The organism is Acidithrix ferrooxidans (assembly GCF_000949295.1).
In the GTDB taxonomy this organism is placed as follows: Bacteria; Actinomycetota; Acidimicrobiia; order Acidimicrobiales; family Acidimicrobiaceae; genus Acidithrix; species Acidithrix ferrooxidans.
Genome location: NZ_JXYS01000074.1, coordinates 1 through 40,925, shown reverse-complemented (window position 1 = coordinate 40,925; position 40,925 = coordinate 1). Strand labels below are relative to the sequence as shown.

At 47.8% G+C, this 40,925-nt stretch carries 35 protein-coding genes and 2 pseudogenes; 6 read left to right on the top strand and 31 right to left on the bottom strand.

Translation table 11 applies throughout. The features are described from left to right. The 12 genes and pseudogenes from AXFE_RS11440 to pyrR form a co-directional block, all read right to left on the bottom strand. Positions 1-646 (bottom strand): annotated as a pseudogene (locus AXFE_RS11440) (IS1595-like element ISAxf1 family transposase); the annotation flags it as partial. A 398-nt stretch (positions 647-1,044) separates the two neighbouring features. Further along, the gene (gene rpoZ / locus AXFE_RS18540; protein ID WP_235347797.1) at positions 1,045-1,410 is read right to left on the bottom strand and encodes a DNA-directed RNA polymerase subunit omega; all 366 of its coding nucleotides are present in this window, start codon (positions 1,408-1,410) and stop codon (positions 1,045-1,047) included. A gap of 281 nt (positions 1,411-1,691) precedes the next feature. Then, positions 1,692-2,252: a nucleoside/nucleotide kinase family protein gene (locus tag AXFE_RS11430; RefSeq protein ID WP_052606001.1), complete on the bottom strand. Its 561-nt coding sequence runs from the start codon at positions 2,250-2,252 to the stop codon at positions 1,692-1,694. A gap of 5 nt (positions 2,253-2,257) precedes the next feature. Then, on the bottom strand, positions 2,258-2,578 hold the full coding sequence (gene mihF, locus AXFE_RS11425; RefSeq protein ID WP_052605998.1) for an integration host factor, actinobacterial type: 321 nt from the start codon (positions 2,576-2,578) through the stop codon (positions 2,258-2,260). Between the two features lie 143 nt (positions 2,579-2,721). Beyond that, positions 2,722-4,146 (bottom strand): hypothetical protein, encoded by a 1,425-nt coding sequence (locus AXFE_RS11420; protein WP_052605993.1) that lies wholly within the window; start codon positions 4,144-4,146, stop codon positions 2,722-2,724. A gap of 226 nt (positions 4,147-4,372) precedes the next feature. Continuing rightward, the gene (pyrF, locus tag AXFE_RS11415) at positions 4,373-5,056 is read right to left on the bottom strand and encodes an orotidine-5'-phosphate decarboxylase (protein ID WP_052605992.1); all 684 of its coding nucleotides are present in this window, start codon (positions 5,054-5,056) and stop codon (positions 4,373-4,375) included. A gap of 553 nt (positions 5,057-5,609) precedes the next feature. After that, positions 5,610-6,542, bottom strand: coding sequence for a beta/alpha barrel domain-containing protein (locus AXFE_RS11410; protein ID WP_052605990.1), 933 nt, complete (start codon positions 6,540-6,542; stop codon positions 5,610-5,612). A gap of 239 nt (positions 6,543-6,781) precedes the next feature. Continuing rightward, positions 6,782-10,114, bottom strand: coding sequence for a carbamoyl-phosphate synthase large subunit (gene carB / locus AXFE_RS11405; RefSeq protein ID WP_052606011.1), 3,333 nt, complete (start codon positions 10,112-10,114; stop codon positions 6,782-6,784). Between the two features lie 89 nt (positions 10,115-10,203). Further along, positions 10,204-11,319 carry a glutamine-hydrolyzing carbamoyl-phosphate synthase small subunit gene (gene carA, locus AXFE_RS11400; RefSeq protein ID WP_268749159.1) on the bottom strand — a complete coding sequence of 372 codons (1,116 nt, stop codon included), beginning with the start codon at positions 11,317-11,319 and terminating at the stop codon, positions 10,204-10,206. After that, positions 11,316-12,716 (bottom strand): dihydroorotase, encoded by a 1,401-nt coding sequence (locus AXFE_RS11395; RefSeq protein ID WP_052605989.1) that lies wholly within the window; start codon positions 12,714-12,716, stop codon positions 11,316-11,318. Before AXFE_RS11395 ends, carA begins: the two co-directional genes overlap by 4 nt. Continuing rightward, positions 12,713-13,642 (bottom strand): aspartate carbamoyltransferase catalytic subunit, encoded by a 930-nt coding sequence (locus AXFE_RS11390; protein ID WP_052605988.1) that lies wholly within the window; start codon positions 13,640-13,642, stop codon positions 12,713-12,715. Before AXFE_RS11390 ends, AXFE_RS11395 begins: the two co-directional genes overlap by 4 nt. 14 nt (positions 13,643-13,656) lie before the next feature. Then, entirely contained in the window at positions 13,657-14,259 is a 603-nt protein-coding gene (gene pyrR, locus AXFE_RS11385; RefSeq protein WP_052605986.1) for a bifunctional pyr operon transcriptional regulator/uracil phosphoribosyltransferase PyrR, read from the bottom strand. 138 nt (positions 14,260-14,397) lie between these two features. Between pyrR and AXFE_RS11380 the strand changes: the two genes are divergently transcribed. Further along, the gene (locus AXFE_RS11380) at positions 14,398-15,909 is read left to right on the top strand and encodes an LCP family protein (protein WP_052605984.1); all 1,512 of its coding nucleotides are present in this window, start codon (positions 14,398-14,400) and stop codon (positions 15,907-15,909) included. A gap of 1,361 nt (positions 15,910-17,270) precedes the next feature. On the opposite strand, the gene AXFE_RS11365 is transcribed toward AXFE_RS11380, so the two are convergent. The 4 genes from AXFE_RS11365 to AXFE_RS11350 all read right to left on the bottom strand — a co-directional run bounded on the left by AXFE_RS11365 (position 17,271) and on the right by AXFE_RS11350 (position 21,542). Beyond that, positions 17,271-17,918, bottom strand: coding sequence for a hypothetical protein (locus AXFE_RS11365; RefSeq protein WP_052605979.1), 648 nt, complete (start codon positions 17,916-17,918; stop codon positions 17,271-17,273). Then, the gene (locus AXFE_RS11360) at positions 17,915-19,861 is read right to left on the bottom strand and encodes a cytochrome c oxidase subunit I (protein ID WP_052605977.1); all 1,947 of its coding nucleotides are present in this window, start codon (positions 19,859-19,861) and stop codon (positions 17,915-17,917) included. Before AXFE_RS11360 ends, AXFE_RS11365 begins: the two co-directional genes overlap by 4 nt. 85 nt (positions 19,862-19,946) lie before the next feature. Next, on the bottom strand, positions 19,947-20,861 hold the full coding sequence (locus AXFE_RS11355; RefSeq protein ID WP_052605975.1) for a cytochrome c oxidase subunit II: 915 nt from the start codon (positions 20,859-20,861) through the stop codon (positions 19,947-19,949). A 3-nt stretch (positions 20,862-20,864) separates the two neighbouring features. Beyond that, positions 20,865-21,542 (bottom strand): hypothetical protein, encoded by a 678-nt coding sequence (locus AXFE_RS11350; RefSeq protein ID WP_052605974.1) that lies wholly within the window; start codon positions 21,540-21,542, stop codon positions 20,865-20,867. A gap of 753 nt (positions 21,543-22,295) precedes the next feature. Between AXFE_RS11350 and AXFE_RS19395 the strand changes: the two genes are divergently transcribed. Next, positions 22,296-22,481, top strand: coding sequence for a hypothetical protein (locus tag AXFE_RS19395; RefSeq protein ID WP_152626048.1), 186 nt, complete (start codon positions 22,296-22,298; stop codon positions 22,479-22,481). A gap of 19 nt (positions 22,482-22,500) precedes the next feature. Here the strand turns inward: AXFE_RS19395 and AXFE_RS11345 are convergent, their stop codons facing one another. Continuing rightward, positions 22,501-23,058 carry a TlpA family protein disulfide reductase gene (locus tag AXFE_RS11345; RefSeq protein ID WP_160291838.1) on the bottom strand — a complete coding sequence of 186 codons (558 nt, stop codon included), beginning with the start codon at positions 23,056-23,058 and terminating at the stop codon, positions 22,501-22,503. 52 nt (positions 23,059-23,110) lie between these two features. Continuing rightward, a complete protein-coding gene (locus tag AXFE_RS11340) occupies positions 23,111-24,016 on the bottom strand; it encodes a heme o synthase (protein ID WP_052605972.1) in 906 nt (301 codons plus the stop codon). Positions 24,017-24,264: 248 nt separating this feature from the next. Here AXFE_RS11340 and AXFE_RS11335 point away from each other — a divergent pair, with 248 nt between their 5' ends. The 3 genes from AXFE_RS11335 (at position 24,265) to nusB (ending at position 26,638) form a co-directional block, all read left to right on the top strand. Further along, the gene (locus tag AXFE_RS11335; protein WP_082058698.1) at positions 24,265-25,371 is read left to right on the top strand and encodes a M24 family metallopeptidase; all 1,107 of its coding nucleotides are present in this window, start codon (positions 24,265-24,267) and stop codon (positions 25,369-25,371) included. A gap of 227 nt (positions 25,372-25,598) precedes the next feature. After that, positions 25,599-26,165 (top strand): elongation factor P, encoded by a 567-nt coding sequence (gene efp, locus AXFE_RS11330; RefSeq protein WP_052605970.1) that lies wholly within the window; start codon positions 25,599-25,601, stop codon positions 26,163-26,165. Further along, entirely contained in the window at positions 26,162-26,638 is a 477-nt protein-coding gene (nusB, locus tag AXFE_RS11325) for a transcription antitermination factor NusB (protein ID WP_052605969.1), read from the top strand. Before efp ends, nusB begins: the two co-directional genes overlap by 4 nt. Before the next feature lie 182 nt (positions 26,639-26,820). Here the strand turns inward: nusB and AXFE_RS11320 are convergent, their stop codons facing one another. The 9 genes from AXFE_RS11320 to AXFE_RS11280 all read right to left on the bottom strand — a co-directional run bounded on the left by AXFE_RS11320 (position 26,821) and on the right by AXFE_RS11280 (position 37,049). Then, complete coding sequence (locus tag AXFE_RS11320; RefSeq protein ID WP_152626047.1) at positions 26,821-27,459, bottom strand: hypothetical protein; 639 nt, start codon at positions 27,457-27,459, stop codon at positions 26,821-26,823. Between the two features lie 534 nt (positions 27,460-27,993). Beyond that, on the bottom strand, positions 27,994-29,031 hold the full coding sequence (locus AXFE_RS11315; RefSeq protein WP_052605967.1) for a 3-dehydroquinate synthase: 1,038 nt from the start codon (positions 29,029-29,031) through the stop codon (positions 27,994-27,996). Positions 29,032-29,368: 337 nt separating this feature from the next. Next, the gene (aroC, locus tag AXFE_RS11310; protein WP_052606007.1) at positions 29,369-30,556 is read right to left on the bottom strand and encodes a chorismate synthase; all 1,188 of its coding nucleotides are present in this window, start codon (positions 30,554-30,556) and stop codon (positions 29,369-29,371) included. Between the two features lie 110 nt (positions 30,557-30,666). Next, positions 30,667-31,284, bottom strand: a complete 618-nt coding sequence (locus AXFE_RS11305) for a hypothetical protein (RefSeq protein ID WP_052605966.1) — start codon at positions 31,282-31,284, stop codon at positions 30,667-30,669. 13 nt (positions 31,285-31,297) lie between these two features. Further along, a complete protein-coding gene (locus AXFE_RS11300) occupies positions 31,298-32,023 on the bottom strand; it encodes a type IV pilus inner membrane component PilO (protein WP_052605965.1) in 726 nt (241 codons plus the stop codon). Continuing rightward, positions 32,023-33,936: a pilus assembly protein PilM gene (pilM, locus tag AXFE_RS11295; RefSeq protein WP_052605964.1), complete on the bottom strand. Its 1,914-nt coding sequence runs from the start codon at positions 33,934-33,936 to the stop codon at positions 32,023-32,025. The genes AXFE_RS11300 and pilM overlap by 1 nt, the downstream gene beginning before the upstream one ends. Next, positions 33,933-34,112, bottom strand: coding sequence for a helix-turn-helix domain-containing protein (locus AXFE_RS11290; protein ID WP_052605963.1), 180 nt, complete (start codon positions 34,110-34,112; stop codon positions 33,933-33,935). Before AXFE_RS11290 ends, pilM begins: the two co-directional genes overlap by 4 nt. Before the next feature lie 754 nt (positions 34,113-34,866). After that, positions 34,867-35,634, bottom strand: coding sequence for a prepilin peptidase (locus tag AXFE_RS11285; protein WP_082058696.1), 768 nt, complete (start codon positions 35,632-35,634; stop codon positions 34,867-34,869). Continuing rightward, positions 35,631-37,049 carry a hypothetical protein gene (locus AXFE_RS11280; RefSeq protein WP_052605962.1) on the bottom strand — a complete coding sequence of 473 codons (1,419 nt, stop codon included), beginning with the start codon at positions 37,047-37,049 and terminating at the stop codon, positions 35,631-35,633. The genes AXFE_RS11285 and AXFE_RS11280 overlap by 4 nt, the downstream gene beginning before the upstream one ends. Before the next feature lie 248 nt (positions 37,050-37,297). Between AXFE_RS11280 and AXFE_RS11275 the strand changes: the two genes are divergently transcribed. Then, positions 37,298-38,083, top strand: coding sequence for a tyrosine-protein phosphatase (locus tag AXFE_RS11275; RefSeq protein ID WP_052605961.1), 786 nt, complete (start codon positions 37,298-37,300; stop codon positions 38,081-38,083). A 308-nt stretch (positions 38,084-38,391) separates the two neighbouring features. Here the strand turns inward: AXFE_RS11275 and AXFE_RS20460 are convergent, their stop codons facing one another. The 4 genes and pseudogenes from AXFE_RS20460 to AXFE_RS11260 all read right to left on the bottom strand — a co-directional run. Further along, positions 38,392-39,015 (bottom strand): zinc ribbon domain-containing protein, encoded by a 624-nt coding sequence (locus AXFE_RS20460; protein WP_235347776.1) that lies wholly within the window; start codon positions 39,013-39,015, stop codon positions 38,392-38,394. Positions 39,016-39,064: 49 nt separating this feature from the next. Continuing rightward, positions 39,065-39,721 (bottom strand): DNA polymerase III subunit delta, encoded by a 657-nt coding sequence (locus AXFE_RS20455; protein WP_200891158.1) that lies wholly within the window; start codon positions 39,719-39,721, stop codon positions 39,065-39,067. Next, positions 39,711-40,001: pseudogene (locus AXFE_RS11265) on the bottom strand (recombinase family protein); the annotation flags it as partial. The pseudogene AXFE_RS11265 and the gene AXFE_RS20455, both read right to left, overlap by 11 nt. A 27-nt stretch (positions 40,002-40,028) precedes the next feature. Next, the coding region (locus AXFE_RS11260; RefSeq protein ID WP_082058695.1) for an IS630 family transposase at positions 40,029-40,925 on the bottom strand (897 nt) is incomplete at its 5' end.

Sequence of the window (40,925 nt, the reverse complement as noted above, 5' to 3'; positions counted from 1 at the left end):
ATACCCCGTAACTTGGGTTACCATCACTTATCAGCTTGGTATCGGAATCTAAACGTCTCACAAAAACATCTTTGAATGATTTAGCAGTGGTATCTTTGATTACTTCCATGAAGCAATGAGTAGGAGCACCATTGCTAATCGACACTCCAATTAGGACATTGGTTTGTTTTGTTCCCTTTCCTCTTTAGCCTTCGCCATGGCTCTCACCACCTAAAAAGAACTCATCTACCTGGACGTTTCCTCCAAGTTTATATAAACCATTTCGGTCAGCCATTGCTTTTCGTAGCTTATTTAGCATCAACCAGCCAGTCGAATAAGATACTTGAACGAATTTAGCAATGGTAGTAGCCGAAAGACCACGCTTGTCGTTGGACAATAGATAGATAGCGGAGAACCACTTGGATAAAGAGATATGGCTTCGATGGAAGATGGTTCCGGAGGTAACGCTAGTTTGACGGTGACAAGATTTACATTGAAAAAGTGGAGCTCGAGATGCTGCATTTCTTCGATGGTTTGGCCTGATTAAGGTAAACTGGTCAGAGTCACACTTTGGGCATCTAAATCCCTCTTTCCACCGCAATTTGATCAAATGATCTTCACATGCTTCCTCTGAAGCGAAGCGTACCATAAAGCCTGAGATATCCACCATGCCTCCTTTATCGAACATCTGTTCTACTAAAGATTAGCTCCAATCTGGTCTCGGTGGAGGCGAAACTTACGAAACTTGATAAGTATGATTCCAAAAACAATCGATAGTCATCGCAGGAACACCCATTAGTTCGCCATCTCTTGGATGCATTTTTGCCTTCAAGCTAAAGGATTCGCTTTAGCTGGGAGCAACATAGGAAAGACATCGAATCAGCTGCGAACGGGCGCCTTAGAATACAAAATTTAAATAAAGTATTTGAATAAAAAAATGGCACCCGCTCGTCGCAGATGCCATCAAAACTGATGCGAGGGAAAGAAAAACTACGATAGGAAGAGATTCACTCAGTAGTTTTTTCTAAGTCGTTACGAGAAGGGATTACCCAAGAGCAAAAGACCTCAGTCCAGTTCGCCGTTACCATCGATCTCAGAGGCAATAAAGATCTCATCGCCAAGATCCATTGCATCGAACTCCTCAGCGTCCTCTGACTCTGGTATTACAACAGCTGCAATCGCCTCACGAATCGGAACCACAAAGCCAGAAGCAATTTCATCAAACGATGCTGACAGGGGCTTTCGTGTAACGTCGTCAAATTGGGGTGGGACTATAGCTCCCATATTTCCACCAAGGTGAGCGTGATAGGCATTGATCTGTCGGGCCCGACGCGCAGCGAGTGTCACTAGGGAGAACTTGGAATCAACCTTATCCAAAAGGTCCTCAATTGGGGGACTCATAAGCGAACCATCGAATGCAGACTTAGCCAATGCGAATCCTTAAAAAAAACATTAAATACGGCTTTTCAGTCTAGTCCAGTTCACTGAAGTTACGACTATCGCAAAGACTAAGGAATCCGAGCTACTCTACCTTGATGGCCATGACCACCTCGGTGTTGATAGCTAATCTCCCAATTCAAGTCAAGTCAGCAAGTCAAGTCATCAAGTCAAGTCAGCAAGTCAAGTCATCAAGTCAAGTCATCAAGTCAAGTCATCAAGTCATCAAGTCAAGTCATGAATGACAAAGAGCCACTAGGGATAATCTTGGCAATCTAGGGATGATCGTGACAATCGCCAATACAGGTTTCAATAAAACCCGCTATCTCAGCGACTACCGCCTCAAGATCATCATTGATAAAGCGCTGTCCGCCTAGAGCCAGTGCACTTTCAATTTCGCTATTTGCCAAGGCAACACGAGCAGCAATATGACCCTGGTCGTCACCTCGAACGCGAAGCCGACGCTCTAGCTCTGAATCGCTTGGCGGAGTTAAGACCATAATCTTTGCAGATGCAATCAGCTCTCTAATCTGTTTGGCACCTTGAACATCTATCTCAAGGAGAAGATGACTTTCGCACCCAAAAAACCGTTCCTCTGGAAGCGGTGTTCCGTAGAAGTTGTCTAAAAAACGAGCATACTCAATAAAGCCGTGGTCGGCAACCTTAGAGAGAAAGCTCTCTTCATCCACAAAGACGTAAGCGCTCGCCGATTCATTTTCACGACGAGTTCTTGTCGTCCAAGAGCGAGACAAAGAGAGGTTCTCAACACATTCAATGAGTCGGCCGGCAACGGTACCTTTACCGACGCCGCCCGGACCACAAAGGACGAAAATCAAGCTAGCTAGGCTTTAGAAGCCTCTTCAAGCAGATTTTGCTTCTGCTTGACCCCTAGACCCTGGAGGCGTCTCGTTTCAGTGATTCCGACAGCATCCATAATCTTCTTAGAGCGAACCTTGCCAATTCCTGGCAGAGATTCAAGAACGGATGCGACTTTCATCTTTCCAATAAGTTCATCGTTGGGAGCCTTTTCAAGAAGCTCAGAGAGGGTAACCGTACCCAGCTTTAGCTTTTCTTTGATTTCAGCTCGTTGTTTACGGGCTTCAGCAGCTTTCTTTAGTGCGTCGGCTCTTTGTTCTGGTGTTAATTGTGGAGGCAAAGGCATATTGTGAAATTACCGCAGGCTACGACACTTCGTGTCGATTTCGGCAAAATTTCAAAAAAAAGTTGGTAATTAATATCAATGTAGTCATTTCATGAATCGAATATCAACATATACGTAATGTTATTAATGGATTTGCGGCCAAATCAGTGGAGTCCGGAAACCTTAAAATCACGAAGTTGATCCTGGCCGTATGATGCACGAAGGACTTCCTTGGCACCATGGAGTGTATCGAATTCCCCACGGGCAGCAATCACAGAATAGATATTCTTTGACAACTCGATCTGGTCTTCGATTTGACAGATCGAATGCAAAAGGCTCAAGCTCTCTCGCTTGTCAAATTTGATCTTTCCCGCCAAAAAAAGCTCACCTAAAAGAACACGGTTCTCTTCGTGAATGAAAAAGAAGTCGTCATAAGGAAGGCTCTTTCCAATCGAAAGGTCCACTGCGCGACGAGCATTGATCGGAGTCAAACGGTGGTCGCCCCAAAAGACCAGCCACGCAAAGTCAGGATTGGAGTCCATAAACTTCTCCACCTCTTCATCGCTGTAAAAGAGCGGTCGGCTGGGATTGTTGACAAGGTTGCGACGTACGCTTGCACGCTCGTCAAAGCGGAGCCTTGCATAAGTAGCCACCGACAGAGCACTATTTGCCGCTAAGTGATGTCTCACGCTATAGTCGGGGTCTTGGCAAAGCTCAAGTGCCAAATCCTCCGGAAGGCAGCTATTTGCGGCCACTTTAGATCTCACTGGGACATCTCGATCGCAAGCCAATGCCCGAAAGATCTCTAACGATCCATCAATTACAGCGGTAATGGATGCTCCGAGGGCTCCCCTCACGCGCCAATCTACATCCCGAGATAGTTTGAGCGCCAAGGATCGATGCAAGTTAGGGTGCGTAGCCGCTCTGATTCTAATCTCATGTGATTTGCCAGAGATCAGTGACTCTAAGACCGCTGGGGGTGAGATTGGATTTTTGACCAATGCTAATCTCACGGGGTCGCTATCATCGTGCATAAGGCTTATCAAGATCGCAGGATCCACCACCGTGTTTGACGCAACGGCCGCCCTCACAGTAACCGAACGATCGCCCGCCAAGCTAGCATGAGCATCCCTTGGACAAGAGGTGTTTTCTGCCACATTAGCACGAACCCCATAGTCGCTATGGGAACTCAAGGTCACCAACACATCCGCCGGAGCGCATAGATTTGTCGAAGCAGCACGAAGAACTTTAAGCTCTTTGAAATCGACGATCTTTCTCATCACCTCGGGCGGGCAGCATCTATGGCGCGCCAATAAAAACCGTCCCTCCAGCGAGGTTGACAAAAAGTCACACAACTCCGTCGAGAGGTCATCGTCGCTTTCGATCCGCTGAAGTACCACCAATTCATCGGGCTCAAAGCCAACACGGAGTGCATCTCGAATTACTATTGCATGGCGACTCGATGTATGTGAATCTATCTTGCATCTAAATCGATCCGCATCTAAAAGCACTTCATGACAGCCACCGCCCCACAGATCCCCGCACTGGATCATATTGGCGTCAGAAAGCATCTTTTCTTTGCGCTTCATAGTGCGACCTTCCTAATAGCACACTTGCGGCTACAGAGGCACAGATAGGCAAATCTAGCGATCCTAAGATCTCTATTAGACGTCCCCAAATGTCAACAAGCCCGAAAACCTACATGTATAGAAAATCTTCGTACTCAAAACGAGTCGACTTTAATTCCATTTAGAGACAGCGATGCCACGGGTAAAATTGATAAAATCAAGGTGATTCGCTCAGCTAATAACCATATTAAATCTTCGAAATCGACTCCAGAAGCATCTCAATAGCCTCGCGAGGTCGCTGTGAGCGCGTCACGCTTCGACCCAGAACAAGAAGGTCCGCTCCTTGAGTCAGCGCTTGGGTGGGTGTCATGACTCTAGATTGATCATCTCTAGCATCGTCTCTAAAACGTATTCCGGGAACGACCGCAAAAAGATCTGGCTCAAGCTCCTTAGCTCTAGCGACCTCGTGGCCAGAAGAGACAAATCCACGGGCGCCGCTGTCTTTAATTAGAGTCAATCGCTCGGCGAAACCCGCGGGGTCGATGGATGAATCACTGGTCAGATAGGTCACCCCTATGATCGCCGGAGGCTCTGCGACTCCAGCTAGAACCGCCCCAGTCACCACGCCCTCAACGGCAGCCTTTAGCATATCAAGGCCTCCCAGAGAGTGAACAGTCAGGAGTTCCACACCAAAGCTACCTATGACCTTGGCTGCTTTGAAGACGGTATTAGGAATGTCATGAAGCTTCAAATCCAAGAAAATTCTATATCCGAGCTCCCTCAAGGAGTAGATTACACTTGGTCCTTCCGACACAAACAGCTCCAAACCAACCTTTGCATATCCAAATGCATAGGAATACTCCTTCGCCCAGCGAAGAGCTTCAACCACATCATCGGTATCTATCGCCAATGCGAGCCTAGAGTCTGACATCTCACAATCTTTCTTCTTGGTATCAAAGGACCACAAGGGCTAGTCAAGCCTGCCTTTTTTATTACGCGACTTCACAGGTCAAAATTTCACAGGTCAAAACTAAAAAAATCAAGTCAATTTAACTCGAAACTTCCCAAATCAATACTTGCATAGAAGTCGTATGCATATATCAGTTTTGGAAACGTATTTACCATTAAATAGGTTGCAATTGAAAACTCATAGAGCGTCTTCTTTCTCCAATCATGCCAATGAAACAACGAGGTACTAGAGGCCCCCACGATCAAGCGTCCTCCCCGAGTTACCCCTAGTAGCCAACATGGTGGCAAAGATATAGGCACACATGGAATTGTTCTTGATGGCCAAAGGAATCTTATAAGTATTGGCCCACTTAGCCCAAGGCGATTCTCTGTGATACACGCGGCTCTGTGGTACAGCCGGCTCTGTGGAGTCAACTATGTGGGAATCGACCAATCTATCGTTATCTACCGCCTGGCTTCAGTTGCCATGCTCGACCAATTGAAGAAGCCAAAGTATGGAAAACCACAGAAAACGATCAATCTCGTGTAGCGGCAGCTCCACCACGATGAGCGGCACCTACGAGGTCCGAAACAGCTGAAAACCCCAACTTCTCGATCTCTTTTGGAAGATCCTGAATCACCTTCGAGATTACTCGAGGCTCGACAAAGGATGCCGTTCCAATTTGGATTACTCGAGCCCCAGCTGCCAACATCTCAATAGCCCCTCGGGCATTCGAGACTCCGCCCACACCGACGATCGGAAGATTCGGAAGTGCCCTATAGGAGTCGTAGATCGCTCTCAATGCAATCTGATGCAACGCTGGACCCGAGAGTCCTCCACCGCGCGCCCCAAGAGATGGCAGAAGGTTACCCATGTCAAGAGAGAGACCTAGAGCTGTATTTGTGAGGACCACCCCAGATGCGCTTGAGGCATCAACTACTTCAAGGATCTCCCCCAGAAGGTGTGTGCTTGGAGAAAGTTTAATAAGTCTAGGCAGTGACAATTCCTTTGTGGCATCAAGAATCTCGCCTACACTGGTAACCGAATGGGCAAACATCTTGTTCTTATCCTCAATATTTGGACAAGATACATTTACCTCAACGCCAACCACTATTGGATCTACCCCTTGTAGAAGAGCTGCAGCTCGAGCGTAATCATCGATGGTTCTTCCCCAAATGCTCACGATCGTGGGAACATTTATCTTCACCAACTTAGCAAGTAGGTTCTCTCGCCAAAATTCAATTCCTGGCCCCGTAAGGCCAACCGAATTCAACATGGCCGCATTTGCACCAACAACCCTAGGAGCTGGATTGCCTTTGGTTTCAAAAGGGGCTAGCGATTTAGTGACAAATGCACCCATCTCGGCCATATTGACGTATCCGTGCAACTCATTTGAAAAACCCCCAACGCCTGATGCATTCATAACTGGCGTCTTCAAGGTCAGCCCTTGGCAAATCACACTTGTCATATCAACCAATTGCTCGACCTCCCGATTTAGCCATCCAATTCAATTCGGCTCCATTGCCTAATATCGCCTAATATCGCCTAATAAAGTACAACCGCTCCAATACTATTTTCTAGATCCAGTGACGTTACTACCCAAACTAAAGAATACTTCGGTTGTGCCCTGCCGTTTCGTTGCGCCCTGCCATTTCACTGTATCAACGGCGCTGTATCAACAACATGGTATCAACTTGTACTGTAGCGCTATCTCGAACCCTTGGAGATCGAACGGTGGAACTCTTGAATCGAGGTAATGGTCATTTTGTTGTCTTTTAGTGCCTCGATCGCCGAAACGCCAGCTAGCGCAGCAGACATGGTAGTTACGCAGGCCACCTTGTAACGATTGGCGGAACTTCGAATATGATATCCGTCACTTCTTGGTCCTCGTCCTCGTGGTGTATTTATCACAAGACCAACTTCACCCGATGAGATAAGGCTCACTGCGTCTAACTCGTCGTCTTGAGCTTCGCCAATCTTACCAACCACGTCATCAACCGAAATATCAAAACTCAATAGCAGCTTTGCAGTCCCACTGGTAGCAGCTATTGAAAATCCTAGAGCGCGCAGACGACGGGCCAACTCAACCCCCGATGCTTTGTCTCGATCGGCGAGGGATAAAAAGACCTTTCCGCTAGAGGGAAGGGAGGTTCCGGCTGCCAATTGAGATTTAGCAAATGCCAGGGCAAAGGTGGAGTCGATACCCATTACCTCACCGGTGGAGCGCATCTCTGGCCCAAGCAAAGTATCAGCTGAAGGAAAGCGTGAAAATGGCATTACAGCCTCTTTTACCGCATAGTAGTCTCGATCCACCGCTACAGGAAGGATCCCCTCTGAGGCAAGCTCTTTTAGGCTACGTCCGACCATCACCAAACTTGCGATCTTGACAAGTGGTACGCCCGTTGCCTTAGAGACAAAGGGTACGGTACGCGAAGCTCGAGGGTTAGCCTCAATGACATAGAGCGAACCGGCTTTGAGGGCAAATTGTACATTTATCAACCCCACCACCAAAAGTGCATCTGCTATCTTGGCTGTCGTTTGGACGATCTCTTGCTGGATCTGCGGGGGAAGCGTTATCGGTGGAATCACACAGGCTGAATCGCCTGAGTGGATCCCGGCCTCCTCAACGTGCTCCATGATGCCCCCTAGTAAAAAGCCACCATCTTGATCCCTGATGGCATCGACGTCGATCTCAATTGCATCCTCTAAAAACGAGTCGATCAAAACCGGGCGCATCGACGCTTCGCCACCTTCGGCCGACAGCGCACTAAGGCGCGAAAATGCAGCCTCAAATTCTTCAAGATCGTAGACAATCTCCATGGCTCTGCCACCAAGGACATAAGACGGACGCACCAAAACAGGAAAGCCAATCTCTGCAACGACCTTTGAAGCCTCTTCAAAGGTCGTTGCAGTACCACCTGGGGGCTGTGGAATCGAAAGTGACTCACACATTGCCGACCATCGCTTTCGATCTTCGGCGATATCGATGGCGTCAGCTGATGTGCCTAAAATCAGGCTTGGATCAATTCCTTGAGCTAACCGAAGGGGTGTTTGACCTCCCAAGCTAACGATAATCCCAGCGAGATTACCGCCACCAAGACCGCTTGATTCGGCTTCAATTACCGAATTTAGATCTTCAGGAAAGAGCGGCTCGAGATAGAGCTTATCTGAGGTATCGTAATCAGTGCTAACAGTCTCTGGATTGCAATTGAGCATTATCGTCTCATAGCCTGCTTCAGATAGCGCATAACTAGCATGCACGCAGCAGTAGTCAAATTCAATGCCTTGGCCAATTCGGTTTGGCCCCGACCCCAAAATTATTACCTTCTTGCGATCCCCAAGAGTGACCTCGGACTCTCCGTCATAGCTGGAGTAGTGATATGGGGTTGTCGCCTCAAATTCTGCTGCACAGGTGTCAACTGTCTTATATCCAGGCACTAAGGCGAACTTCGATCTAAGCTCACGAAACAATGTCTCAGATGTATTGGTCAAATAGCCCAATTGAGCATCAGAAAAGCCATTTCGCTTCGCGCGAAGTAGATCCTTACGTGTTATTTGATCTTTCAACGAATCAATAGAGTCGCCTTCGTCGTCAACTGCTAGATCGCTCCAAAACCTCTTCTCGTCGACGATCTTTCGAATCTGAAATAGAAACCAAGGGTCAATCTTTGTCTTTTCGTAGACGAGCTCAATCGATGCCCCCTTGCGCAATGCTGATTCTACCTCAAAGATTCGACTAGGAGTTGCCTTTGTAGCCAGGTTCAAGACCTCATCGAGGCCTAGTAGATCAAGTGGCTTATCCAGCGGATCTCCCCCAAGGCCATAACGACCAAGTTCGATCGAGCGCATCGCCTTTTGGAGCGCCTCAGTAAAAGTTCGACCGATCGCCATCGCCTCGCCGACACTTTGCATCCTGGTTCCAAGTCGGCTAGAGACACCGGGGAACTTCTCAAAGGCCCATCTAGGTACCTTTACCACCACGTAGTCGATGCTCGGCTCAAAAGAGGCGGGTGTAACTTTTGTTATGTCGTTTTCTATCTCATCGAGGCGATAGCCTATCGCCAACAGAGTTGCTATCTTGGCTATGGGAAAACCTGTGGCTTTAGAGGCCAAAGCTGATGACCGCGAAACCCTTGGGTTCATCTCAATCACAACCATCTCACCGTTAGTGGGATCGATGGCAAATTGGATATTCGATCCGCCGGTCTCCACTCCAATACGGCGGATAATTCTAAATGCAGCGTCTCTCATCATCTGATATTCGACGTCACTTAGCGTCTGGGCAGGGGCAACCGTTATGGAGTCTCCTGTATGCACGCCCATTGGGTCAAAGTTCTCAATAGAACAGACAATGACTGCGTTATCTGCTCGATCGCGCATCACCTCAAGCTCGAACTCTTTCCATCCCGCAATGGACTCTTCGATCAAAATCTCAGATATCGGTGAAGCGCTCAGGCCAAAAGAAGCAATCTCTAGGAACTCCTCAGAATCTAAGGCAATACCAGTACCAGCACCACCTAGGATAAAACTTGGTCGAACCACAACTGGAAAGCCAATCTCCTCGGCGACGCTTATAGCCTTTTCCATGTCATGAGCAAAGCCAGAGCGAGGAACCCTAAGTTCAAGCTCGTCCATTGCATTCTTGAAGAGCTCTCTATTCTCAGCTGTATTGATAGCAAGGGCATTTGCACCAATCATCTCAACTCCGTAGCGCTCCAACACCCCAGCAGCATTCAACTCCATTGCTAGATTCAAAGCGGTCTGTCCGCCAAGGGTCGGGAGCAAGGCGTCCGGTCGCTCCTTGGCAATGATCATCTCTAACACGGCCAAAGTTAGTGGTTCGATATAGGTGGCATCTGCAAAGTCGGGATCGGTCATAATCGTAGCTGGATTTGAATTCGCCAAGATTACTCGATAACCCTCTTTAGAGAGGACTCGACAGGCTTGTGTGCCGGAGTAGTCAAATTCGCATGCTTGTCCAATGACAATTGGACCAGAGCCGATCACCAATACCGATCTAATATCTGTTCTAGCCGCCAACCGAATTCCTCCTAGTAGTTTAAATTTGTTTCTTAGATCAATATTGAAAGTTGGTGTGAGCCCAGCTCTAGGGCTCATCGCCCGTAGTCTCAGGCAGATCGCACTTCTTTTGCGAATAGATCAAAGAGGTAGAGCGAGTCGTGGGGACCTGGTGAAGCTTCTGGGTGGTATTGCACTGAAAAGGCCCTTGCATCATCTAGCGAAAAGCCCTCAACCACATTGTCATTCAGATTGACATGAGTAATTGTAGATTTGCCATAGGCCAAAGAGAGCGAATCTCGATCGACTGCGTAGTTGTGATTTTGGCTCGTTATTTCCACCACCTGGTCGCTCAAGCGCGAAACCGGATGATTACCACCATGGTGACCAAAGTTCAACTTATAGGTTGTGGCACCGATAGCTCGAGCAAGAAGTTGATGGCCAAGACATATTCCAAAGAGCGGTACCTTCCCAAGTACCTCTGTTATCTGGCTATTGGAATAGGTGAGCGCGGAAGGGTCACCTGGACCATTGGATAGAAAAACGCCAGCTGGACCATAGCTCAAGATCTCGGCTCCACTTGTAGTCGCCGGGACCACCCTAAGGCGAAAGCGCCCCGCTAGATATCTTATGATCGATGACTTCATCCCGTAATCGATCGCAACTACCAAAGGTCCCTCTCCAACTTCAAAGGAGTTACCCCTAGTGACCACCGCAGCTAAATCTTTATTGTCGGTAGAGTGTTCGGAGGTGGCGAATTTGGCAAGTTCCCTTGGGTCGCCAACGCCAATTACTCCAGGCATGGCACCATGTTCTCTGATATGTCTCGTCAGGGCTCGGGTATCCAAACCTTGTATCAGGGGAACGTTGGACTCTTCACAAAGCGCCAGGAGCGACTTCTCCCCACGATAGTTGGAGCGCACTCCGCTGTAGTTGCGGATAGCAACCGCGTTAGCCCAGATCCGATCTGACTCCATATCATGGAAGTTGCAGCCATAGTTTCCTATCTCTGGAGTAGTAAAAGTTATAAATTGGCCTGCATAGGATGGATCGGTAACAACCTCTTGGTATCCCGTTAGAACAGTGTTGAATACAACCTCGCCAAGGGCTACCACCCCGGCGTAGCTCTTTTGAGAGAGCGAGAGGATCTCGATCTCATAAAAGGTACCATCACTCAAAACGAGATAACCATCACTGGAAAAAAAAGTTTCTTCGCTAAAAATCAACGCCAACTACCCTCTTCTTGAAGTTTCTCATCTATTACCAAAGCTTTGCCTCCAACTATCAAATGGCGAACTGCGCCATTTAGTGTCATGCCAAGATATGGCGAATTCTTGGCCTTAGAGGCCAGAGCCTCTATCGCCATGGTTCGCGTCGCTTCAATATCCAATACCACCAAGTCTGCTATTGCCCCTACGTCCAAGATTCCAATCGATCCGCCCGTATCACCAATGAGGCTTGCACTTTGCCAGGAGATCATCGAGATGATCCGCCATAACCAGGCCAATAACTCAAATGGATGGGGATCGTTATCGAGCAATTGTGCACTTTTTATCACCTGGGATGGAAGCTTCGGAATGATCCCTAAATCCGCAATTACACCTTGTGCTCCAGTGAGTAAAACTTGGAACGAGTTTTGTAGGCCCAACATCCCAAAGGCAGCGATCTCTATTGGAGCATCCTTCTTCCAGGTTGCATGGGGGGCATGATCGGTCCCAATTACCTCAAAGACTCCATCACCAACCGCTCTCCAAAGCGCCTCGATAGAGGCCCTATCTCTAAGGGGCGGATTGACCTTGAAGCGCGAATCAAAGCTTCTAGTTGCTCCATCGTCTAAAAAGAGGTGGTGTGGGGTGACTTCAGCCGTCACTGCTAATCCGTTCGCCCTAGCTGAACGAACCAGTTCGGCCGAGCGAGCGGTCGAAAGATGTAAGAAATGAATTGGAGCCTTGGTATTGGTGGCTAATTCTATATCTCGAGAAACCATCAACTCTTCAGAGATGCCAGGAATCCCAGGTAGACCTAACTCAGCTGAGACAAGTCCCTCGTTGATTACCCCACCATCGAAAAACTCTGACGTTTCAGCGTGCTGTGCAACAACGACACCCAGGCGCGATGCCACCTCTAGAGCCCGGCGCATCACTAGATTACTTTGAACACCCGAACCATCGTCGGTAAAAACTCTAACTCCGGCACTGGCCAGCTCACCAATTGGCGAGAGAACTTCTCCTTGTCTCGCCTTAGTAATTGATGCAGCAAAGGCAATTCGAAGCGGCAGGTCTTTTACCATCTCTCGAAGGTGCGACAAAATAGAAAGGTTATCAACCACTGGAGTGGTATTGGGCATGGCCAAGAGCGATGCATAGCCACCTAGCGCACCGGCTCGACTTCCGCTTTCAAAGGTCTCTGACTCACCATCACCTGGAAGTCGTAAATGAGTATGAGGATCCACAAACGCCGGGGCAACGACGCCCCCGCGAACATCTAGTACAATATCACCATAGCCCGGAGTCAATCGATCGCCAACCTCTTGAATCAGCCCTTCGCCAATTCGCAAGTCACCCAAACGAAACCCATTACGATCAGCAATAATTGCATTCAAAATCAAGATTGAACGATTCAAGCCTCTCCCTTTGTATTTGAATTGGCCTCAAAGACCGCCTCTAAGACCGCCATCCTGGTAAAGATGGAATTTCTAGTCTGCTCTCTAATTAGCGAACGCTGAGATTCTGCGAGATCCGAGTCCACCTCCATGCCTGGAAATACCGGGCCAGGGTGCATGATCATCGCGCCATTAGAACCCTTTGAAAATCGCTCCTTGGTCAAGGAAAACTTGCTCGCATATTCTTGGTCATGGATCACTGAGTCACCTCGAATCCGTTCGCGTTGCACTCGTAACATGTAGAAGATATCGACCTTAGGAACAACCGAATCAAACGAATCAGTGATTTCGACAGATTCGCCTTCAAATTGCCATGGAACAAGATCCCTGGGACCCACAAGTACCACCTTGGAGCCAACCTTTGACAATAGGGATACCAGGGAACGCGCGACGCGCGAATGAGAGATATCGCCGACAATTGCAATCTTTTTACCCGCCAGAGCATCGATCGACCCAAAGTGTGAGACCAAGGTAACAAGGTCCAAGAGAGCCTGAGTCGGATGTTGGTGAGCTCCATCGCCAGCGTTAATGACCGCGCTATTGGACCACCTTTGAGCCAGTATTGAAGCACCACCGAAAGAGGAACGAATCACTATGGCATCTGGACAATAGGACGAAATCGTCGAGATTGTATCCTTTAGGGTCTCGCCCTTAGCTAAGGATGAGTTCTTCGAATCAAAGACCACCACCGAGGCACCCAACTTTTTGGCTGCCATCTCAAAGGAGACACGCGTTCTAGTGGAGCTCTCAAAAAACATCAACGCTAAAGTTTTGGACCGATAAACCCTTGGACTTGCACCACCGCGAAGATCCAGCGAACGGTCTATGATAGACCTCAAATCCGCTTCGCCGAGTTGTTGAATTGTATGAAGCCCCTCTGAAAGCATTTAGCAATACCGCCCTAGGATTCTTGAACTTGGTTTGTCTGTCCCTGATCTTGGTAGATGGAGATCGATTCAGGGGTAACCTCAACGTATTCACTAAGAGCTGTTGGCAAGTTCTTGCCGACAAAGTCAGGGCGTATTGGCACCTCCCGATGGCCACGGTCCACAATCACCGCAAGTTGGACCTTAGATGCCCGAGCGCGAGATAAAAGCGAGTCCAAAGCAGCACGGACCGTTCGACCTGTAAAGATAACATCATCAACCAAAATGACGACTTTATCCTCTGCGGAACAAGGCAGAAAACTACGATCGGCTGGAAGATCCATTGCGCCAGCCGAAGCCTCCGTGGAGTCATCCCTGAAGTGGGTAACATCTAAAACACCCTGAGGGACCGTTACCCCTTCGAGAACTTCAATTCGTTTGGCCAACGCCTGGGCAAACCATTCGCCACCGCGGAGCAAACCTAGCAGCATTAGGTCATGAGGACCTCTGTTGCGCTCTAATATTTCGTGGGCTATTCGAGTAATCGCGCGATCTATCTCTGTTTTGGAGAGAACTTGCGCTTTGAGTGTGAGGCCACCCGCACCAGTTGGTACGAGCCGCAGTTTATTCGATGGCATTTAGCCTCCATGAACCGTGTAAGTATCGCAGTACTTACTTTACGGGCAACTAATACCTAATAGGCTAGTTTGAGCGATTGCACTTTCAACCCAATTGCACAAATCTCATATTCGATCGATAACAAAGAACGCAACTAAATGCCCGAGAATCAATTTTACTATCAACCTCCTCAACCAAAGGACTCAAAGCCAGCCCTACCAAACCACAAGATCTATCGCAGACGACGAATATTGGTTGCAACAATTGGTATCTTGGTTCTGGTTCTGATCCTCGGGGTAGTAGGCGTCTATGGCTATGCCAGGATCAAATTTGGACAGATAAAAAAGGTAGGAGTGGGCGGTCTCTCTGCAACCATCTCCAACCAACCAATCAACATCCTTCTGGTTGGGAACAACTCCAGAAGCGTTTTGAACGGCAAACAAGCCAGCGCCTTTGGCACAGGAGCTCAAGTCGGTGGCGCCAGAAGCGATGTGACTATGATCGCTCATCTCGACCCCGCAACCAAAAGGGTCACCTTGGTATCCTTACCTCGTGATCTGTTCCTGCCCATACCCGGCTCAACCAAATCAAACCGCGTCGATGCCGCTCTAAACAAAGGGCCATCGGTGCTCGTGAGCACAATAGAACAAGACCTAGGGATACCTATCCAGCACTACGTCGAATTGAACTTCGATACATTTCAATCCCTTGTCAACGCTTTAGGCGGCTTGTATATGGACTTTCCATATTACGTAAAAGACGCTATGACCGGTCTCAACATAACCCACACTGGGTGCCAATACCTCAACGGCACACAGGCCCTAGCTCTAGTGCGCTCTCGCGAAATGTACTATTCAACAAATGGGATCAACTACCTACCCGATGGACTAGGAGACCTCTCTAGGATTCGAAGAGATCACGAATTCCTCAGAGTACTGGCCCAACAAGTAAAAGCTAAAGGAATATCCAACCCACTAAAGCTCAACTCAATCCTCTCGTCAGTGGTCCCCTTCCTCAAGCTAGACAGCACTTTTACCTTCAATGGACTTCTTGGCCTGGCCACAACGTTCAGAAATATTAATCCAAGCGCGGTAGCAACAGCCACCCTCCCAATTGCCCTCGAGAACAACTATCAATACCTAGGTGCCAGCTACGGAGATGTGGTCTTTCCAGCACAACCCCAAGACGCTGCGGTAATGAACCAATATCTTGGCCTTAGTGTACCAAAACTGTCACATAGCACCATCTCTATCGCAGTGCTAAATGGAACAGGTCAATACCAACAAGCCTCATCCATCGCTACCTCCTTAGGCGCCCTGGGCTACAAGGTCCTAGCAACAGGAAATAGTCCTATCTACGGCTCAAACCTAGAGACGGTGGTGCGTTATGCTCCTGGATATCTAAACCAAGCACAAGTAGTCATGGCGAGCCTCTCAGGCGCAGTGGTCCTAAGCCAAGGAACGACATCCAATGGTGCAAAGATAAATGTCATAACAGGCACCTCACTAAGCGTCGCCCCACCTCAACAACAAGCACAACCTTCGCCAAATTCAACAGCCGCAAACTCCCATCCGACAGTTACCACAGCACCCATCACCCTGCCGGCAACTAGTTCTAATACACCGCTTCAGCCCTGGGACCCCCGAGCCTGTACCACCAACGCCGGATAGAAAAACCGAATCTACAACCCACCAAACCATTGCCAATTACAACAAAAAGGAAAGATAGCCCCGCTTGAGAGCTAGAACCATACAAAAAAAGAGAAAGTTAATACGACCTCGACAGCTAACCAAAGCCCTCTCGATCTAATCGAACAACCATCCGACAAAACGCTGCATCTAGAGCAATGGTTCTCGCGGGCCAATAAATACGCCTCGGCCGAATCTAAGAGACCTCTCTCCAAGTTCGCCTCTAGAGCAGCCTTTACCAACCTTTGGAAGAACCCTTAGATCAAAGCAAAAAAAGAACCAAAGAGTCCAAAGCATGAGCAAATAATCTCAACTGCGTGAGCTCACCCAACCCTAGAAGAAGCCCTGGAAGAAGCCCTGGAAAAACCACAATCTCGTCGATATTTTTATATGTGTCATAGCGTGCGTCGCAATGTCTGATCTGATGCTCTTGCGAAACCCACAAGAACTAAAATCAACAAAGACCGCCTTGGCACCTTGCTATGACCAAAATGCACCTTGCCAAGACCAAAATGCAACTTGGTGACTTTTCTTCTATCTTTGGACCACCTATATCCAACCCTCAGAGACAATTACACAATTGAAAAAATCAACTATTCCAAGTGGCATTTTCTCCCTCCACCTACCGGTGCTAGGCAATATTGAATAAAAACTCTTGAACAAAAGGTGCGCGTTGTATTACAAAAAGCACATGGTCTAAAATACAAAGGGTAAAAAATTCACTTGTGCAACTGTCGCCTCTCTCCGCTATCGAATCGCATCAATCTCTAATTCGACAAATTGTCCGCTAAAGCGATCCTGGGAAACTTTGTCACTACAACCCATGGACACTTGAAAACTGGGTAGCCATTAAAGAAGCCAATGTTACAGAAAAAATCCACCAGGAGACTAAACACCAACTCAGCGTTCACGCCCAATGCGCCCCTAGTCACTCCGCTATGGCATCAATCCCAAAAACCAGCCGAATCCACCGAAGCCTACATCCAAACACGATGGACTAAAGAAGACCACGAGTTCGATAGCGAGCTAACAGGAACACCCCTAAGCCACCTTGGCATACGTCGCCAAAAAGACGACAAGGGGAACAAAACCAAAGAGAATAAAAAACGGGGGTACCGGCCAAAATGGCCAACACCCCCGTTCCTGCATAATTATTAACTAAAAACTAATTGAATCTTTTCCTTTGGAAGAAACCCCAAAAGAGAATTCCTATAAATATGCCTAGCGGAATGACCATTGTCAGAACACCACCAGCAGGCACGTTCATCGGACCTACACTAGCAAACATGGCTACCTTTCTTTGAGTTGTGACGAATAGGCACTCTATTCATCACAACCACAAGTTAGAGAACGTAAAAGAGGACAAAAAATACCACTGAAACGATTGCCATGAAAGCCCAGTAATAGCTAAACCCCTCAAGATTAGATCTAAAGTTCTCAGCCATCATCGAGCTCGAGAGCCCCACTCCCCCATCGCTAGCAAGTGCGCGAGCATTGCGTAACGAACGAGCAATCAAGGTCTCTAGCCAATACATTGACAGGATAATAACGCCGGAATAGACAGGAGCAAATGCAACATAGACCCCAGCGTATCCAAAAGCACCTGGAAAGAAGTTCAACCGACTCAGCTCCCAAATCTGGAAACCAGCCGCAAACAACCCAGCCAGAAGAGCCGTAATGTTGGCTACCTGCCAGTCAATTGTCGAGCCCTTCTTTAGGCGAAAGTTGCCATATGCATTTAAGATAGCGCTCAGAAGAACCAAGGTCAGAATAAGAGAGCCCATAAGGGTCGAAGCAGTCTGACCATGTGGATCCCAAAGGCCATGCGAGTTCAGAGAACGTAGATAGAAATAAGCAAAGGCAATTCCACCAAAAAGGGTCATCACCAAGCCAATAGCTATCCTCGCGCCCCACCAGTGAGAACCTAGCGCAGCCTCATGATAGAGTTGCACCTCGTCCACTACGGGACGATCTTCGGTAATTTCACTCATGCTTTGCCTCCCGTGCGAACTACATCCTTATCGGCATTCTCAACAACTATATCAGCCATTGGCAATGCATCCAGATCAGCATACTCATAGGGTCCAGCCATTACAACAGGTACCGTCTTGAAGTTATGTTGAGGCGGTGGATAAGAGTCCACATGCCATTCAAGACTGCGCGATCCCCATGGGTTTCGAACTGCAGGAGTACGAGTAACCACAAGCTGCCAAAGGAAGGTTACGACAAAGAAGGTCAAAGAGAGCCCAAGCACATAGCTCGAGATCGAAACCCAATCATTCAAGGTCTGAAGACGCTGAGCATACTCGAATACTCGGCGCGGCTGACCCAAGAGTCCGACCGCAAACAAAGGCAAGAAGGTCGAGTTGAATGAGATCATCATCGACCAGAAATGAATCTTACCCCACTTCTGGTTGAGCTGGAATCCAGTAACCAAAGGAGTGTAGTAATAGATCGCACCAAAGAATGCGAAGATTACCCCACCCATGATGGTGTAGTGGAAGTGAGCCATAACAAAGAAGCTACCGTGCACCGTTACGTTGATTGGTACGTCAGAGACGTAAACTCCAGTCAGTCCGCCGAAGAGGAAGTTGAAGTAAACACCCAACATAAAGAGCATCGGCACAGTAAGGCGGATTCGAGCCTTCCAAAGAGTTCCCATTCCAACCAAGTAAATAAAGCCTGTAGGAATTGAGATCAGCTCTGTTGTCAACATGAACAATGGACGCATATCCGGGTTCATACCGCTCTGGAAGAGATGGTGCTGCCATACAAAGAAGCTAAGAACTGCCAGACCAATCATACCAGCGGCCGATGTCTTGTAACCAAAGATCGGCTTTCTCGCGAAGACCGGGATAATCTCTGCGACCATTCCAAAGCCTGGAATCGCCAACAGATAGACCTCCGGATGGCCAAAGAACCAGAACAAGTTCTCCCAGAGGAAGGATGAACCTCCGTGGGGACCATAGAGCATCGAAGTTTGGGCAGTTCGATCAAGTGTCAAAACATACAAACCATCAATAAGCACTGGAACTGAGAGAATCATTGTGAAACCAAGGGACAGCATCGACCAACCCATGATATTCAAGCGATTCCAAGTCATACCTGGTGCTCGATAGTTGATAATCGTAGCCACAATGTTCGTCGAAGCACAGACCATTGAAAGGCCCTGCAGGCCGAATCCAAAGATATATGCATCCTGGCCCACACCTTGTTGGATCGAGAGCGGAGCATACGACGTCCAACCAGATTGGAAGCCGCCCTGCCACAATGCGGACAACAATATTACATATGAGATCGGCGTAAACCAGAACGAGGCTGCCTCTAAACGAGGAAATGCCACCTTCTTGGAGCCAATCATCAAAGGAATCATAAAGTTACCAAACGGTCCAAGAACCACCGAAGTCATCATCATCATCATCATGGTTCCATGCTCACCTACGATTTCAAGGTAGGTGCTTGGTCCCCATATATGGTGGGTAGGCGACAACAGTTCTGTTCGAATGGCTAGAGCCAACAGGCCCGCCGTGAAGAAGTAGACCAACATACCAAAGAGATATTGGATTCCAACTATCTTATGGTCTTGGGTATATTGAAAATACTTCGTCCATCCAGGCTTTAGTTCAGGTTCGCTAAAGTCGGGCTCGTAACCCAGCATCTTCTTGATTGGATAGTTGAGAGCCCCAAGGCCAGCAAACCATCCAACGACAGCAAAAGCATAACCAAGACAGATGGCAACGTCGTTTTGACCACTACCTATAACTTGTGGATAGCCGCCGGCGATGGCATTACCCATCCAGTGGCCAAAGAGATACCCTATGCCACCGGCGACGGCTCCAGTTATTATGCTCGGGCTAAAGATACCCTTACCTGAAGTACCTGGAGTGCCACTCGAAGAACCTGATTCGGTCTCTTTCGAGAAGTCAATTGCCATGAATGCAATCCTCCAAATTCAAAAAAAATAAAACAAAATATTTGCTGTTTTCGCTATACATTACATACCGCCAATTCAAATCAAACTAAAGATTCGCATTGGGGTCGGTTGCAGTATTGTAATAACCGCCACCAGCACCTGAGTAAGAAGGCGTATAGGTCAATGAATACTTAGGTAGAAGTTTCGTCAAAGCAGCATTTTGGGTCTCCATATTGGAGGCCCATGTCTGAAATTGTGCTTGACTTACCACATGTCCGTAGTTATACATAGCCCCGTGCCAAATACCACATAGCTCGTCGCAACGAACAACAAACTTTCCAGTCTGTTGAGTCTTGGCGTAAGCTATGTTATTGTAGTCAGGGTTCGCATCAGCCTTAACCCCTAGGCCATAGGCCCAAAAGTCGTGAATAACGTCCAAACTTGTAACATTGAACTGAATCTCTGTATTGTTTGGAAGTTCAAGACTAGTGGTCTCCATGCCACCAAATTGGGGCCATCGGTAAGTAAAGCGCCATTGCTGTGCAATGACTTGAACCTGCAATATATTCTTAGTTGCAGGCCTCCAAATTGGGCTCGAACCTTCAGCTCCTCCAGCTCCGGCTGGAACCACCAAAAAGTAAGTACCAAAAGCAGCCAAACCCAAGACCAAAGTGGTGGTGATTATATACCACGCGCCCTGAGCCTTAGAGTTTCCGCTGATATTGGCGCCGGGAGCGAGTGGGTCTTCACCCGGACGCACCCTCCATTTCATAATCGAATACCCAAAAAAGAGCCAGACGAAAAAGAGCACAGGTACTACCAGTGTTGACACCAACCTGATGTCAAACTGGGCGCCTTGGGCTTGGTCGGTCATCGTGCCAGGCGGGAGGTGAGGTCCTAATACGAACCAAACCAACGCCATGCCGATAACCGAGGTGATAGCCCAAATTACCAGGATCTTAGTCAGATGGCCCTTAGTGGATTCTTCGCTGCGGGATTCGTCTAAAACGAAATTAGCCATCGACTAAACCACCTTCAGAAATCCGGCCATGTAACCTATGTTTTGCATTGGGCCACCATTGCCGTCTACATAACCAAGTCCACATGGAACAAAGCATTGCCATCTATAGCTACCAACGCCACCGGTGTGGAATTGGAAGGTAATAGTAGTATGAGCCTCGCTCAAGTTGCAAGGACCTGCATTACAGAAATTCTTTGCAGTTGAGCTGACGCCATACATCGGGACATTGATCCCAAGGCCTGGAACATTAAATGTGTGAGCTATTCCATTTCCCGTATTGGAATTTGGATTTACTATATTCTCCGCTACTCCATTTACATACGCAATATTACCGACTGTGCCCTGTATTTTGGACCAGACGGTATTTCTCAGGTTTCCACCTGAATCGTATTCGTAAAGCGTTACGTGAACAGTGCTATGTGTAGGAAGCTGGATCAGAGTGGTCTGATGCCAAGCTCCGTTGGCATCTTGGATAAAGTACCCCACCCAACTTGGATGAGGACCTACGCCCACTGCACCATCGGTCTGCATAACAAGGTTAACGACGCCAGGAGTAGAGGAGGGTGTTGCTGAAACAGTCGGCGGTGTCGACCTAAGATATCCTGCGACCGCAAAGACAATTAATCCAAGCAGTGCCGCAAATGATACTAATAGCGCGCCAGCGCGAGCTCCTTTCGACAATCTTACCCCTTTCTATAACTACTTTGAAGACTACAAAAGACCCTATTGAGAATAGGACCAATGGCCCTATCGATAGTGTCTTCCTTCACCTTCGTCTAAAAATTTACTATGCCTGAGGATCAACTGAATGTCATCTTCGAGAATATTTAGAATAAAGTTTGTATATGCAAATCTGTAGTGTAAATAACGATACAAACTAGTAGATAGTATCTCGCTTTATTAATTTACAGCTCTAAATGAAGTTGACAAAAATGGCAAGCGCCATTGGCAAATCTGCCAATGTAAAGAACCAACTCCCTTGCCTTGGGGCCAAGGGAGTTGGTTTGGCTCAGCGCTTTACCTAGGGCTTTTATGCGCCTCATAAAACTCTTTGGTTGAATGTTTTAACCAAAATCAAGCTAACGATAAATCACATATGGAGCGTTGTCACGTTACAACGAGACAGATTTTGACTTTTCTTCTATCTTTGGACCACCTCGCCGAAATCTTTGGACCATGATTCCATAATCTTTGGACCACTTCGCCGTGGTTAGACAACTCAATCAACTCGCTAATGACCCAAAATGCCCCTTAACCGCTCGATCCGATAACCGCTCGATCCAATGGGCAACATCGTCGCTGGGATCAAAGCGAGATCTTCTGTGACCTGACTCCTCCCAATGCTCCAAGCAACCATAATAAGGAGACCTTTAGCTCATTCGATATCTGCAAGCAGAAGGAAGATCTGCGAATTGAAGGCAGCCTCGTTCGAAATTGATTCAAAAGAGGAATGACTACCGAATTGTTCCTCACCTCGCAGTCGCCTTAGCCGTGATATGTGATCTTGGCCGGCTGCTTCACGGTACATGTCCAGTCTCGGTTGCATTGCGCGTGGTACAGGCCCCAAAAGCCACTCCGAATAAGGCCACAAAGACCACCGGAGCATCAAAAGGAAGCTAAAACACCTAACTAAAGACGCTTAGGCCAAGGCGTTAGTGCGTGCGATGAGGGTCGACTTTGAGATTGCCCCAGCAACGTACCCTTTGATCACGCCATTAGATCCGACAAAGACTGTCACTGGTACTCCCGGAATCAAATATGGTCCGACTAAATCCCCATTTGCATCAATGACCGTAGGATAGGGAATCCGAAAGGAATTAACGAACGAAAGCGCGGCGCTAGAACTCGACGTCTCATCAACCCCAACAAAGTTAATCTTGCCAGCGTATCTTCCACCCAAAGATGCAAATGTTGGCATCTCCTGTCTACAGGGAATACAGGCGGGAGAAAAGAAATTTATCACCAACGGTCGTCCTTCAAGACTCTTTAGAGAGACGAATTTCGAACCATTAGATAGAGAAGGTAACGAAAATAATGGTGCCGGATGCCCAACGAGCGGCGAGGAGGTGACCACGCCAGAACCAGGAGCTGAGAGAGCTAGCGACGCTTTAGAGCTAGTAGCTTTCAAAACTGCAAAGACCACCAACAGGCCAATCGCTAATACCCCGATCAAGGTGAGCACCCGAGTTGGTGTCACCTTTGATCCTCTTTGGTCACCACCCATAGACCCTGACGGCTCAAGTGGTGAGCTAGTGGTGGAAGACAAGGGTATCAATCCCCATTGCTAAAAATAGGACTGTCAAATAGGTTATCGAATAGCTAAATACCCGCATTGCAACCTTGGGACTATGACTACTGCGCAACTTTAAGGCGTAGTAGATAAAGCCTGCTCCTAGTGCTATAGCTGTAACATCATATATCACCCCAAGGTGTGCGATTGGCCCCATAACCAGTGTCGCGATGACCAGGATAACTGTATAGATCAATATGGATCGAGATGTCTGCTCGAAGCTAGCCACCGACGGCAGCATTGGAACGCCAGCGTTCGAATAGTCCTCCTTGTAACGGAAGGCTAGAGCCCAAAAATGTGGCGGAGTCCACAGAAATATGATCAGAAACATCATAACTCCGGAAAGCGTTATATCATTCTGCACTGCAGCCCAGCCAACCAAGACAGGAACGGCACCAGCAGCACCACCTATAACAATATTTTGGGAGCTACTCCTCTTTAACCACATTGTGTAGACAAAGAAGTAAAAAGCTGCTGCTGCAAGCGAGAGTGACGCCGTCAGAAGGTTGTCATATTTCCATAAAATAATGAACGATATCAGCTCGACCAAAATAGCAAACGAGAGGCCCGCCGTTGGAGAGATCTCGCCGGTTACAAGAGGACGCTGCTTTGTACGCTTCATCAAGGCATCTATATCTCGATCAAACCACATATTGGCTGCATTTGCACCGCCAGCGCTTAAAGTTCCTCCGAGAAGCGTTATCAAAACTCGACTTATTGATGGTAGTCCACGCTGTGCTACAACCATAGCTGGGAGAGTTGTGGTCAAAAGCAACTCGATAATGCGCGGCTTCATCAATACTACATATGCCCGAACCGTCTTAAATCCGGAACCGGTCTTTAGGGCAACAGGGATGGAATTCATCGTTTTTGGTTACTCGCTTCTGCCGCAAAAGTTAGGACTTTATACCCTAACCAAATCCACATAAAAAACTTACTTGATTTTTAGATGATAGTGAGTGTCATGTCGATTCGCCCACATCTCTTGGTCGACAATAAAGGTGGCTTCTCAAGGAAAGGTCACCTCATTATCTCTCCACCCTCAACAGCCACACCATAACAAGACATTCCGAGATCGCAAAAATCCACCAAACAAGCTACTATTGTGACTCAATGATGTCCATTTCAAGAATTTTGCGCTTCGTTGAACTTGCACTTTCCAAGACCCAAGAACCGTTCATATTTCTATCCACAGAACCGACGACTGTCTACTACTTCACCGCCTTTGCCTCCTCGAATGCGACAATCCTTATAACCAAATCAGACCAGGAGACCGTCGAAGTCAATCTGGTGACAGACGGACGGTACCTAGATCAAGCTCGTTCAAATTTATCGGACCTTTTGCAATCGACGCAGATCAACTTTCAAATTATCAACCAAGCCGAAAACAGCTTCCAAAGCATAATCCAATCGAACTCCACCAAAGAACCACGTCTGCTTTTGGAGTTCGATAGAATCTCCCACGCCAACTTCCTTGGTGTATTAAGTAGCTTTGCAACCAAACCTGAGGTCTTAGACGTCACTTCCCTTTTGGTTAGTCAACGCCAGGTTAAAGACCACAAAGAGATTGAAAAGATAGCTCGTGCCGCAACCATTGCGTCCATGGCCTTTGAGGAATTTGCGACCGAACTACGACCGGGAACGACAGAAGCCCAAGCGGCGGCCAGACTCGATTATCTGATCCGAATCAACGGAGGAGAAGGAGTTGCCTTTGATACGATTGTCGCATCCGGTCCCAATTCGAGCTTTCCCCACGCGGTTCCAACCGATCGACCGATAATGACGAACGAGCCAATCGTGGTTGACTTTGGCGCTACCTTCGAAGGATATCGCTCCGACTGCTCCCGCACGATCAAAACCGCCGGAACAAGCTTTAGTGACGAGGTCGAAGAGGTCTATCAAAAAGTTCTATTATCCCAGGAAGAAGGCATCTCAATGCTTAGGCCGGGCGTTTCATCAGGCACCATTGACGATAGATGTCGCACCTCCTTCGACGAGGGATCCCGAAGATACTTCTCTCATGGCACGGGCCACGGCGTTGGCTTAGAGATCCACGAAGCACCCTGGCTGCTAAAGGGCCAGACTACTGAACTATGCGAAGGAATGGTCGTAACGGTTGAACCAGGCCTTTACTACCCAAACCAATTTGGGATAAGAATTGAAGACCTATTCGTTATCACAGACCAAGGTGCTAGGTTACTAACCAACCTGACCAAATAACTGACTCGAAAACCCGAATTAAGGTTCCTAATAAAGGATCTCTAACTGCTTCATTTTGGCTTCGTCAGGGACATCGGTTCATCGACCCAGTGGAAGATAAACCACATTGGCGAAGTCGCCAAAGTCGCCTAGCCGAACAACAACTGATGCTCAGCTAAGCTTGAACAAGAATATTTCAGAGATCTTTGACTTCAGGCAAAACTTTGCCGACTACCAACGGAGCTAATATGGGCGTACCCACGTCATCTAACGACTTTAAAAATGGCATGACCTTAGACCTCCCTGATGGTCTTTTCGCAATCGTCGAATTTCAACACGTAAAGCCCGGTAAGGGCGGTGCATTCGTAAGGACGAAACTTAAAAACCTAAAGACAAAGGCTGTTATCGATAGAACCTACCGTGGAGACGAGAAGGTAGACCAAGCGATAATTGAAAAGCACGATATGCAATACCTTTATCGAGATGGTGAAAGCTACGTCTTTATGGATAATTCATCCTACGATCAGATCTCGGTAAGTCCAGACGAACTTGGAAGTGCCGCAAGCTTTATAAAAGAAGGTGACACCGCATCGGTGTCTTCGTACCAAGAAGTAGTGGTTGGAGTTGAACTGTCAGCTTCAGCTAACCTGACAGTAACAAATACTGAACCTGGAATTCAAGGTGATCGAGTCTCTGGCGCGCGCAAGCCAGCCACCCTTGAGACGGGATTCGTTCTCCAGGTGCCACTATTCATCGAGCAAGGTGAGAAAATCACAGTCGATACCCGTACTGGTGAATACATATCCAGAGCATGAGCAAAACCACTGGTTCTGGATCGTCGCCCGCCAAGAAGGGCGTTAACGACCTATCGGTCGGCCTTGCGCGGCGGGAGGCTCGCCAAAGAGCTGTTTCGATTATCTACGAAGCAAAGATCAAAGAGATCACCCCAAAGAGTGTCGCCGAAGAGCAAGGGCGGAGCTCGCTTGATGACCTAACGGCATATCTTGTAGATGGTGTCGACGCAGAGGCCCAATCGATTGATGCAATCATCGATCGCCTCTCATCCAATTGGCAATTTGATAGACTCCCACTAGTTGAGGTATGCATCTTAGAGATTGCCATATTTGAACTTCTCGATGGCAGAAACAACAAGGCAGTAGTCATAAACGAAGCCGTTGAATTAACCAAACTTATCGCCGATCCAAAGTCGGTCAAATTCATAAATGGAATCTTGGCCAATATAGCCAAGCAGTACCTTGAGCCAAACCCAATCCAAAATATCGATTGAGTAGATATCGATCGAGTAGATATCAATAGACAAAATCTAGCCTTTCCAAAAAAGGCGAAAAAACAGCCACCACCTCAATCAGAGGTGGTGGCTGTTTTTACACTGTGGCGGCTGTTTTTACACTGTGGCCACCTAGTCATTATTGGTTCAATACCTAGTAATCACGACTTTTACTATGGAAGTTAGGAAACCGAGACAAGTGCTGACGGATAGTTCTTTATAGTGGTCAATCCGAGAGTCTTTGGTGCGACTCCCAGCTCCTTTGCATCGAGGTTCATGGTCGCTTGAGCCTTGGCGGCAAGGCGATCCATTGCCTTTTGGTGGCTAACGATATCCGCAAGCAAGGCTGTGTTTTTAGGATTTACCAAGATACCCTTAAAGTCGATCAGGATTTGAGCAGCATCTGGGAATGCCCAACTTCCAAGTGAATTTACTATCACGTTGATATGGTAATTTTGCAGAATATTAGGTATGCTCGTCGACGCTAGATCAAGCAGATCCGAGTTGCCGATCGGCGAACAGTTTGGCTCCGCATTGCTTACAATCGCCTTGGCAGTTGAGAGCTGATTGCTGGTCTTGTTGATTATCGCAGTAACAGCGATAATCGAGTCGGCCAACGAGGCGTTGCACGACTGGATCTGGCCCCACATCGTAGTTTGAAGTATCTGATACTGACTAGACCTATCTGCCTTGGTTGCAGACCTTGGATAGTCTGATACAACAACTATCGCGATTGCCAAAATGGCAATAGTCGCAATGGCCCAAGTTCTTCGGTACCATGGTTTCGTACCTGGCTCAAATACCGTTGGACTTGCCTTCAATTTTACCCCTTTAAAACCATCTTGCAGATCGACTAAAATCAGCCGAAGCATCGATGTCTCTTGTCTATCCAGTTTCCGAGCGTGGAAACTGGGGTCACTTGCTCATATCTTTTTTTAAGTTCCTACCCATAGTAATCGAAGTCATCAACTTAGTGGATCCCATGACCTCGCGAAGGCAGCCACACTAGATTAGACAAGATTTCCTGGGTCGCCTTGGCGTTTCAGGAAACTAGCACAGGTCGTCTCGATCAAAACCCGATATTCACGCCACAAATTATCCAAAACCCACATCGGCCACCACTGCCATTAGGTGTTAGCGAATTACCAAAGCAGCAACTGCGATCGATCGGCACTTGAAATACACATAGGAATACACCTTTCCAAAAGCCGCCTAGCAAACGGCAATCTCGCAAACGATTAGGTCATCTTCAATGAATCTCATCTGCCACATTGGTCGGCTCGTAAAAACCACCCGTACGACCACGCAGCTAGGACCTAAGTCAATCAACTAATCAATTTGAATCTAAAACCCAATCAATTGCGATGATATGACCCCATAGAGGCAATTGCCGATTCAATCAATTGCGATGGGATGCCATTTACGACCTCTAGTTCTCCAGTTTGATTCATCAAGACGAAAGTTAGCGAACCATAGGCCTTTTTATCGCGAGCGAGATATCCAATGACATCGTCAAAGTCGACGCTGTCTGGAATCGAGGTAGAAAGTTCAAAGCGAGAGACTATCTCATAGTGACGATCAAGCATCTCCGAAGAGATTCGACCCATTATATGACTTAGGTGCCCAGCGAAGATTAGACCAATTCCTACCGCTTCGCCATGCATCAACGGAGAGATCTTCCCCGCCAGGGAGAGCGCCTCTAGGCCATGGGCCATAGTGTGGCCATAATTCAAGAGGGCCCTTCTACCACCTTCACGCTCATCGAAAGAGACTACGTCGGCCTTAATCTTGACGCACTGCGAGATGGAAGCCTCTAGGTCATCAACATCTAGATTGCCAGCACCTAAAAATTCATACTTTGCCATCTCGCCCAAACCTGAACGAAATTCACGCTCAGGTAACGACTTCAGCGTCGAAACGTCACAGATCACCGAGGACGGGTGCCAAAAACTACCAGCTAGATTCTTTCCAGCTGAAAGGTTCACTCCGGTCTTTCCTCCAATTGCAGCATCTATTTGACCCAGGAGAGTAGTGGAGATATTTATATAGCGAATACCTCTAAAGTAGATCGAGGCCACAAACCCGCCTAGGTCACTCACGACTCCACCACCTACGTTTACTATGCAATCTCGTCTACTTAGACCAAAGGCAGCTATCTCCTCAAGTAGCCTCTCGACAGTGGATATCCGCTTTGCATTCTCTCCATCTTCAATGACAAATGTAGAAGACGCAATATTTGGCGGATCAGGAATCATCGGAATATTAGGTTGCCTAAGTATTACTACCTTGGAAACGTCTTCCGGTAAGTACTTCCACCATTCATCCAACAGATCGTTGCCAACCAAGATAGGATAGCCACGATCGTCACCTAGATTGAGGTACGTCTCTCTCATGTGTAAAAATACTCCCCATACAGATATTGTTAAATCACGCTGTCAAAGTGCCACCCGGAACGATCAACTAAGCCGCTCAAGTTCACACTCGCCAGACGCCCCATGGTGAATATAACAAGGTGAATGTAAATAGAATCCCGCCAACCATAGCTACCGCTTCAAATCAAATTGCAACCTCGCACATCTCATTGAACCTTTTTAGATTGAATGCTTAGAGATCCAAGGCGCACCTTGGCGATAGCTGCCAACCAAGTCGAAGAAGTTAGTGTCGAAATCGACGGATTAAACCTACATTAGGTTGGCACTGCCTCAAAAGCTACGACCAAAGGCTCATCTATTACAGATGAGTTCCTTGAGACTTGGAATCAGTATTCCCTAACGCCTGGACATAGCTGCTATAGTTTCGCACAAACTCTGAGACCGAGTCTCCACCAAACTTTCGCACTGCCTCATCGAGCAAGACCAATGCGACCATCGTCTCAGCTACTACGCCCATTGCAGGGACTGCCGTGACGTCAGTTCGTTCCTTGAAAGAGACCGTGGCTTGCTTGGTGGCCACATCGACAGTCTCTAAAACCGGACGATTCAGGGTTGCGAGAGGCTTCATATAAGCAGTCATGATCAAAGGTGCTCCAGTGGTCATGCCACCTTCGACACCGCCAGCGCGATCGGTAGTTCGGTAGTATGAATTCTCTTGACTATCCCAAAAAACAGCGTCATGGGCTTGGGAGCCCAGTTTGGAGGAGACCTCGATTCCATCTCCGATTTCGACGGCTTTTATCGCCTGAATGCTCATTAACGCATGGGCTAGCAATCCATCAATTCGTCTATCCCAATGCACATGAGAGCCAAGACCAACGGGAACACCCCATGCTACAACCTGAGCGGCACCGCCCAAAGAATCTCCTACTTTGGCGGCAGCTTTGATCTCTGCGATCATAAGCTCTTCTTTAGACCTATCAAAACACCTGATCTCCGAGGCGTCGATCTCGGCTAAATCCTTGGGTTGTGGAAGTTCTTCAACTAAAAGCGATACTTGGCCCAGAGAAATTACATGAGATAGGATGCTTACGCCAATCTCAGCCAACATTTTCTTAGCTATAGCACCAGCAACGACCCTCGCAGCCGTCTCGCGAGCACTAGCACGTTCCAGCACGTCGCGAGCGTCGTCAAAGCCGTACTTGAGCATACCAGTCAAATCTGCGTGACCTGGTCTTGGCGTAGAAAGCGGCTTCGTAGTCGCTCCAAGGCTTGGAGACATCTCCTCTTGCCATTTGGGCCATTCACTGTTGTGGATCTCAATGGCAATCGGAGAACCAAGGGTACGTCCATGTCGAATTCCACCAAGAAGCGTCAACTCGTCTTTTTCAAAACGCATTCGAGGACCACGGCCAAAACCCAAGCGCCTTCTTCCAAGCTCGCCTTGAATCTCTGCTTCACTTATCGCAAGGCCCGCAGGAACACCTTCAAGCACAACCACCAAACCCTGTCCATGGGACTCACCTGCAGTTAGAAATCGAATCATGGTCAACAATCTAGCTTGTCTGGCGCCAAAGGTATTTCCTCTTAGCGGATATCGCCGACGAGCGACTTCAAGGTTCATCTAGAGAAGTCGCCACAGCTCTTATTTGCCTATTATTTAACTATCGCTTGGTTGAGACAAAGCTCGAATGGATTTGCTCCACCATTGCTAAAGGTAGCACAACCCGTCGTTTGATCTATCGAAGTCAACACGTAGCTTACGCCAACAGTTTGGCCGGGGGTGATCCCTGAATATACTGTCCCGTTCACAGAGACTTGAGCAACAGCGGGTTGTCCAACCGGCGACACCGATATCAATGCAATTTGGCTAGGCGACCCCGTCGTTGTCGTCGTCAATGACACCAACGTCGTAGAGGTGGAACCTCCCGCCAATGTGGTTGTAGATCCTGTAGCCGAAGTAGTAGGCGACGATGCGGCGGTCGTTGTCGTGCTAGCAACCAAAGGAACAAATGGATCTTTGTTTCCGTAGTTCAAAATTGTCGTGGTCACGCCTGGCAAGGTGGTTGAAGTGGTAGTTGATGATGTCACCGTCGGAAGAGATGGAGTGGATAAGGTACTTGGCGAAGATGACGCGTTACCCTTTACGTAAAGATAACCACCAACCCCAATCAATATGACCACTAGAGCCAAAGCCCCGATGAGCAAAGTTCGACGACTCGAAGCGCCGCCTCCTTTAAGTTTCGATAACAGATCTTCTATAGGGTTAGCCATTTTGCCTCCTTGGCTATCCGACAGCGCTGGTCGTAGTCGAGGTACCCGACGAAACGCTAGGACTAGTTGGGGGCGCCACCTTTATGGTTGCACCAGAGGATGTTGACGCCTGTCCCGGAACTCCAGGTGGTATTTGCTGGGAATAGATCGTGATTCTGATATTTGCTGAAAGCTCAGCCCCCGCCGATTGAGACGGAGAAGCCGTAGAGCTACCGCCAGAACCCCCTGTCGCTGAGAGGTTTACCGAATTCACTATTACTAAGCGCGAGAGTTGATTTAGGCGGTTCAGAAAGTCAAGAACCTGAAAGTAACCACCCTGAATCTGAATTCCCGCTGTCACCGCTGGCAAATTGGCGGCCCCTTGGGATGTGGAACCTTGAGTCGAAGCACTCGCTTGAGGCTGCGATGGCGTTACCGACATAAAGGTAATACCGCTCATCCCCGATATCGTATTCAAAGAAAGAAGAAAATTTGCTAAATCGGGGTAGACCGGAATCGCCAATGCGAGAGTTTTCAATTCGTTTTGCGCAGCTGGGAGTTCCTTTTTGAATGCCTTCAAGGTCGAGATCTGGCTCTGCATCGAAGATAGCTGCGATTGATTCGATAAGAGTGTTACATTAGCCGCCTCAATAGCTTTACTTTTAGGTTGCCATATCAAAAAGTAGAAGCTTACTATCAAGATCAGCCCAACCAGGGTTGCGACAATGACGATGCGCCTACTCTTTTCGTTTTTCATCATTATGAGATCCCCCCACCAATGAGATAGGACTGAAAGCGACTAGGCGTAGGATTCGGTGCCAATGTCGCAGTCGAGCTAAAGGTGACGATATTTGCACTCGCTCCATTTACAACTGGAGCATTTGTACATGACTTACCTGAATCTGTCGTGGAAGACGATACCCAAGGATCAAGGATGCTAGAGAGGCTCCCGATACCATTGATCCAGTGAGAAGGCGACTGTTGAGAACACCCCATAGCGCCAAAGCTAACTGTAGCAGGCCCGGATCCACTCGAGGATATCCCCGAAAAATTAGTCCACCACACGTCATTAGGAGTCGCGGAATTCAGCTTCGTAATCAGAACCGACCAATTCACATCATTGGTAAGGACGGCTCGAACTTGATTTTCTGCATTCGTTAGGGTCGTCCTCACCCCTGCAACCGGACTCAATTGAGCTATCTGTGCCGCATCAAGAGTTATCTGAAGGTCAGACTGAGATATCTGGGAGTTGATATTTGTCAATTCATTATTATGAAGGAGATAGAGGCCGGCGAGTCCAGCGATTATCACCACTACTGCAGCACCAGAATATAGGCTCGCACTTCTAATTTGGCGCTGTAGAGCCGCATCACCACTTAGAAGGTTTACGACGTGTCTCGGACCTGAACCGATCCAACGACTAAGCGCCAGCGCCAATGCTTCAGGCATTACACTGGCTATTCGATCTTTGTCGGCGCTCGAGAGGTCAGGTACATCGAGTTCAATCGACTCGAACATATCCAATCGGGCCAATTCAATCTCTGGAGACAAGCTTTGGCGAAGCGCCTCGTAAAAGCCAGCAGTTAGAGATCCTCCCCCTCCTACCAAGACACGGACGTTAGCATCCTCTTCTCTCTGAAATAGGTAAGAGCTAAGTGTTGTGGTTATGGCTTCAGTGATCTCATCAATGCCGTTGCGAACAACCGTACGAAGACGCTTCGGGTCAATATCTGCATCAATCTCTTCATATACATCAGAAAATGCTCCCAAGGATCTCTTGATCGCCTCAGCTGTTGCCAAATCCACCGAAAACTCTCGAGCTATCGATTTAGTAACAAGATCCCCGCCTATGTCGTCTAACGATCTCGCAACAGTCAGCATCCCATCTTCGGCGATACCAACGCTCACCTTATCCGCCCCAACAACTACGATTACGATCACCTGGCTCGACCGACCCCGCATTGGATCCGCAAGAGCATCTAAAAGATCTGTGGAATCACCCTTGGATTCAAGGTCCGAAGAGTCATTTGCTTCGAGTAAACCATCGCCTTTGTCCGCCTTGACCCTATTGATCTTTGGAAAGCGAACCACTTTGCTCGAGGATTTCAACAGTTCTGAAACAGAGCTACCTGAGGCAATCTCATCTAGAAGGCTCACCGTGCGAAAGAGTGCTATGAATGATGAATCGATAGCCGCCAACCGCAGATTTGCCGCTGCAACTGCAACTTCGTATTCAGAAAGCACCTCCACATCGCCGGCGACCAAGTGCATATAGTCCAAGTTACCTCGGGGGACCCGCTTCATCTGAAAATTGGACTCATAGTCGACTCGATATTCGTTGATATCACCAGGCAAAAACTGTGCTGCCTCGATCGTCATGGCCCCTTTTAACTCTTGCTCTGTCATCTTGGGCAGCTCTAAATCGCGAATAAATACGCGTGATCCCGATGCACCTACGACGACTTCGGTAGAGCTAAATTTACCCTGGTTCCAAAGTCTCTTGATCGAAGCAGTTACCGCTGCTGCATCGCGAATCTCTCCACCTACTACCGCACCGTTAGGAAGAGTCACAAGGCCAAAATTGGAAATCCTTGGCAGGCTCTTGCTGTCGTATTCGATCTCTACGGCTTTGATAGCAAAAGAGCCAATGTCAACACCAGCAACTCGTTTCAACTGATATATCCTCCGCGCTTGAGATAGCTCTCGACATCTCCCCTACGGATCCGCCAAGCCTTTCCAACCCGTGTAGCTGGCAACTCCGACGTCGCTATCAACCGATAGACGGTCGTAGTGGACACCTTCATCACGTCCGCAACTTCGCGTACTCGCATCAATTCGTCTTCAAACATTAAGGCACCCCTCTTAGGGCAAAACTAACGAATCAACATTCAAGAAATAGTCACCATAACGCAATGTCATGCAGTGTCCCAACTTCCGCCGCATCATCTACTTATTCAACATCTTCAACATTGACAACAATAAGAATATCGGCAACATCTTGCCCAAGTTGACGATTAATGATGAAATTACAGAAAAATAATTACCGATGTATAATTACATCAATGTAATTTAGTTTATAAAAATTATCGCTCTAGAGCATCTTTGAAGAATCGATCCGAAATAAATTGATCCAATTAAATCAGAAATAGAGATCGACCCAAGGTCGACGTCACCATGAGTCACTAACGAATAAAGCCAGCTAGAACAAATCGTATAATCTAAGCCATCCAAAATACTATGGGCCGATGAGCTATCGAATTAGGCCATACTAACGAGATATTCATCATAAAAGTTACATTTTACTCTTCGATATTGAAATTAATAACCTCAAAAATATCCAAATAACTGAATCAAAATTGAACTAAAATTTCTAATTAATCAACCTAAAAAACAAAGTCTTGGGCAAAACAACATAAAAAAATACGGCTGCTGCACCACAAAGAGGTGGAACCCACTCATAGACACAACTGGGAGTCCCATAGTAACGCTCTAACACGTTAGTCCCCTGCAAAGGGCCTGTTAGATCCATCCAGGAGATCGATTAGGAAAGACTACGCCTGGTTCGAGCGAATAGACCTTCACCAAGACGAAAACCGCCATATCCTAAAATATACGAAAACTATTTCCAATAACCATCGACGTCAGTGCCGAGAGTGCCATAAATGGACCAAAGGGAATTGAGGATTTAACGGATCTAGAGACAAGCAATATATAGCCAATTCCAAAGATTGATCCAAATCCGAAGGCACCGTAGAGGAAATTGATCGTGGGATTCAGCCCCAAAACACCCAGGTTCAGGCCGATAAAGCCGGCCAGTCTAACGTCTCCAAAGCCAATCGAACTGGGTCGCAACAAAAAGATCAATCCAAAGATACCTATGTCAATACCAAATCCTTCGATCGAAGAGACCAAGTAGTGAAACGACCCCATCTCAATGCAGTAGGCCACAATCAGAAGAAATGTCACCAAGGCGCTGGGATAGATGATCTTGCGGGGAAGCTTTCGTGTCTCTATATCAATAAGGGCAAGGCAAACTAAACTCGCGCTAAAAAGGGCTAGCTGCGGAGCGACGAAGGTCCTTCCAAAGAGGGCTGCGACAAGACCAAACAGGGCTCCGGTGGAAAGTTCCACCAAAGGGTACCTAACAGATATCTTTGAGCCGCAGCTATGACATCGCCCCCTTAACGCCAAAAAAGAAGCTATCGGCAGGTTGTCAACAGTTCGCAATCTATACCCGCATGAGGTACAGTGTGACGGTGGCAATACGATAGATTCACCTCTTGGAACCCTCCATATGACCACATTCAAAAACGAGCCCACTGCTAGACCGACAACCGCGAATAGGGCTACGAAAATCCCGTTTGGTGTCACCTTGGTAGATCTCTTTGTGATTGACGCAGGCGCCGAGTAGCTTCTTTACTCAATCCAAAACGTCCGCGGCTCTCCGAGGAATCAAAAATCTTAGCTAACGTCGATCGTCGAGCCATCGAAGTTGGCGCTGTGGTTTCATCCTCGACGATATATAGCTTCATCGGAGTTGGACTATGAATAGCGGTGGTGCCATACAACTGCCAAGATACGGCGGCAAGAAAGACCGCAACCATTGAAAAATCAAGTATCGAGCTATAGACCAGCGGGGAAAACTTTTGAGCAGAAAAGTAGAATGCAATGACCGATGCCAATACCAATGATCCAACCACCCAAAAACGATAGTCTTCAATTCCTGCCGTACACAGAATAATCAATGCCAACGATGGTGCTAGATAATACGGAACCATCACAGGTTCAAAGAAGACTCTCAAGCTCAGGCAAAGCGTAGCAATTGTAACAAGCTCGCTCCATTGCATCTCCCTCTTTAGCAATCGGCTCCGAAGTTGAAATGAAATAAGCACAACGAGCACCAAAGCGGCCAAGCGAAACGGACCAGCCGAGAGCGCCTTTGAATGAATTGACCCGATCAGTCCAATCAATGTCAGATGATCGACCGCCGGAAAGTTCGGTTGATTGAGAATGGATTTCAAGCTCTGAAACGGAGCGGCGATAACTGCTGGCAAAAACAGAAAAAAAGGAACACCCGCCATTCGCGCCAAACTTCCAAGCAGTTGCTTGAACTTTGGCGTCTTGGCAATAAATATAGGCAGAAGTAGAAACAAGGTGAGAGGCTGGAAACCCAGGGAGATACCAGCCAAATAGGAGGCCTTTACCCTTCTACCTTCTTTAACTTCCACTACTGCCAAAATGCCAAAGGACAGTGCTGCTAGATCCTCAGGGTGACCCCACGGGAAAAGCAGATAAGCACCAACCGCACATGCACCTAAGATATATGAAACCTTGGCTTTTCTTTCAGGAAAGATGTGCTCAATGAACCTCTGAGCGCAATAAGCCCAAAAGGCGAGAAATAAACCTAGATAAAAGATCGAATATATCCATGCCACGGGGTGATGTGTCGGGTATGGATAGGGCTCTACGAGATGCAATAGGCTCAGAAATTCAGCTAGAGGCGTGAGGGAAAGTGGACCCAACGGTGGCGCTATAAGGCCATTGTGGGACGAGTACATTATCCCATATCCCCCCCAGAGGATCATATGAGAATCCCTCAGAGTGGCGAATAAATCCCCCGAATAGATCCAACTTCTCTTGCCGAAGAAGAGTTCAGCGTAAAAAAAAGTGGCACAAAGTGCCAGCGAGACAAATAAGAGATACAAAAAGAGCGGATAGAACCACCTCTTTGAGGTAACTCTAGATCTCCCAACAACTACTGCCAAGGTCTCCGATTCGTTCTTCACTCTGTATTTATCGGTACAAAAAGAAGTTTCCTGTACATAAAAGCGCCATCGAGCTATGACCGACACCTCTCGGTCACTAAATCACCCTTCAGAATAAATCGCCCCCTAGAGAGCCACCTGGGCCACCTGAATCAAAATAGATCACGACCGTCATTCATTTAAGAACCCTGAGCGTTATGCAATCCGATAGAGCAATATAACTTAGAGGTTAATAAAAAGCGATAAATCGAAACGGAGCACCTACCAAAATGTCAACAACACAAGATAAGTCCAAAGGCCAACAAGGCGATCCACAACCGAATCGCCACATAAAAATGGATGGTGCATTCAACTTCCGCGACCTAGGAGGCTACAAAACCCAAAATGGAGGCACTGTAGCATGGAGGAAGCTATTTCGATCCGACGACCTCTTTCGCCTTAGTGATTCAGACATTTCATTATTTGATCAAATAGGGATAAAGACGGTAATCGACCTTCGAACCCCCCAAGAGGCGACTGCGAGGGGAAGGTTTCCCCTCGATAAGTACAGTCTCAATTACCTACAGAGGTCTTTGATCGACATCTCGGCAGATTACTCCCTAGCTGCTGGCGATGGCGCTCTGAACTATATCTTTGAGCGATATACGCAAATATTGACCGAAGGATCCTCCGGGATCGCCCAGGTAATCACAACGCTGGCCGCCGCTCCTAGTCGACCCGCGGTCTTTCACTGTGCCGTAGGGAAGGATCGAACAGGACTAATCGCCGCTCTATGTTTAAGCGGCCTCGACGTAGAACGACAATCCATCGTCGAAGATTATGCACTGACACAAAAGGCTGTTGAGGAAATGCTTGGCTGGCTCGACCTCCAGCTACCAGATGTGGCCAAGCAAATTAGAGCTTTACCACAAGTTGTCATGGGTGCAAAAGGTGAAGACATGGAACGCGTTTTGGCATGGATAGACCAAAAATACGGTAGCACCCATAAGTATCTGACCTCGATTGGCGTCTTGGAATCCGACCTAGCGACCTTCAAAGCCTCAATGATTATTTAACCTCAGCCAAGTCATAGCTAATGCATTCGTTACTTCCACAAATAAATGTGCTTAGCTGTCTCATTCTTATCTATATGTGGCCAATTGTTTCGCCTCTAATTCGGAACCTCAAATGTACCCCGAGAGGCGAAACAAAGAAGGTATAGCCGCATAGTGCCTCAAAGCAAAGGCAATCCAAAAGATAATCCAACCGAGGTCACATTTGAAGTCTGTAAATCATCAACTGCTCCCAAAAACCTGAGCATAATTGCTCAAAGCCGTTGGGCTTATCCGCACATGGTTGATAAGAGATTTGGGTCTCTTGCAACTCATGCCCCTTGACGCATCGTTGCGCCGGATGAACGAGCTAGTAAGATACGTCGAACTTCCCTATGAGGGGTATAGAGAGTTATCTCATGGTCGAAGTATCTATGTCGCAGGTTCAAAGCAGCGTTGAAATCAGCCTGGAGAACATCCCCGTTTGCACAGTGAAACTTATCCCCCACACGCTTACCTTCCAGTAGATGTGTGTTGGAGTCCATTTGCGATGTATAGGCCGCATTCACGAGAACATTTCTCGCTTTAGCCTGTTGTGTTGTAGATTCAAGGGCTTCTGCTAGTGTGCCTTTGGCCCATGCTGACATTTTCCTGTTGTACTTCTTCTGGGGCTTCTTCTTGGCGATAGGACGGCTTAGGTCTTCGGAGATAACGAGGCTGGCCTTGTCTACTACCGAATGGGCTGCCTTGAAAGCAATGTTCCTGATTCGTTTCTGTGCCTTATTCTTGCGAGCGTTGATCTTCTTTGTCCCAAGGTTGTTGGTCTTGATACGGTCAGCCTTAGCTGTGTGTCCGGCTTCTCTGTGCTTTTTTTCTAGGGCGTGTAGCTTGTTGCGAGCCTTGGCGGTTTTACTAGCCTTGCCACTGTACTCGGTCATGATTTTGCCAAGCCCCATGCCGTGCGTGTCTCCATCTGAGTCCACGAACGCTTCGGTGTATCCTTTGTCAACGGCGATAACATCGGCCCCGACTGGGCGGCCTGGTGGTTTCTTGAATGCGTAATGGATCTCGATAACGTCGTCCTTGACTATGATCCTGAGGTTCTTGCAAGATAAGATCAACATTCTTGCCATTGGTAGTTGTGACTAGACGGATGGGTTGTCCGTATTTGGCTGCGATGTTGATGACCACGACGACTTTGCCATCAACAATCTCGGTATGGTGTCTGTCTGAACGGACTACGAATTGGTTGTTGACCTTGGAATGTCCGTGCTTGAAATGCTTTCGCATCTGGCGGTGTCGGAAGTTGTCTTTGGTCCACTCGCCCTGCAAGAGTGTGTAGAGGCGAGCGAGTTCTTCTTTGTCGTCTTTGGCTCGGGCATAGATAGCCCTACGTACCTGCTTGCGAGCGGCAGCTCGATAAAGGAAGACATCATTAACAATATCTTTCGTGCTCTCGTTAGGGATGGTGCCATCTATTGGCAAGTTAAAATAGAGGGCGAGACTGCTGATTTCATTACGAATATCGTTAGAGCTTTTGCCAACCGTCTTTCGTCCACCGTATCTTCGCCAGATGTCCGCTCTTATGTAGCCAACGGCCTTAGCTATCGGCAGTAGCTCTTTGGGTGTGTCGGCGTAGATGATACGAGTGCTAGTTGTCACTGAGTACCTGGATCTTATGCCCTGGATACTCAGTCTTCAATTCCTGCTCGTATCTTCTCATGCCGTCAATCCGATGACCAAACACATGGACGATAGCGAGCATATCTTCGACCATCTCCTGTTCTGGTGAACACGATGGTTGATTGACTACTACTATCTCGCATCCCGATTCTTCAGCTATGTGGGCGATAAGATCGAATCCAAACCTAACGAGTCTGTCTTTATGAGCGATTATTAATCGTTCAATCTCTCCGTGCTGTATACGATCCATAAGCGCTAGTGTCCCCTCTCATAAGTTCCATGAGTTCTAGTTCCCCAGATACTTTGCCATCGATGCGAATATCTCGTCAGCTGTCTTTACCCACCTAAATGGTGTTGGGTCTTGGTTCCAGCGCTCTGCCCAGGTGTTGATCGAAGCAACGAGTTGCTTTTCTGACTTATGGGTGGATGTGTGGAGCATTTTGGTAGTCAGTTCCGAAAACCATCTCTCAACCAGGTTCATCCACGAGGAGTAGGTGGGTGTAAAATGGAAGTGGAATCTCGGGTTTTTTATGAGCCAGGCCCGTACAGCATCGGTTTTATGCGTTGCATAATTGTCCAGGATGACGTGGACTTCGAGTTCTTTTGGAACTTCTTTTTTCACCTGATCCAAAAAGGCTATGAACTCGATCGCCCGATGAGCCTTTGTGGTGTTGGTGATCACCTTGCCAGAGGCAACATCAAGTGCTGCAAAGAGATTTGTTGTGCCGTTGCGTTTGTAGTCATGTGTTTGCCGCTCTGGAACAAAAGGTCTCATGGGAAGCAGTGGCTGGGTTCTATCCAACGCCTGGATCTGTGTCTTTTCGTCAATACATAGTACCAGTGCAGCATCAGGGGGATTGAGATAGATCCCAGTTATGTCGCGGACCTTTTCGGTAAAGGCCGGATCGGTACTGATGTTGAAGTATCCCAAGACATGGGGCTTGAGGCCAAAGGTTCTCCAGATACGTGAGATGCTCGCTGGTGATACCCCGATCCGCTTGGACATTGAAGACGTCGACCACTGGGTAGCAAGCGGGGGCTCTTCTTCCAAAGTGATCCTTAGAATCTCGGCGATCTTTTCGTCATCAATGCTTCTCGGTTTTCCACTTCTCGGTGCGTCATCGAGAAGTTCCACTCCGTAGTTGATAAAACGCCGCTTCCATTTGCATANCGTCTCTGTAGA

What these genes read in the sequence shown, in the direction of transcription:
- nusB (WP_052605969.1), top strand. Translation starts at nt 26,162, where the DNA reads ATGAGCAAAACCACTGGTTCTGGATCGTCGCCCGCCAAGAAGGGCGTT.
- AXFE_RS11335 (WP_082058698.1), top strand. Translation starts at nt 24,265, where the DNA reads ATGATGTCCATTTCAAGAATTTTGCGCTTCGTTGAACTTGCACTTTCC.
- AXFE_RS11410 (WP_052605990.1), bottom strand. Translation starts at nt 6,542, where the DNA reads ATGACAAGTGTGATTTGCCAAGGGCTGACCTTGAAGACGCCAGTTATG.
- pyrF (WP_052605992.1), bottom strand. Translation starts at nt 5,056, where the DNA reads ATGTCAGACTCTAGGCTCGCATTGGCGATAGATACCGATGATGTGGTT.
- AXFE_RS11355 (WP_052605975.1), bottom strand. Translation starts at nt 20,861, where the DNA reads ATGGCTAATTTCGTTTTAGACGAATCCCGCAGCGAAGAATCCACTAAG.
- AXFE_RS20460 (WP_235347776.1), bottom strand. Translation starts at nt 39,015, where the DNA reads ATGGGGCTTGGCAAAATCATGACCGAGTACAGTGGCAAGGCTAGTAAA.
- AXFE_RS11390 (WP_052605988.1), bottom strand. Translation starts at nt 13,642, where the DNA reads ATGCTTTCAGAGGGGCTTCATACAATTCAACAACTCGGCGAAGCGGAT.
- efp (WP_052605970.1), top strand. Translation starts at nt 25,599, where the DNA reads ATGGGCGTACCCACGTCATCTAACGACTTTAAAAATGGCATGACCTTA.
- AXFE_RS11290 (WP_052605963.1), bottom strand. Translation starts at nt 34,112, where the DNA reads ATGTTTGAAGACGAATTGATGCGAGTACGCGAAGTTGCGGACGTGATG.
- AXFE_RS11305 (WP_052605966.1), bottom strand. Translation starts at nt 31,284, where the DNA reads ATGGCTAACCCTATAGAAGATCTGTTATCGAAACTTAAAGGAGGCGGC.
- AXFE_RS11315 (WP_052605967.1), bottom strand. Translation starts at nt 29,031, where the DNA reads ATGAGAGAGACGTACCTCAATCTAGGTGACGATCGTGGCTATCCTATC.
- AXFE_RS11380 (WP_052605984.1), top strand. Translation starts at nt 14,398, where the DNA reads ATGCCCGAGAATCAATTTTACTATCAACCTCCTCAACCAAAGGACTCA.
- pyrR (WP_052605986.1), bottom strand. Translation starts at nt 14,259, where the DNA reads ATGCCATCGAATAAACTGCGGCTCGTACCAACTGGTGCGGGTGGCCTC.
- aroC (WP_052606007.1), bottom strand. Translation starts at nt 30,556, where the DNA reads ATGATTCGATTTCTAACTGCAGGTGAGTCCCATGGACAGGGTTTGGTG.
- AXFE_RS11360 (WP_052605977.1), bottom strand. Translation starts at nt 19,861, where the DNA reads ATGGCAATTGACTTCTCGAAAGAGACCGAATCAGGTTCTTCGAGTGGC.
- AXFE_RS11365 (WP_052605979.1), bottom strand. Translation starts at nt 17,918, where the DNA reads ATGAGTGAAATTACCGAAGATCGTCCCGTAGTGGACGAGGTGCAACTC.
- AXFE_RS11300 (WP_052605965.1), bottom strand. Translation starts at nt 32,023, where the DNA reads ATGATGAAAAACGAAAAGAGTAGGCGCATCGTCATTGTCGCAACCCTG.
- AXFE_RS11275 (WP_052605961.1), top strand. Translation starts at nt 37,298, where the DNA reads ATGTCAACAACACAAGATAAGTCCAAAGGCCAACAAGGCGATCCACAA.
- mihF (WP_052605998.1), bottom strand. Translation starts at nt 2,578, where the DNA reads ATGCCTTTGCCTCCACAATTAACACCAGAACAAAGAGCCGACGCACTA.
- AXFE_RS11420 (WP_052605993.1), bottom strand. Translation starts at nt 4,146, where the DNA reads ATGAAGCGCAAAGAAAAGATGCTTTCTGACGCCAATATGATCCAGTGC.
- AXFE_RS11340 (WP_052605972.1), bottom strand. Translation starts at nt 24,016, where the DNA reads ATGAATTCCATCCCTGTTGCCCTAAAGACCGGTTCCGGATTTAAGACG.